45 protein-coding genes, 6 tRNA genes and 1 pseudogene are annotated in these 44,933 nt (G+C 58.5%); 19 read left to right on the forward strand and 33 right to left on the reverse strand.

The features are described 5' to 3' along the window. The 4 genes and pseudogenes from VF684_RS18755 to dcuC all read right to left on the reverse strand — a co-directional run. Nucleotides 1–285 (reverse strand): annotated as a pseudogene (locus tag VF684_RS18755) (IS3 family transposase); the annotation flags it as partial. 104 nt (nt 286–389) lie between these two features. After that, a complete protein-coding gene (locus tag VF684_RS18760) occupies nt 390–2,033 on the reverse strand; it encodes a hypothetical protein (protein WP_376898432.1) in 1,644 nt (547 codons plus the stop codon). 187 nt (nt 2,034–2,220) lie between these two features. Beyond that, nucleotides 2,221–3,867, reverse strand: a complete 1,647-nt coding sequence (locus VF684_RS18765; RefSeq protein WP_376898430.1) for a bifunctional metallophosphatase/5'-nucleotidase — start codon at nt 3,865–3,867, stop codon at nt 2,221–2,223. A 91-nt stretch (nt 3,868–3,958) separates the two neighbouring features. Next, a complete protein-coding gene (gene dcuC / locus VF684_RS18770) occupies nt 3,959–5,311 on the reverse strand; it encodes an anaerobic C4-dicarboxylate transporter DcuC (protein WP_376898428.1) in 1,353 nt (450 codons plus the stop codon). Nucleotides 5,312–5,506: 195 nt separating this feature from the next. On the opposite strand from dcuC, the gene VF684_RS18775 reads away from it, so the two are divergent. Continuing rightward, on the forward strand, nt 5,507–5,971 hold the full coding sequence (locus VF684_RS18775; RefSeq protein ID WP_376898426.1) for a hypothetical protein: 465 nt from the start codon (nt 5,507–5,509) through the stop codon (nt 5,969–5,971). A gap of 183 nt (nt 5,972–6,154) precedes the next feature. Next, nucleotides 6,155–6,751: a DUF922 domain-containing protein gene (locus tag VF684_RS18780; RefSeq protein ID WP_058056880.1), complete on the forward strand. Its 597-nt coding sequence runs from the start codon at nt 6,155–6,157 to the stop codon at nt 6,749–6,751. Nucleotides 6,752–6,846: 95 nt separating this feature from the next. On the opposite strand, the gene mnmC is transcribed toward VF684_RS18780, so the two are convergent. Next, nucleotides 6,847–8,865 carry a bifunctional tRNA (5-methylaminomethyl-2-thiouridine)(34)-methyltransferase MnmD/FAD-dependent 5-carboxymethylaminomethyl-2-thiouridine(34) oxidoreductase MnmC gene (mnmC, locus tag VF684_RS18785; RefSeq protein ID WP_376898424.1) on the reverse strand — a complete coding sequence of 673 codons (2,019 nt, stop codon included), beginning with the start codon at nt 8,863–8,865 and terminating at the stop codon, nt 6,847–6,849. 90 nt (nt 8,866–8,955) lie between these two features. On the opposite strand from mnmC, the gene fabB reads away from it, so the two are divergent. Continuing rightward, nucleotides 8,956–10,167: a beta-ketoacyl-ACP synthase I gene (gene fabB, locus VF684_RS18790; RefSeq protein WP_107683071.1), complete on the forward strand. Its 1,212-nt coding sequence runs from the start codon at nt 8,956–8,958 to the stop codon at nt 10,165–10,167. A 330-nt stretch (nt 10,168–10,497) separates the two neighbouring features. Here fabB and VF684_RS18795 read toward each other — a convergent pair whose 3' ends face one another. After that, nucleotides 10,498–12,183 (reverse strand): aspartate:alanine antiporter, encoded by a 1,686-nt coding sequence (locus VF684_RS18795; protein WP_139441576.1) that lies wholly within the window; start codon nt 12,181–12,183, stop codon nt 10,498–10,500. A gap of 137 nt (nt 12,184–12,320) precedes the next feature. Between VF684_RS18795 and VF684_RS18800 the strand changes: the two genes are divergently transcribed. Further along, on the forward strand, nt 12,321–12,485 hold the full coding sequence (locus tag VF684_RS18800; RefSeq protein WP_162516081.1) for a hypothetical protein: 165 nt from the start codon (nt 12,321–12,323) through the stop codon (nt 12,483–12,485). Nucleotides 12,486–12,956: 471 nt separating this feature from the next. Here VF684_RS18800 and VF684_RS18805 read toward each other — a convergent pair. Then, a tRNA-Asn gene (locus tag VF684_RS18805) sits at nt 12,957–13,032 on the reverse strand. Between the two features lie 133 nt (nt 13,033–13,165). Here VF684_RS18805 and uvrB point away from each other — a divergent pair. The 3 genes from uvrB (at nt 13,166) to VF684_RS18820 (ending at nt 16,259) form a co-directional block, all read left to right on the forward strand. Further along, a complete protein-coding gene (gene uvrB / locus VF684_RS18810) occupies nt 13,166–15,178 on the forward strand; it encodes an excinuclease ABC subunit UvrB (protein ID WP_139441578.1) in 2,013 nt (670 codons plus the stop codon). After that, nucleotides 15,175–15,432, forward strand: coding sequence for a YkvA family protein (locus VF684_RS18815; protein ID WP_139410420.1), 258 nt, complete (start codon nt 15,175–15,177; stop codon nt 15,430–15,432). The genes uvrB and VF684_RS18815 overlap by 4 nt, the downstream gene beginning before the upstream one ends. A gap of 179 nt (nt 15,433–15,611) precedes the next feature. Continuing rightward, nucleotides 15,612–16,259, forward strand: a complete 648-nt coding sequence (locus VF684_RS18820) for a DedA family protein (RefSeq protein WP_041202713.1) — start codon at nt 15,612–15,614, stop codon at nt 16,257–16,259. A gap of 77 nt (nt 16,260–16,336) precedes the next feature. On the opposite strand, the gene dsbB is transcribed toward VF684_RS18820, so the two are convergent. Continuing rightward, nucleotides 16,337–16,858, reverse strand: coding sequence for a disulfide bond formation protein DsbB (gene dsbB / locus VF684_RS18825; RefSeq protein ID WP_005336895.1), 522 nt, complete (start codon nt 16,856–16,858; stop codon nt 16,337–16,339). Between the two features lie 98 nt (nt 16,859–16,956). Continuing rightward, nucleotides 16,957–18,537 (reverse strand): Na(+)/H(+) antiporter NhaB, encoded by a 1,581-nt coding sequence (gene nhaB / locus VF684_RS18830; RefSeq protein ID WP_064338053.1) that lies wholly within the window; start codon nt 18,535–18,537, stop codon nt 16,957–16,959. Nucleotides 18,538–18,870: 333 nt separating this feature from the next. Between nhaB and fadR the strand changes: the two genes are divergently transcribed. The 6 genes from fadR to VF684_RS18860 all read left to right on the forward strand — a co-directional run bounded on the left by fadR (nt 18,871) and on the right by VF684_RS18860 (nt 24,481). Beyond that, nucleotides 18,871–19,584, forward strand: coding sequence for a fatty acid metabolism transcriptional regulator FadR (gene fadR / locus VF684_RS18835; RefSeq protein WP_026034983.1), 714 nt, complete (start codon nt 18,871–18,873; stop codon nt 19,582–19,584). A gap of 265 nt (nt 19,585–19,849) precedes the next feature. Then, a complete protein-coding gene (locus VF684_RS18840; protein ID WP_005345965.1) occupies nt 19,850–19,990 on the forward strand; it encodes a TIGR02808 family protein in 141 nt (46 codons plus the stop codon). Nucleotides 19,991–20,178: 188 nt separating this feature from the next. Continuing rightward, nucleotides 20,179–20,736 (forward strand): YaeQ family protein, encoded by a 558-nt coding sequence (locus VF684_RS18845; RefSeq protein WP_005352343.1) that lies wholly within the window; start codon nt 20,179–20,181, stop codon nt 20,734–20,736. A gap of 12 nt (nt 20,737–20,748) precedes the next feature. Continuing rightward, on the forward strand, nt 20,749–21,633 hold the full coding sequence (locus VF684_RS18850) for an AEC family transporter (RefSeq protein ID WP_139441579.1): 885 nt from the start codon (nt 20,749–20,751) through the stop codon (nt 21,631–21,633). A 264-nt stretch (nt 21,634–21,897) separates the two neighbouring features. Further along, nucleotides 21,898–22,362, forward strand: coding sequence for a hypothetical protein (locus tag VF684_RS18855; RefSeq protein ID WP_042055892.1), 465 nt, complete (start codon nt 21,898–21,900; stop codon nt 22,360–22,362). Nucleotides 22,363–22,645: 283 nt separating this feature from the next. After that, on the forward strand, nt 22,646–24,481 hold the full coding sequence (locus VF684_RS18860; protein WP_088868863.1) for a sigma 54-interacting transcriptional regulator: 1,836 nt from the start codon (nt 22,646–22,648) through the stop codon (nt 24,479–24,481). A gap of 170 nt (nt 24,482–24,651) precedes the next feature. Here the strand turns inward: VF684_RS18860 and VF684_RS18865 are convergent. The 7 genes from VF684_RS18865 to VF684_RS18895 all read right to left on the reverse strand — a co-directional run bounded on the left by VF684_RS18865 (nt 24,652) and on the right by VF684_RS18895 (nt 27,024). Beyond that, a tRNA-Val gene (locus VF684_RS18865) sits at nt 24,652–24,728 on the reverse strand. Nucleotides 24,729–24,766: 38 nt separating this feature from the next. Then, nucleotides 24,767–24,843 (reverse strand) — tRNA-Val (locus tag VF684_RS18870). A 25-nt stretch (nt 24,844–24,868) separates the two neighbouring features. Next, a tRNA-Val gene (locus VF684_RS18875) sits at nt 24,869–24,945 on the reverse strand. A gap of 18 nt (nt 24,946–24,963) precedes the next feature. Further along, a tRNA-Val gene (locus VF684_RS18880) sits at nt 24,964–25,040 on the reverse strand. Nucleotides 25,041–25,053: 13 nt separating this feature from the next. Beyond that, a tRNA-Val gene (locus tag VF684_RS18885) sits at nt 25,054–25,130 on the reverse strand. 159 nt (nt 25,131–25,289) lie between these two features. Continuing rightward, complete coding sequence (locus VF684_RS18890) at nt 25,290–26,669, reverse strand: MATE family efflux transporter (RefSeq protein WP_043820305.1); 1,380 nt, start codon at nt 26,667–26,669, stop codon at nt 25,290–25,292. Nucleotides 26,670–26,817: 148 nt separating this feature from the next. Further along, nucleotides 26,818–27,024 (reverse strand): YaeP family protein, encoded by a 207-nt coding sequence (locus tag VF684_RS18895; RefSeq protein WP_005345813.1) that lies wholly within the window; start codon nt 27,022–27,024, stop codon nt 26,818–26,820. Between the two features lie 132 nt (nt 27,025–27,156). Here VF684_RS18895 and VF684_RS18900 point away from each other — a divergent pair, with 132 nt between their 5' ends. After that, nucleotides 27,157–27,774, forward strand: a complete 618-nt coding sequence (locus VF684_RS18900) for a riboflavin synthase subunit alpha (protein WP_139441581.1) — start codon at nt 27,157–27,159, stop codon at nt 27,772–27,774. A 174-nt stretch (nt 27,775–27,948) separates the two neighbouring features. Here VF684_RS18900 and VF684_RS18905 read toward each other — a convergent pair whose 3' ends face one another. The 4 genes from VF684_RS18905 to VF684_RS18920 all read right to left on the reverse strand — a co-directional run bounded on the left by VF684_RS18905 (nt 27,949) and on the right by VF684_RS18920 (nt 31,316). Further along, nucleotides 27,949–28,152 (reverse strand): CPXCG motif-containing cysteine-rich protein, encoded by a 204-nt coding sequence (locus tag VF684_RS18905; protein ID WP_005336871.1) that lies wholly within the window; start codon nt 28,150–28,152, stop codon nt 27,949–27,951. A gap of 271 nt (nt 28,153–28,423) precedes the next feature. Next, the gene (gene hxpB, locus VF684_RS18910; RefSeq protein WP_005360961.1) at nt 28,424–29,083 is read right to left on the reverse strand and encodes a hexitol phosphatase HxpB; all 660 of its coding nucleotides are present in this window, start codon (nt 29,081–29,083) and stop codon (nt 28,424–28,426) included. Between the two features lie 126 nt (nt 29,084–29,209). Then, on the reverse strand, nt 29,210–30,388 hold the full coding sequence (purT, locus tag VF684_RS18915; RefSeq protein ID WP_376898415.1) for a formate-dependent phosphoribosylglycinamide formyltransferase: 1,179 nt from the start codon (nt 30,386–30,388) through the stop codon (nt 29,210–29,212). 85 nt (nt 30,389–30,473) lie between these two features. Then, on the reverse strand, nt 30,474–31,316 hold the full coding sequence (locus tag VF684_RS18920) for a DMT family transporter (protein WP_376890600.1): 843 nt from the start codon (nt 31,314–31,316) through the stop codon (nt 30,474–30,476). 274 nt (nt 31,317–31,590) lie between these two features. Between VF684_RS18920 and VF684_RS18925 the strand changes: the two genes are divergently transcribed. Next, nucleotides 31,591–32,178, forward strand: a complete 588-nt coding sequence (locus VF684_RS18925) for an FMN-dependent NADH-azoreductase (protein WP_257124867.1) — start codon at nt 31,591–31,593, stop codon at nt 32,176–32,178. 183 nt (nt 32,179–32,361) lie between these two features. Here VF684_RS18925 and VF684_RS18930 read toward each other — a convergent pair whose 3' ends face one another. The 4 genes from VF684_RS18930 to VF684_RS18945 all read right to left on the reverse strand — a co-directional run bounded on the left by VF684_RS18930 (nt 32,362) and on the right by VF684_RS18945 (nt 34,745). After that, nucleotides 32,362–32,541 (reverse strand): hypothetical protein, encoded by a 180-nt coding sequence (locus tag VF684_RS18930; RefSeq protein ID WP_075115065.1) that lies wholly within the window; start codon nt 32,539–32,541, stop codon nt 32,362–32,364. Between the two features lie 163 nt (nt 32,542–32,704). Beyond that, nucleotides 32,705–32,893 (reverse strand): DUF4250 domain-containing protein, encoded by a 189-nt coding sequence (locus VF684_RS18935; RefSeq protein ID WP_019445848.1) that lies wholly within the window; start codon nt 32,891–32,893, stop codon nt 32,705–32,707. Nucleotides 32,894–32,895: 2 nt separating this feature from the next. Then, nucleotides 32,896–33,360 (reverse strand): MarR family winged helix-turn-helix transcriptional regulator, encoded by a 465-nt coding sequence (locus VF684_RS18940; RefSeq protein WP_005336856.1) that lies wholly within the window; start codon nt 33,358–33,360, stop codon nt 32,896–32,898. 170 nt (nt 33,361–33,530) lie between these two features. Further along, nucleotides 33,531–34,745 (reverse strand): UPF0149 family protein, encoded by a 1,215-nt coding sequence (locus VF684_RS18945; RefSeq protein ID WP_376898413.1) that lies wholly within the window; start codon nt 34,743–34,745, stop codon nt 33,531–33,533. A 231-nt stretch (nt 34,746–34,976) separates the two neighbouring features. On the opposite strand from VF684_RS18945, the gene VF684_RS18950 reads away from it, so the two are divergent. After that, nucleotides 34,977–35,837, forward strand: a complete 861-nt coding sequence (locus tag VF684_RS18950) for a CvfB family protein (protein WP_005336853.1) — start codon at nt 34,977–34,979, stop codon at nt 35,835–35,837. A gap of 1 nt (nt 35,838) precedes the next feature. Further along, nucleotides 35,839–36,150, forward strand: a complete 312-nt coding sequence (locus VF684_RS18955) for a DUF1289 domain-containing protein (protein ID WP_005360950.1) — start codon at nt 35,839–35,841, stop codon at nt 36,148–36,150. A 55-nt stretch (nt 36,151–36,205) separates the two neighbouring features. Here the strand turns inward: VF684_RS18955 and VF684_RS18960 are convergent, their stop codons facing one another. After that, nucleotides 36,206–36,529 (reverse strand): HI1450 family dsDNA-mimic protein, encoded by a 324-nt coding sequence (locus VF684_RS18960; protein WP_005336851.1) that lies wholly within the window; start codon nt 36,527–36,529, stop codon nt 36,206–36,208. 147 nt (nt 36,530–36,676) lie between these two features. On the opposite strand from VF684_RS18960, the gene VF684_RS18965 reads away from it, so the two are divergent. Next, nucleotides 36,677–36,805 carry a hypothetical protein gene (locus VF684_RS18965; protein ID WP_019445852.1) on the forward strand — a complete coding sequence of 43 codons (129 nt, stop codon included), beginning with the start codon at nt 36,677–36,679 and terminating at the stop codon, nt 36,803–36,805. Nucleotides 36,806–36,808: 3 nt separating this feature from the next. Here the strand turns inward: VF684_RS18965 and mtgA are convergent, their stop codons facing one another. The 5 genes from mtgA to minC form a co-directional block, all read right to left on the reverse strand. Further along, on the reverse strand, nt 36,809–37,600 hold the full coding sequence (mtgA, locus tag VF684_RS18970) for a monofunctional biosynthetic peptidoglycan transglycosylase (RefSeq protein ID WP_179903825.1): 792 nt from the start codon (nt 37,598–37,600) through the stop codon (nt 36,809–36,811). Beyond that, the gene (locus tag VF684_RS18975; protein WP_005352317.1) at nt 37,585–37,911 is read right to left on the reverse strand and encodes an HI1450 family dsDNA-mimic protein; all 327 of its coding nucleotides are present in this window, start codon (nt 37,909–37,911) and stop codon (nt 37,585–37,587) included. Before VF684_RS18975 ends, mtgA begins: the two co-directional genes overlap by 16 nt. Nucleotides 37,912–38,108: 197 nt before the next feature. Beyond that, nucleotides 38,109–38,375 carry a cell division topological specificity factor MinE gene (gene minE, locus VF684_RS18980; protein WP_005336848.1) on the reverse strand — a complete coding sequence of 89 codons (267 nt, stop codon included), beginning with the start codon at nt 38,373–38,375 and terminating at the stop codon, nt 38,109–38,111. Nucleotides 38,376–38,377: 2 nt separating this feature from the next. Then, complete coding sequence (minD, locus tag VF684_RS18985; RefSeq protein WP_005336847.1) at nt 38,378–39,190, reverse strand: septum site-determining protein MinD; 813 nt, start codon at nt 39,188–39,190, stop codon at nt 38,378–38,380. Between the two features lie 18 nt (nt 39,191–39,208). Next, nucleotides 39,209–39,928, reverse strand: a complete 720-nt coding sequence (gene minC, locus VF684_RS18990) for a septum site-determining protein MinC (protein WP_058056865.1) — start codon at nt 39,926–39,928, stop codon at nt 39,209–39,211. Nucleotides 39,929–40,035: 107 nt separating this feature from the next. Here minC and VF684_RS18995 point away from each other — a divergent pair, with 107 nt between their 5' ends. Continuing rightward, nucleotides 40,036–40,314: a YcgL domain-containing protein gene (locus VF684_RS18995; RefSeq protein ID WP_236297749.1), complete on the forward strand. Its 279-nt coding sequence runs from the start codon at nt 40,036–40,038 to the stop codon at nt 40,312–40,314. A gap of 854 nt (nt 40,315–41,168) precedes the next feature. Here VF684_RS18995 and VF684_RS19000 read toward each other — a convergent pair. From VF684_RS19000 to VF684_RS19010, 3 genes are all read right to left on the reverse strand, one after another. After that, nucleotides 41,169–42,539: an L-serine ammonia-lyase gene (locus VF684_RS19000; RefSeq protein ID WP_005336844.1), complete on the reverse strand. Its 1,371-nt coding sequence runs from the start codon at nt 42,537–42,539 to the stop codon at nt 41,169–41,171. 275 nt (nt 42,540–42,814) lie between these two features. Further along, nucleotides 42,815–44,200, reverse strand: coding sequence for an L-serine ammonia-lyase (locus tag VF684_RS19005; protein ID WP_019445854.1), 1,386 nt, complete (start codon nt 44,198–44,200; stop codon nt 42,815–42,817). A 154-nt stretch (nt 44,201–44,354) separates the two neighbouring features. Beyond that, a complete protein-coding gene (locus tag VF684_RS19010) occupies nt 44,355–44,639 on the reverse strand; it encodes a pyrimidine/purine nucleoside phosphorylase (protein ID WP_005336842.1) in 285 nt (94 codons plus the stop codon). Nucleotides 44,640–44,933 lie beyond the last annotated feature (294 nt).

A 44,933-nucleotide genomic window follows, 5' to 3' on the forward strand; every position in this document is an offset into this window, starting at 1 on the left:
ACTCATCAGCGCCAACTGCTGCTCGAGTTCCTTGATGCGCTGTTCGGGCGTCTGGTTGTCGGGGTCAGGCATGGTGATGCTCCTGCCGGCGCGCACAGAAGCCCCCTGGCTCCAATCTTGCCGACCATGTTTACGCAACCATACCAGAACGGTGGAGCGGCCTTGAATGCCATAACGCACCTGAGCCTGTTTGTAGGTGAGCTCGCCTTTTTTAATCTGCTCGACCAGTGCCAGTTTAAAAGTCAGCGAGTAATCGCGCTGTGTCCGTTTCACACCTTGTCCCATCGGGTTCTCCATTTATTGGGAGGAAAGGTGTAGACCATATTCAGGACGGGACAGGGGATAGAAAAAGGGCGGCCAAATGGCCGCCCTTTGCGTCTCTGAGCTGGTTATCGGCGACGATAGAGACCCGGATCCACCTCTTCGTAGTGGCTGGTCAGGTATTGATAGAAGGCGAGATGGGAAGGGGAGCTGGGTTTTTTCAGCTCTTCGCTCACCCGATCCGGCTTGGCGATGATGAACTTCGGATTCTGGCGCTGGATATCGGCCAGTACCCGCTCGCGCACGTCATAGGGCGGATTGACGTTGGCAAAGAAGAGGTAGGCAGAGGCCGGCTGGCGATCGGTCCAGAGATAATATTGCGGCTGGATGCCATCGACCCAGATCTTGTCGCTCGGGGTGGTTTCGGCCTTGATGCGATCGACCCGCACCTGCGCGGCCGGATTGAAAGGGCGACCCTTGAGGGTCCCTTCCCAGGCGTTGTTAATCATCAGCAGCAGCATGGCCAGTGTCGCCAGCCAGGGGGTGGCACTGCGCACATCCCAGGCGCGCCAGAGGGGGATGAGGATCAGCACCGGCAGCGCCCACAGCAGGCTGGTGCCGAGCACCTCGTTGACCCGCTCGAGGGACCACTCCTTGGTGCTCCAGCCAAAGGCGAGCTGCTGGGCCAGCAGCCAACTGGCAGTGAGCACCACCAGCGAGATGCAGAGCAGCCCGATGGCATCTGCCTGCTGTTCGCTGCGATCCAGTAATACTGCCAGCGGCAGCACCGCCAGTTGCAGATAGAGCACGTCGTAGTGATCGAACACATGGCCAGAGACCGAGTTGGCGATCAGGGTAAACAGCACCCCAAACAGGGTCGCCAGCAAGGCGGGCAGATACCACTCCTGATGGCGACTCAGCATCAGAATGATGAAGGCGGGCAGCAGCATCACAAGGCCGGTGCGCAGCAGGCCGACGGCGCCCACCATGGGAGAGAAGCCATTGCCGTAGCTCCCCTCGAAGAAGATGTCGAAGGCGTAGTATTTGAAGGCCGCCAGCAGATCATGCTGCTGGAAGTAGGCGTAAAGCGGGCCGCCAATCAGTGCCAGCCCCAGCAGGCTGGAGATGAGCAGCAGAATGGCGTCACGCCACTTCTCGTGCAGACACCAGTGGCAGAACAGCACCAGATACCAGGCCCCCCAGAAGGCGCCGTTGTTGGTGCGCATCCAGGCGACGATGGCGAAGGTGAGGGCCGCAACCAGCGCCGGCCACCAGCGAAATCCCTTGTCCAGCAGCAGGGTAATGAAGGCCCACTGGGCGATGAGGGCGAGGTGGAAGGTCCAGTCCTCGGTCATGTTGCCGTAGTAGTAACGGGTGCCGTAGAGAGCCAGCACCGCCAGCATGGCGCCAAGGCGCGCCTTGAACGAGAGGCCAAGTTGGGCAAAGGCCTGCCAGCTGGCCAGCAGTCCGAGCCAGCAGAGCACCCACTCCAGCGCCCAGACCCCGACAAAACCCCCCATTCCATAGCCCAGCGCGTCGAGGGCGAAGATCATCGGCCCCTTGATGTCGATCATGTCGCGATAGAGTACGCCCCCTTCGCTCCACATCTTGCCCATCACCGCGAACAGAGAGGCATCAAAGCCCGGCGCCATGGCGTGGAAGAGCGGATTGCGCAGACAGAAGAGCAGCGCCAGCAGGGCGGTCAGCAGCACGATGGCTGGCTTGATACCCGGGTTGACGCGAGGGGGAGTGAAACGGATGGAGTGATTCATGAAGTCGCCTGTTCCTGCAGCTGGTCTTGAAAGCGGGCCTATCTTGCCGAGCTAGTGAGTGCGATGCAATGGGGCAGGCCCGTGTGGGGCAAATATTCTCGAAAAAGCCCGGTTCTTGCAGGGAACTGGGCGCTGGCTGCGGCAATTTTGGCCGTCAGGGGGATGTGGCAAAGGCATCCCCCCGATATCAACTGAAGTACTCAAGCAGGGGCGGTTGCGCTTCCAGCGTCGGCAGGTGGCGAGCCCAGCGGATAAAAGCGTCGGCCAGGGTGATACCGAGCTCCTGATTGTGCTGGGTCAGGGTGCGCGCCAGTGCGGTGTAACCCTCCTTGCCGGAGGCGGTATAGGCGCTCGACACCCCGCGATAGACCTGTTCGGCATTGACCGCTTGCCACTGGCCGGGGGCGGCTTCCCACTCCAGTCGGGTGATGCGCTGGCCCTTGGGCCGATCGGCCTGATAGGTGAATCGCACCCCCGCGGTGTAGGGGAAGCTGCCGTTGCCATTGCCGACCACACCGTTGTTGGTGGCGTTGTCGATGGCATTCTCCAGCGCTTCCGCCAACTCGTGACCGTGCACCCGATAGAGGGTGAGGGGAATGGCAAACGGCAGCAGGCGACCGGCGATATCCGCTTCGCTCAGGGGGCCCGGCTCCAGCGAGCAGCGCACGCCGCCAGCATTGTGCAGGGCAAAGTCCACCTCGCCTACCTGTTCACGGGCGGCGGTTAGCATGGCGCGGGCCACCAGCGGGGCGAGCTGGCTGCCGTGGGGCATGGTGGCATCCGGCAGCCGTTGATGGGGCAGTGGCGCCGCCAGTCGGGTGACGATGCGCTGGCTCATGGTCTCAATCTCCGGCCGGTAGCGTTTGGCCAGATGTTGTTCCAGTTGTGGATCCGGCTCGCAGAAGGTGAGCCCGACAGGTGGTGTGGAGGCAAACGGCCAGGGCTGCCAGGGGAGCCACTCCAGTTGCCCCTGACTCTGCACGACGCGGCCCGCCTCATCGAAGGTGAGCTCGCAGACACCGAGGCAGAGGGCGCTGTGGCCAGCGTGCAAAATGGCCACCCCGTTGTTCATCAGGGGGTAGGTACCTTCGCTTGGCAGACCCAGCGGCGCGAGATCGCCGAGCAGGCTGTGGGTGTGGCCACCGATGATGAGACTGAGCTCGGGGAAGCGCTCGGCCAGCAGCTTGTCCTGATCCAGCCCGAGGTGGCTCAGCAGCACGATATGCTGGATCCCTTCGCGCTTGAGCTCCTGCAACACCCGGGTGAGGGTGTCGGCGACCGCGTGGAAACGGGTGTGGGGATCCGGGTTGGCGATGGCGGCCATCTGGGCGAGGGTGATGCCGAGCAGCGCAAAGGGAACCCCGTCGATCATCTGACGATGCCAGGGCTGATGGGCGTCGTAGAGATGGGGAATATCCCACAGCCCAAGCGGCGTGTCGGCAGGCTCCTGACTGTTGTCCAGATTGGCGGCCAGCACCGGAAAATCGAGCTGGCGCAAGAACTCCACCAGTGGGCCGTTGCCCAGATCGAATTCGTGGTTGCCAAGTACCATGGCATCGGGGGCCAGCATGGCGAGCAGGTCGGCGTTGGCGCGCCCTTTGAAGCGGTTGAAATAGAGAGAGCCCTGAAAGGAGTCGCCACCGTGCAGAAACAGAAAACGCTGACTGGCTGCTGCGGCTTTGGCACGCAGTTGGGTCAGTCGGGTCAGGATCCGGGCATAACCGCCGCACTGGGTGCGCCATTGGCCTTCACCGACAGGGGAGAAGCTCATGGGCGCGCCATCGAAGTGGGAGTGGCAATCACTGAAATGGGCAAGTTGAACCGTAATACTCATCTCGGTCCTCCTTAGGGGGAAAATGAGCACCGAGTCTACTGCAAAGGGGGGGGAGGATACCAGCCCGGCAGGGTGCCGGGCTGGTCAATGATCAGGCGGGTACCATGATCTGGGTGGCGACGATCACCACCAGCAGGCCGACGGCGACCGGCATACTGGTGCGCTTGACCACCTCGAACGGCGAGAGCTTGCCCATCCCCGCACAGGCGACCACCACCCCGGAGACTGGAGAAATGGTGCGACCCAGGTTGGAGGCTTGCAGCATCGGGATCACCAGATAGGCCGGGTTGATGCCAAGGCTGCTGGCCAGGTTGGGGATCAACTCTACGAAGGCGTAGAAGGGGGCATTGCCCGAGCCGGTGGTGAAGGCGGCCAGGGTGGTGATCACTACCAGTGACAGCATCATGATCAGGCCGCCGGAACCGAGATCCTGCGCGTGAGCCAGCAGGGTGTCGATAAAGCCGATGGTCATCAGACCCTGGGCGAAGACGCCGGCACCGACCAGCAGCATGACTACACCGGCAAAGGCGTCAGCCATGTTGCGCCAGCATACCTGCAGACCGTCCAGCAGCTCCTTGCCATTGCGGATCCGCACGAGCTCCAGCAGGCTGGCCAACACCATGCACATGACGATGATGGTGACGATATCCAGCTGCGGACCCCATTTGCCGTCAAATACCAGCACCCCGATGATGGGGGTAAAGGGCAGGATGGCGTAGAAGGCCGGCGCAGTCGTCACCAGATCACCCGGTGCGACCGGTTCGTTGTGCTCACCGGATTTTTGATCAAGGTAGCGCTGCCAGAAGAAGTGGGTCACCGCCATACAGGCGATCGCCACCAGCGAGATGGGCAAGGTCAGCCTGAAGGCAAAATCCAGCAGCGGCATGTTGGCGGCTTGAGCGGCCATCACCACGTCCCCTGAGGTCGGTGCCAGAATGATGGCGGCTGGCGAGGCGCACACGGCCGCAGCCGCGCCACGGGAGATCCCCATGTTGACCATCAGCGGGAACAGGGTGGCCATCAACAGCACGCCGAGGCCGGTGGCGGAGCTCACCGCCAGCGACATGGCGCAGGCCACCAGATAGGCCGCCACCAGCAGGATATAGGGGGACTTGATGATGCCGAGCGGTTTGCTGGCCAGCTTGACCAGAATGGTGTTGGCGCCGATATGGCTCATGTAGCCGGCGAAGCCGCACAGCACCATGATCAGCATCCCCAGTCCACCGCCACGGTCATTGAGCAGGAAGCGGACGTATTCGAAGATATCGGTTGCGATATAACCGGTGCTGACCACCTTGCTCGGCAGTACCGGCTTGCCCATCATGGCGGTGATGACCAGCAGCAGCAAGCCGCCGCTCAGCAGCACCCCGGTCGCGGAGTATCCTTTGAAAATGGCACGGCCCACCACCAGGGTGACCAGGGTGCCAACGATGAGTTCCAGCATATGTTGCCTTCTGATTGGATGAGAGTGGAGGGAGTCTATTCCGATAGGGGTAGAGTGGCGACTGGAAACAGGATGTTGTGTGAGCTAAATCAACGTTTAACCCCATCAACAGAATTAAAGAAAGGTAAAGGTACTTTACCCAGCGGGTTTGGCTACCTACCCTTGCCAGCCTTGGTTGTCTTTTGAGGCTTTTATATGGTGGTTGGTGGTTTTTTAGGCATTAAACGCTCTATTTTCCTGCTTGCGATGCTATTTTCACCTACTTGCGTGTTTGCGGTAACCAATGACGGTTTTCATCAAACCGGTCCTCATCAGGCGGTCGCCATGCGGCGTCTCATGGCTCCTCACTCTTACGGCGTTCTGGTGGTTGCCGAGGGGAACAGACCCCGTTTTGCCGCGCTGGCATCCAAAACCACGGAAGCAAACTGCCTGGCCCGTCATGCCATCCGGGTAGATGGAGTCGCGCTGCTGGTTACTCCGAGATTCTATGCCAAAGAGGGAAAACGGGGACTTTGCGAGCTGTGGCTCAATGAGGGGGCAGATCAGGACTTTTTTGCCAACCGCCTTAAAAATGATCATTTTATTCAGATAGATGGTCATGACATCAATGTGAAAAACTATCACCTCGACTGGCAGCGCATCAGCCGTCATGCTCAATAAAAATACAGTTTTGGCCTTGTGCCATACTCTGCTCACGCAACCTGTGAGCGTGCTCTGATTTCTGGGCGCATCATTGTATTGCGCCGCCTCGTCGTCACACATAGGCTATACCCGTCATCTGTGTGGCGGTGGGGTTCACCAAGGTTGGTACTCCGCCCGTGCAATCAAGGAAGGTAGTCTGGCATGGTCAGCAAGGTTTATGGAGTAGTGGGGGTCGGGTTGTTGCTGTTGCCCCTGATGAGTCAGGCTCAGCCGAGCCGGCCGCAAGTGGTGCCAGAGTCCCGCATCAATGTCCGTTTTTATGAGGTCAATGCAACCAGTCCGGAGCAGCTTGCCCGGGCGATCGCCCAGAGTGCTCCCAAGGTGAATGGCAAGCCCGTACTCGGCAAGGCGAGTTATCAGGTGGACTGGCAGCTGGATACCGAGCAGTTGCCGGGTCGTTGCCAGCTCAACCGGGTGACGGTGACCACCAACGCCACTGTGTTGCTGCCCCGCTGGCGTCAGAGCGCGAACAGTAACGATCCTGCCCGCCAGCGCTGGGGGCGGCTGCTCTCCAGCATGTTTGACTACGAATCCCGCTTCAAGGAGATGGTGCTGCAAGGGGCCAATCAGGTGGGTGGCGCCATTGCGGGATTACCTGGTCATGCAGATTGTCAGGCGCTGCGCTATGCCGCGTGGGCAGCAGGCAGTGGCGAGCTGAACAAGGTCAAGGGACGGCTCGACGGATTCCAGCGTCAGACAGGTTATGGCGAACAGCTTGGGGTGCACTGGCCCAAGTGAGCGCTATCTCAAGACGCAATATCCAGCATCGCACGATTTGATAAATAGAATGGCCGCCCGATGGGCGGCCATTCTATTTGTTTGCAGAGTCCGGTTCAGACCAGCGCTTTGCCCTTGAGCAGCTTGCGTACCCAGTAACGGGCAGGGTGGAGCGCTTCCAGCAGATCGGCGGCCAGCGGCAGGGGATCGCCGCAGATCTCGCTGGCGAGCAGCTCACCACAGAGCGGCGCCGAGCAGAGGCCCCGCGAACCGAGCGCCCCCAGCACATAGAGGCCGGGGTGAAGGGGGAGTGGCTGGGCGTTGTGCTGATCATGCTGCAGCTGCGCATAGTGATCCGCCAGACCTTGCAATCTGGCCACTGGCCCCACCACCGGAAGGTGATCCCGACTGGCGCAACGCACCCCTACGCGCGCCTCGTTGCCGCTCACATACACTTCGGCGGGCCAGGTTTGCTCCGGCAGGCAGGCTTGCAACCGCACCTGATTCTGGATTTGCTCCTCGGCTCGAAACTCAAGGCTGCTCTGGTTGCGGCCATAACTGGCGCCGATGCAGTGTTGATCGTTGTGCATTGGCGTGAGGTAGCCATCGTAGCAGAGCACGGTCTTGAGCTGACGCAAGCTGGCCGTGGTCGGCACATGGCTCACCTGACCGCGCACCGGATAGAGGGGCAGCTCGGTAAAGGGGAGCAGTGCTGGCAACTGGTGACCGGCAGCGACAACCAGATTGGGGGCCTGCCAGTGGCGGCCGTCCTGGCTCTCTATGTGCCAAGCATCTGTCTGCTCGGCAATGGCAACCACCTCGGTGTTGAACACCACCTCAAGCAGGCCGCTGGCTTGCGCCTCTTTCAGGGCGGCTCGGGTGAGATCGGCCGGACAGAGCCAGCCTCCCAGCGGATAGCTGACGCCGCTGTGGCCACAGGGCAGGCCAACCACCTGCTCTACCTCTGCTGTAGAGAGGGGATGCATCAGTTCGGACGGGAAGGGGCCCTGGCTCATTTTCGCCAACTTGGCTGCCGATTTGTCGTCATAACCGAGCTGTGTCACTCCGCATAATTCGAAAGCGATGGGATGGCGTTCGGCCAACGCCAGCAGCCGTTGGCGGGCATAGCCAAAGGCGAGCGAATAGAAGCGTGACAGGGCATCGTGCTCGCCGTTGAGCAGGGGATAGAGCGCGCCCTGGCGGTTGCCGGAGGCGCCGGTGGCCGGTTCGCCATCTGCACACAGCAACGTCACCTTGCGACCCCGCTCCACCAGAGAGAGCGCCGTCATGGCCGAGGCGATGCCGCCGCCGATGATCACCACCTCGCCAGTGCGTCCGGCAGGACGGGCATACCAGGGGGCGATGGTCTGCTGCGGCTGCTTGTCGGTGCGATCCCCCACCAGCATCTCCCGCTTGCTACCGTGGCCCTTCACCTTCTTCATGGCAAAACCGGCGGCAATCAGGCCACGACGGACAAAGCCAGCACAGGTAAAGGTGGCGATGGAGCAATCGGGACGGGCGAGGCGAGCGAGACCATCAAACAGCTCCTGTGTCCACATCTCCGGGTTCTTGGCCGGGGAGAAACCATCCAGATACCAGGCATCCACTAGCCCCTCTGCCCGGTGAGGCACCTGCGGCAGCATATCCTTGATGTCGCCAAACCAGAGATCGAGGCGAATGCGCCCGCCCGCAAAATGCAGGCGATGGCAACCGGAGACCGGCAGCGGCCACTGGGTGACAAGATCCTGACTAAAGTGGCCAAGTTCAGGCCAGGCGGCCAGCGCCTTGCGCAGATCGTCTTGGGTCAGGGGGTATTTCTCGAAACTGATGAAGTGCAGACGGGAGCCGTTGCCGGATTGAGGCGCCTGTTCCAGGAAGGCTTGCATTGTCGCCAGAAAGTTAAGGCCTGTGCCGAAACCTGTTTCACCTATCACGAAACTGTCACTATCGTGGTGCGAAAATCGCGCAGGTAGCCGGTTTTGCTGCAAAAAGACGTAGCGGGTTTCACTTAGACCGTTATCATTGGAAAAGTACACATCCCCGAAGTCACTGGAGACAGGAGTTCCCGCTTCATTCCAGTCCAATCGGGCATGATGTAAGGATGTTTGACTCACGTTTTCCTCGGCTCGCGTCACAAAATCGCGGGCATTCTACGTGAAAGCAGACCAGTTTGGCAGCCGAAAGCGGGTAGACTTGGCGCCAGTTTTTCCAGACGAGATGAATTAATGAGAAGAGCAGTGATCACCGGTATCGGCGTCATCTCCAGTATCGGCAACAACAAGGAAGAAGTGCTGGCCTCCCTGAAAGCAGGTAAATCCGGCATCACCTATTCCGAGCAGTTCGAGCAGCACAACCTGCGCAGCCGTGTCTGGGGTAACATCAAACTCGATCCGTCTGAACTGATCGACCGTAAAGTCATGCGTTTCATGGGCGACGCTGCGGCCTACGCCTACCTCTCCATGCAGCAGGCCATTGAAGATGCCGGTCTGGCGGAAGATCAGGTCTCCAACGAGCGTACCGGCCTGGTGGTCGGTTCAGGTGGTGCCTCCGGCAAGAACACCTCGGAATCTGTGGACATCGCCCGTGAGAAAGGGGTCAAGCGTGTGGGCCCTTACATGGTGCCGCGCACCATGTCTTCCACCACCTCTGCTTGCCTCGCGACCCCGTTCCAGATCAAGGGTGTCAACTACTCCATCAGCTCCGCCTGCGCCACCTCTGCGCACTGCATCGGTCACGCACTTGAGCTGATCCAGCTTGGCAAACAGGATGTGGTCTTCGCCGGTGGCGGTGAAGAGCTGGACTGGTCCTCAACCATCCAGTTTGACGCCATGGGTGCCCTCTCCACCAAGTACAACGACACGCCGGAAAAAGCATCCCGTACCTATGATGCGAACCGCGATGGTTTCGTTATCTCCGGTGGCGGCGGCATTCTGGTGATCGAAGAGCTGGAACATGCGCTGGCTCGTGGTGCTCACATCTATGCCGAGCTGACCGGTTATGGTGCCACCTCCGATGGCTATGACATGGTCGCCCCGAGCGGTGAAGGCGCGGTGCGTTGCATGAAGATGGCGATGCAGGGTGTGGGCAAGGTTGATTACATCAACACCCACGGTACCTCCACTCCGGTGGGTGATACCAAAGAGCTGGAAGCTATCCAGACTCTGTTTGGCGCCAACGGTCCCAAGATCTCTGCCACCAAGGCGATGACCGGCCATGCGCTGGGCGCTGCGGGCGTGCACGAGGCTGTCTACTCCCTGCTGATGATGGAACACGGCTTTATCGCCCCCAGCATCAACATCGAGACCCTGGACGAGAAGGCTGAAGGTCTGCCCATCGTGCGCGAGTATGAAGTGGCCGAACTCAATACCGTCATGTCCAACAGCTTCGGCTTTGGCGGTACCAACGCCTCCCTGGTGTTCAGCAAGTTCAAAGGCTGATATCCAATTGATGTGAAAAAAGCGCCTCAGGGCGCTTTTTTTGTCTTCGGGATCTGCCATCACTCATTGCAGAGCAGAGCAGAGCAGAGCAGAGCAGAGCAGAGCAGAGCAGAGCAGAGCAGAGCAGAGCAGAGCAGAGCAGAGCAGAGCAGAGCAGAGCAGAGCAGAGCAGAGCAGAGGCCATGAAGAGTGGGTTAGTGGCAGATTTCAGCGCAGATGGTGGGGGAGGTGACGCCACACCAATGAACCGGATCTACATCTCTCTAGTGGAGTAGATAGCGAGAAGGGAGCCTTAGGCTCCCTTCTTTGTTAGCGATAATGTGATGGCTGCTAGAACCAGAAGCCAATGATAAAGGAGCCCGCCAGGGTCAGCATCACGTTGGCTACCGCATAGGTACCGGCATAACCGAGCGCCGGAATGGAGCTGTTGGCTGCCTCGTTGACCACATCCATCGCCGGGGCACAGGTTCGGGCACCTGTGATGGCACCGAGCAGCAGGGCCGGGTTCATCTTCAATACCCAGACCCCGAACAGGTAGCCGACCAGCACCGGCAGCGTCGTGACCAGCATACCGGAGAAGAGCACCACGGCACCCACTTCGCTCAGGTGATCCAGAATGCCGCCACCCGCCTTGAGACCGGTGCTCACCATAAAGACCGCCAAACCAAGATCTTTGGCCAGTCGCAGGGCGCCCGGGGGCACATAGCCGACCGTCGGGTGGTTGGCCCGCAGGTAACCCATCAGAATGCCTGCCAGCAGCAGGCCGACGGCGTTGCCGAGACCGAATTCGATCTGACCGAACACCAGCGAAACGGAGCCGATCAGCAGGCCGAGTACGAAGAAGGTGGTGAAGGCCACCAGATCCGTGGTCTGGCTGTGGATGCTGATAAAGCCGATCTTGTTGGCCAGCAGTTTGACCCGCTGCTTCTCGCCGCTGATCTGCAACACGTCGCCCTTTTGCAGCATGATGTTGCGATCGAACGGCATCTCGATCTGGGAGCGCACTACCCGGTTGAGGAAGCACCCTTTCTCGGTGAGGTTGAGCTCCACCAGATGGCGGCCTACCACGGAGTCATTCTTTACCACTATCTCTTCGGTGACGATCTGCAGGTCAAGCAGGTTGCGGTCGAACACCTCTTTACCGTTGCGGTAGTTGACGTCCAGCTTCTCGTGGCTCTCGGGATAGCCCACCAGGGCGATCTCGTCCCCTTCCTGAATGACGGCATCGCCATCGGGACTGGCCAGAATGCCGTTGCGGCGGATCCGCTCTACATAGCAGCCGGTGTGGGGATAGATACCGGTCTCTCGCAGGGTACGACCACCTATCCATGCTGCCAGCTCGGGGCCGACCCGATAGGCGCGGATGATGGGCAGGTAGGTCTTGCGACTCTCACTGTCGGAGAGACCCCGCTCGCGGGCGATTTTTTGTGCCTCGGTATTGAGGTCGAGGCGAGCCAGCGAGGGGAGGTAGCGCACCACCAGCATCAGGCCTACCAGACCCACCAGATAGGTCAGGGCGTAGCCGATGCCCATGTTGTCTAGCACCGCCTGCATGTCGGTCTGATGGGGCAGGTTGAGAAGACCGCTGCGCAAGGCATCCTGGGCACCCACCAGCGCCGGGGTCGAGGTGAGGGAACCCGCCAGAATGCCGGCCGCCATCCCGGGCCCCAGATTGAAGAACTTGGCCAGCCCTACCGTCAGGAAGAGGGCGGTCAGCAGGATCACCAGAGTTAGGGTGATGTAGTGGATGCCATCGCGCAGGAAGACGCTGAAGAAGTGGGGCCCGGCTTCGATCCCCACGCAGAAGATGAAGAGCATGAAGCCGACGTTCTCGGTCGTGGCGGTGAACTCGAAGCCCATCTGGCCAAACAGCAGGGCGGTAAACAGCACACCTATGGTGTTGCCAATCTGAAAGTTGCCAATCCGTACCTTGCCAAGCAGCAGGCCAAAAGCCAGCACCACGAAGAGCAGCAGGGAGTCGCTTTGATGTAGCAGTGTCACAAAGTCTATGGTCATGCCCGGAATAACCGAGGAAAAAAGTGGGGCCGATATTGTGCCGGATCTATCCCCAATAAAGAAGCGCAAGGGAGCGATTAATCGGACGTTATCGGACGCTATTTGTGGAACCGGCGGCGTGATAGGGAGACAAGCGGATGAAATCTGGCAATTTTTGCTGTAACCGCCGTTGTCAATTAGTGAAATCTGCTGCCCGCGACCGAAGTGCTCTGGCGCAGGCCGATATTTTAGATTCTGCTGTTCAGCCGCTTGGCGGGGATCAGTTTCAGCAGATTCAACCGATGGCCGCCATGCTTGGCTGAGGGGCAAATCAGCTTGATATTCGCCCATTCGCCCATGGGGCATGGGTTGGCAAAAAGATGCCTCTAAAAAGTGCCAATAGAGCCTGTCACCCCGCTGTTCCTGAGGGAGCAAAAAAACAGCATAAAATCAGGTTGGCCAGCAAAATGACTCTTCGCCGGGGGTCATCAAGGGCAATCCCGCGTCCTGACAGGGCTTGCTGCACTTACCCACAGAATCTGTGGATAACCCTGTTTATGAAACTTGTTCATCACCCTGAAAGCCGCGCCAGCACTGGGATGCAAGGGCTGTTCAAAAAATACCGGAAGAAAAATATTTGTATAAAAATCAAATAGTTAGATGCGGCAGGAGAAAACTCTGTCGAGCCGGGACGGGTAACAAAAGGGAGCGTCAGCAGCAAGAAGGATCTTGTGCATTAAAATTGGCAGAGGAGGGCACTAAAGTGGATAACTTGCACCGAGATGGTGAGGAATTGGCTCCCCCGACTGGACTTGAACCAGTGACATACGGATTAACAGTCCGCCGTTCTACCGACTGAACTACGGGGGAACATCAGGCAAGGAGGAGCATCATACAGAAGGTGTCCGAGGTGGTCAAGCCATTCGCGGGATGATGGCACGGGTGTACCGCTGCCAAACCCTCGGTTACACTGCTCCTCTGCTGTTTTGTGTCGGGAGTGTTCATGAGCAAATTGTTCAAGTTAGCCAGCCAGTTTCAACCCGCCGGGGATCAGCCCGCGGCGATTGCCCAACTGCTGGATGGCATCGAGTCGGGGCTGGCCCACCAGACCCTGCTCGGGGTGACCGGTTCAGGCAAGACCTTCACCATGGCCAACGTCATCGCCACCCTGAACCGCCCGACCATGATCCTGGCTCCCAACAAGACCCTGGCCGCCCAGCTCTATGGCGAGATGAAGGAGTTCTTCCCCGACAACGCGGTGGAGTATTTCGTCTCCTACTACGACTACTACCAGCCCGAAGCCTATGTGCCGACCACCGACACCTTTATTGAGAAGGATGCCTCGATCAACGATCACATCGAGCAGATGCGATTGTCGGCCACCAAGGCGTTGCTGGAGCGGCGCGACGTGGTGATCGTTGCTTCGGTGTCGGCCATCTATGGTCTGGGGGATCCCCAAGCTTATCTAAGCATGATGCTGCACTTGAAAGTGGGGGATGTGATCAACCAGCGGGATATCCTGCGCCGTCTCGCCGAGCTGCAGTACACCCGTAACGACATGGCGTTTCAACGCGGTACCTTCCGGGTGCGCGGTGAAGTGATCGACATCTACCCTGCCGAATCGGACAAGCTGGCCCTGCGGGTAGAACTCTTTGATGAAGAGGTGGAGCGCCTCTCCCAGTTCGATCCCCTGACCGGCGCCATCGAGCAGACGGTGGTGCGCTATACCATCTACCCCAAGACCCACTACGCTACCCCGCGCGAGACCATTCTGGGGGCTATCGAGCACATCAAGGAGGAGCTGCGCAGCCGCCGCGAGCAGCTGTTGTCCCTCAACAAGCTGGTTGAAGAGCAGCGCATCAGCCAGCGTACCCAGTTCGACATGGAGATGATGCAGGAGCTGGGTTACTGCTCCGGCATAGAGAACTACAGCCGCTACCTTTCCGGCCGTGCGCCGGGGGAGCCGCCGCCCACCCTGTTTGACTACCTGCCGGGGGACGGCCTGCTCATCATCGATGAGTCCCACGTTACGGTGCCGCAGATCGGCGCCATGTTCAAAGGGGACCGCTCCCGCAAGGAGACCCTGGTGGAGTACGGCTTCCGGCTCCCCTCGGCGCTGGACAACCGGCCGCTCAAGTTCGACGAATTTGAAGCGCTGATGCCGCAGACGGTGTTTGTCTCGGCGACTCCCGGCCCCTACGAGCTGGAGAAGTCCGGCGGCGATGTGGTGCAGCAGGTGGTGCGCCCTACCGGCCTGCTCGATCCGGAGATCGAGGTGCGTCCTGTGACCACTCAGGTGGACGATCTCCTTTCCGAGATCCGCAAGCGGGTCGCCGTCGAGGAGCGGGTGCTGGTTACTACCCTGACCAAGCGGATGGCGGAAGACTTGACCGAGTATCTGGCGGAGCACGACGTCAAGGTGCGCTACCTCCACTCCGATATCGATACGGTCGAGCGGGTGGAGATCATTCGCGATCTGCGCCTTGGCAAGTTCGATGTGCTGGTGGGCATCAACCTGCTGCGGGAAGGTCTCGACATGCCGGAAGTGTCGCTGGTCGCGATTCTGGATGCAGATAAAGAGGGCTTCCTGCGCTCCACTCGCTCGCTGATCCAGACCATCGGCCGGGCGGCGCGTAACCTCAACGGAAAGGTCATTCTCTACGGCGATACCATCACCAACTCGATGAAGGTAGCCATTGAGGAGACCGAGCGGCGCCGCGCCTTGCAGCATGCCCATAACCTCAAGCATGGGATCACCCCCAAAGGGCTCAACAAATCCATTGGCGATGTGATGGACATGGGAGGCAGTCGCACGGCAGGCAAACCTGGCAAGGGGATGCGCAAGGCGGCCGAGCCGCAAGGGGAGTACCATGCCCGCTCTGCCAGCGAGATTGCCAAAGAGATCAAGCGGATGGAGGAACAGATGTTCCAACATGCCCGGGATCTGGAGTTCGAACAGGCGGCGGCACTACGGGATCAGATCCAGCGGCTGCGCGGCGAGTTGATCGAATCATGAGCCGCAAACGCTGGCTGATTTGGCAACGACTTCGTCGTCTCTATCAGGGCTTTCGCCACCCCGGTACCCCATGGTGGGCGAGGGGCCTGGTGATCCTTATCCTGCTCTATGGCATCAGTCCGGTAGATCTTATCCCCGACGTGGTGCCCTTGCTGGGGTGGTTCGATGATGTGACCCTGCTGCTGGTGTTGCTATGGGGCTGGGAGCGTTGCCTGCCCCCCGCAGTGCGCAGCGATCTGGAACAGGCCCCCTAGTTCACCTTTTCAAGACCATGCTCGGCATCTCTCTTTGTGCCCTCACCCTCGAAGGAAGCGGAAAAACGGTTTCATTTGAAGGTGGGCACTGCAGGATGAAAAAGAGGCTGGCCCGGTGATTGTCGCCCGGATGGCATTGGCGTAGACTCCACGCCGTTCACTTTATGGGTATGGAAAAAATGGATCTGATCCTCTTTGCAATCGACTTTATCCTGCACGTTGATGTGCATTTGAAAGAGCTGTTCGAGAACTATGGCGTCTGGGTTTACGCCATCCTGTTTCTCATCATCTTCTGTGAAACCGGGCTGGTAGTGACGCCGTTCCTGCCGGGTGACTCCCTGCTGTTTGCCGCCGGTGCGCTTACCGTGGGCAGCGTGCTGGACGTCCATACCCTGGCGGCCGTGCTGATCATCGCTGCCGTGCTGGGCAACGTGGTCAACTACACCATTGGCCATTTCTTCGGCGAGCAGTTGTTCCGCAACCCGGACTCCAAAATCTTCCGCCGGGATTATCTGGAGAAGACCCACGCCTTCTATGCCAAGCATGGTGGCAAGACCATCATCATCACCCGCTTCCTGCCTATCGTGCGTACCTTTGCGCCGTTCGTGGCAGGGATGGGGGCCATGACCTATCCGCGCTTCCTGGCGTTCAACCTGGTTGGCGGCCTGCTGTGGGTACTCTCCTTCGTCTATGCCGGCCACTTCTTTGGCAATCTGCCGGTGGTGCGTCACAACTTTACCCTGCTGATCTTCGGCATCATCGGTATCTCCCTGTTGCCCATGGTGATTGGTGCGGTCAAGGCCAAGATGAGTACAGCCAAGGCATAACCAGAAATACGGTCAGCCAGAACGAGAAGGGGGAGCCATTATGGCTCCCCCTTTTTATCTCCACGCGGGCATGACACTCAGTTGCAGCAGCGCCCTTTCACCAGATTGCCGATGGCCACCACGGTGAAGACCAACAGGTAAGCGGCGAAGATGACAACAAGCCACTGGGGCATGGAGTAACCGAAGAACTGCCAGGTTATCTGGGCACAATCCCCTTCCGGCATAAAGAGCCAGGGGAGCCACTGATCGAGCGGAGCCCAGCTCGGGAAGTCGGCAAACGGGCTGCAGACGTTGAACGGGGAGGGGTTGACCTGATAGTCCACATGCTTGAGGGCCAGCTGGAAGCCACGAAAGGCACTGTAGCCCCATAGCAGCATGGCGCTCCAGCGAACATACCACTTATCCGGCGCCACCATGCCGAGCAGACCGGCGGCCAGCACACCCAGGGTCGCCAACCGTTCGTAAACGCACATCACGCACGGTGAGAGGCCCAGCACATGCTGGAAGAAGAGGGCGCACAACTCGAGGAACAGGGCTGATGCTGCCAACAGGCCCCAAGCCAGCCGATGGGCGGCAATACGGCGGAGAAACTCGATCATCTAATTGATCTCTCAGAAAAAACAGTGGCTGAATTAGAGCAGAGCGGAACCGAAAAGAAAAGGGCCCTGAAAGGGCCCTCGGAAACCATCTCAATGGATTAATGCAGCGCCGGCTGTACCGCTGGCAGCGCACTCTCCATCACCAGCCATCCATGCTGATAGAACCACTCGGTGGCAGGACCAAGCAGCAATTCGACAGAGAAAAAGCCGATCAGCCCCAGCACCAGGGTGTAGGGCAGCGCCATCCAGACCATGCGGCCATAGGAGAGACGTAGCAGCGGCGCCAATGCCGAAGTGAGCATAAACAGGAAAGCGGCCTGACCATTGGGAGTGGCGACCGACGGCAGGTTGGTACCTGTGTTGATGGCTACCGCCAGCAGATCGAACTGGGCGCGGTCGATGGCACCATTGAGCATGGCCGTCTTCACCTCATTGATGTAGACAGTGCCGACAAAGACGTTGTCACTGACCATGGAGAGCACCCCGTTGGCCAGATAGAAGAGGGCCAGCTGGTTCTCCGGTTTGGCAGCCAGTACCAGCTGGATCACCGGCTTGAACAGCTGCTGATCGATGATGACGGCGACCACGCTGAAGAAGACTGCCAGCAGGGCGGTGAAGGGGAGAGCCTCCTGGAAGGCTTTACCCAGCGAGTGCTCCTCGGTGATCCCGGTCAGGGAGGTGGCCAGCACGATGACCGAGAGGCCAATCAGACCAACGGCTGCCAGGTGCATGGCCAGACCGACGATCAGCCAGACCGCAATCAATGCCTGAACGATCAGCTTGGCCTTGTCTTGCGGGCTGCGTTTTGCCTCTTCGTAGCGGTTGTACTCCTCCATGATGGCGCGCACCGTGTCCGGCAGGCGGGCACCATAGCCAAACCAGCGGAACTGCTCCACCAGCACGCAGGTCAGCAGACCGCAGATAAAGACGGGGACGGTGACGGGGGACATACGAATGGCAAATTCGGCGAAGTTCCAGCTGGCTTGCTCGCCGATGATGAGGTTTTGCGGCTCGCCCACCAGGGTGCAGACACCACCCAGCGCGGTACCGATGGCGGCATGCATCATCAGGCTGCGCAGGAAGGCACGAAAATCATCGAGATCCTGGCGATTGAGTTCGGCGACTTCCTTATCATCGGTATGGTCATGGCTGTGACCAAACTCCTTGCCGGACGAGACCTTATGATAAATGGCATAAAAGCCGGTGGCGACGCTGATCACCACGGCAATCACGGTCAGGGCATCGAGAAAGGCTGACAGGAAGGCGGACACCAGACAGAAGGAGAGGGAGAGCAGGATCTTGGAGCGTACGCCGATCAGCAGCTTGGTGAAGACATAGAGCAGCAGCTGCTTCATGAAATAGATGCCTGCCACCATGAACACCAGCAACAGCAGCACTTCGATATTGGCGACCAACTCGTGTTTGACCTGATCGGCGGAGGTCATGCCGATCAACACGGCTTCGATCGCGAGCAGACCACCTGGTTGCAGGGGGTAGCATTTGAGGGCCATGGCCAGGGTGAAGATAAACTCAACGACCAGTAACCAGCCCGCAATGAAAGGATCAAGGTGGAAGGCAATCGGATTGATCACCAGAAATAGCAAGATGGCGCTTTTATACCACTGTGGTGCATTGCCCAAGAAGTTCTTGGCGAATGCCTGCCCTAGGCTTATTGGCATGATAATGGGTCTCAACTTTGTTGTTAGGATCTGCTTCTATGCAGTCAAGGATGATTCGACCTGTGCCTCCGGATGTTGGCCTTTATCTGTCTGATTCCTCGTGATTTTAATCAAAAAGCGTGACGATTATAAATGATAGCCGATGGATCTCTGCCCATCTGTCTGTTTTATAACCACCTTGTCGGGGTTGGCTGGCTCCCTCGTGGCGATTAGATACATATTCCCAACACTATATTTGCCATATGTGAGCAGAGGACTGACCTTATGCTTGCCAGCCATCATCGCTTTGATATCATTCGTCAGCCTTTTTACGCATTACAACAGAGTCAATTCATGGTTATAAAAGCGCAGAGCCCAGCTGGGTTTGCCGAGGAATACATCATCGAGTCCATCTGGAACAATCGCTTTCCTCCCGGATCTATTCTGCCCGCCGAGCGTGAATTATCCGAGTTGATCGGGGTGACGCGGACTACCTTGCGCGAAGTGCTGCAGCGACTGGCCCGTGATGGCTGGTTGACCATACAGCATGGCAAGCCGACCAAGGTGAACAATTTCTGGGAAACCTCCGGCCTCAATATTCTGGAGACATTGGCCCGTCTGGATCAGGACAAGGTACCTGATCTGATAGCTCAGCTGCTCTCCGCCCGTACCCATATCTGCACCATCTTTATCCGCGGGGCGATCCGTCACAATCCGGAGCAGGCCGCCGAGATCCTGCGTGGCGCCGATGGGGTCGAGAACAACGCTCAGGCTTATGCCGAGTTCGATTATCGCCTGCACCACCAGCTGGCGTTTGCTTCCGGCAATCCGATCTACGCCCTGATCCTGAACGGTTTCAAAGGGTTGTATAGCAGAGTCGGCAGCTACTACTTCTCCGACAAGCAGGCCCGCGAGACCGCAGATGCCTACTACAAGACCCTGCTCAATCTGGCGGAGACCAAGAACCACGAAGCCGTGTTCATGACGGTGCGTCAGTACGGTATCGAGTCCGGCAAGCTCTGGACCCGCCTGCGTCAGGACATGCCAAGCGATCTGTGCGATAACTGATCCCTTGCCTGTGCTGTCCAAGAAACGCGCCATCCGGCGCGTTTTTTTATTCTGCCGTGTTTGTGTCTATCCTTGATTGGCGGTGGTAATTGCTTGAACTGCATGGATATTTGGCCAAAAAGCTTGATCCAGCGCAAATGAACCCTGCATTTATCACTTTGGTGGCATAGGACCCAACCGCTGATTGAGGTCAAATGGAGGCATCAAGAGCGGAGCCAATATCCGCCAGAAGGAACACACCTTTCACCGGATGAAGGACACAACAATGAGTCTTCTTGAACACACCATCTGGACAGTACTGGGATATGGGGCCATGCCTTTTATCTTTCTGAGCGGATTCGTGGCGGTGGCAGTGACCTGTTGCATGCTGCTGAATGCGTTCGGGGTACAGTCCGCCGAGAAGTGAGTCGCTTCTCCATGCCGCCAAATGCCAGTCTTCGGACTGGCATTTGTTTTTTGTGTTTTTTAAAGCACTTATCCCGGCAGGGAAGGGGAAATCTTTGGTCAGGATGGTCGAACCTGCCGCCGATTTTGATTACACTGGCGCCCGTATTTCTCACTCACCCTTCTCTTATCAGGTGTTCAAGGTTTTCTATGGCTCTCAAGGCAACCGTATTCAAGGCCCAGATCAGTTTGTCTGATATGGATCGCAATCTGTATCAGGACTTCTCCCTCACGCTGGCACGCCACCCCTCCGAAACCGATGAGCGGATGATGATCCGGCTGGCGGCCTTTGCCTGGCACGCCGCTGAACGACTGGAGTTCACCAAGGGATTGAGCGCCGATGATGAACCCGAGCTCTGGTGCAAGAACTACTCGGACGAAATAGAGCTCTGGATCGAGCTGGGCCAACCCGATGAAAAACGGCTGAAAAAGGCCTGTAACCGCGCCCGTCAGGTGGTGCTCTACCTCTACGGCGGTCGTGGTACAGCCGTCTGGTGGAAGCAGAACCAGGGCAAGCTGAGCCAGCATGACAACCTCAGCATCATCGAACTCTCCGACAGCCAGACTCTGCCGCTCACCGCCATGGTCGAGCGCACCATGCAACTCACCTGCACTATCTCCGATGGTCAGCTCTGGGTCAGTAACGGCGCACTGGAAGTGACGCTGGATCCGGTGGTGCTGATGGGCAAGCCGGCCCGCGAACTGTAACGGACGCCGCCCATGTTCAGCGCCTTGCTCAATATCGTCATTCCGGTGTTCGGTGTGGTCGGGCTCGGCGCCCTCTACGGGCGATTGCGACCGGGGGCTGCGCTCGGTTACGTCAATCGGGCCAATATCGAGCTGTTTACCCCGGCGCTGGTCTTCTCCGCGCTGGTCAAGTATCCGCTGGCGCTGGCGGAGCATATGCCGCTGATTGCGGCGGGGGCGCTGGTTATTCTGTTACCCGGTCTACTGCTCGCGCTGCTCAAACTCAAAGGGATTGAGCGGGCAGCCCTGACCTTGCCCGCCATGTTCCGAAATACCGGCAATCTTGGTATCCCCTTGATGGTGCTGGCATTCGGCGAGCAGCAACTGGGGGCCATTGTGATCCTTTTTGTGCTCTCCAATCTGCTGCACTTCTCGGTCGGTATGTTTATCCTCTCGGCCAATACCTCCCGCTGGCTGTGGCTGCGCAGCCCTGTGCTGTGGTCCGCGCTGGCCGGTTTGCTGGTGGCCAACCTGCACATTACGCTGCCGGAATATGTGGTGACCACGGCCTCGCTGCTCGGCCAGATCTCGGTGCCCCTGATGCTCTTTGCGCTGGGTATTCGCCTGATGGAGGGAGAACTCGATCACCTTGGCCTCGCGCTCAAGTGCAACCTGCTCTATCTGCTGGCGGGGGGATTGTCGCTGCTGCTGGCGATCTGGCTGTTGCCCCTCAAGACGGAGTGGATCCCGCTGTTGATGTTGTCGGTTTCCTTGCCCCCTGCGGTCTTGAATTACATGCTCTGCGAGCAGTATCACTGTCAGCCGGACAAGGTGGCCAGTATCGTGCTCGGCGGCAATGCCCTCTCTGTGCTGGTGATCCCGCTGGCGGTCTGGCTGGCACTTCATCTGCCTGGCTAAGTCAGATTGCATCGCTGCGGCGGTGCGACTCACTGGCCAATTGCTTGATCGAACCGAGTCACAGTCGTTCGCATCTCATCCTTGCAGGGGAAAGTTAGCCTATCAGGATCAGCAAGCTTTTCCATGCCATCTCTGTCCATCATTGCCTCCGTGATACATCTGTCGTCCCCGTATCCGGCCCTGAGCCCCAGGGCTAACGGCGACAGCTATAGTTGAAAAAGAGCTGACTGACACTGTTTAACCAATGCCAGTGAGGGAAACCGGATGGGCACAAGTGAGCAATCTGATCCTGTGGGGCAGGCAAAATCGCGCTATGACCCGGCATTGCCTACCGGTTATGACTGGCGCAGACACCGCCGCTTTATCCTCAGTGGTGGTGGTTACAAGGCAGAATGTCGCCGTCGCAACTGGTTTCTGGAGTTGCTCAATCCGGTGCCCTATGTGGTGGTGCGCGACATAGCCATCGGCGGCATCGGCATTCTTGGGGCCATACGGTTGAAAGAGGGGGATGAGCTGGTGATTGCCATTCCCTCTGGCGAGAAGCTGCGCGGTCTGGTCGTGAGATCCCAGCCAGACCCACTTTTTCCCAAACTCTATCGCACCGGTATTCGTCTGCATCGTTATCCGACGGCCGAGCTGTTTGCCCGCTGGCAAAGTTACATTCAGCCGCAAGATAAAGCGGATTTCGACCATGAGTGCCAAGTCTTGAAACAGGTACGCGGCGCGTGAGTCACGTACCATATCAGTGGTTGGTTTCCCCACATTCAGCATGATCCGTTGATGGAGTCCGCAGATAAGCTGGCTTGGCTGATTCGAGTGGTTGAACTTACTGCATGTGTTTTCATCTTTATGTTTTTATTGAATTTTATCTGTGCCTCGGAAGTCGCAGAGGATACGGATCATTTTCCCTTTTCGTGATCCCCCCCGAAGTAGTTCCCCCTGATATCCCTTAGTATCTGGCCAGCATGACTCCCTTTAGGGGGAGGATAACAAGAACAAAAAGGAATGATGGATGAGATCCGTGAGCAACCAGTGTCTGTTGATGCAGATCCAGCCGACCATCTTGCGCTTTGCCAAGATGCTGGCCAGTGTGCTGCAGCTTGAGGTCGAGATTGTGGATGCCGATATGGTTCGGGTAGCTGGCACCGGGCCCTATGGCAAGTTCTTCGGACGTCAGCTGGAGGGGGATTCCCGTCTGCTGCGCTATGTGATTGATAATCAGCGGGAGAAGATAGTTACCCACACCAGCGATGATCCGGTGTGTGACGGTTGTACCTGCAAGGAGAGCTGCCGTGAGCGCGCCTTCCTCGGGGTGCCCATCATGGTGGACGAGCGCTGCATCGGCGTGATCAGTTTGGTGGCTTTCAGCGACGAGCAGCAGGCGCGCCTCAACAACAATCTGCAGGATGTGTGCGACTATGTGCGCCACATCTCCACCATCTTTGTGGCCAAGTTGCTCGATTCGCGCGGGCTGTCGGACGGGGTCAACAAGGTGTTCCTCAATCTGATGACCAACATGGATCAGGGCTGCCTGCTGCTCGATGACAAGAGTCAACTGCTCTACGCCAACGAGGCGGCGCTCCATCATCTGGGTTGCCAGCAGGAACAGCTGCAGGGGCGCGAAGTGGGGATCCGCCCGCTCACCTTCTCCCAACAGGGGCTGAGTGGTCATCTTCAGCACATCATCACCTTTGAGGGGCGTCAGGAGCTGATCATCGGTCAATTGCACCATGTGCAGGGCCAGCAGCTCTTTCTGATGGCGTTTCACCAGTCCCACTCTGGTCAGGTTCAGGAGCCGGATCCGGATGTGCGGATCGATCAGCTGATCGGCGAGAGCAAGCCGATGCGCACCCTCAAACGGCTGCTGCACCGCATCGCCCAGAGTCCCTCCAGCGTGCTGATTTGTGGCGAGAGCGGCACCGGTAAAGAGGTGGTGGCACGCGCTGTCCATCGCCTGAGTCCGCGGCAGGACAAGCCCTTTATCGCCATCAACTGTGCCGCCATTCCCGAACAACTGCTGGAGAGCGAGCTGTTTGGCTATGTGAAGGGCTCCTTTACCGGTGCCTCCAGCGGTGGCAAACAGGGCCTGATCCAGGCGGCCCATCAGGGCACCCTGTTCCTCGACGAGATTGGCGACATGCCGCTTACCATGCAGGCCAAGCTGCTGCGGGTGCTGGAGCTGCGGGAGGTGACCCCCATCGGGGCCAGCCGACCGGTGCCGGTGGATATTCGCATCATCGCCGCCACTCACCAGCATCTCGATCAATACATCGCCGAGGGGAAGTTTCGTGAAGATCTCTACTACCGCATCAACGTCATCCCTCTCAACCTGCCGCCGCTGCGGGAGCGGGAAGGGGACGTGGAGCTGCTGACCCACTACTTCCTCAACCTGCACACCAGCCGCATTGGCATTGTCTATCCCGGTCTGGCACCCGAGGTGATGGCGCTGCTCAAGGGGTATCGCTGGCCGGGCAACGTCCGTGAGCTCAGCAACCTCATCGAATATCTGGTCAACGTCAGCCAGGCGGGCGAGGTGATTGACGCCAGCCTGCTGCCCCCCAACATCATCCGCAATCAGGAGCCCCATCGCGTGGCGGCCCAGTCGATCCCGGTGACCAATCTGGATGCGGCGTTCAATGTACCTGCCACCGCTCCGCTCGCCGCCACGCCGGAGAAGCTGCCTGAACCCGTTCCGGGTGAGAGCGGCCTTGAGAGCATGGAGAAACAGATGATAGAAGAGACCCTGCAGCGGCTTGGCAACAAGAAACTGGCCGCACAGGCGCTGGGGATTGGGATTGCCACCCTCTATCGCAAGATAAAGAAGTACGAGATTGCCGTGCAGAGCTGAGGCGCTGGCGGCGTTTATCCGGCCCGTGTCATTCATCGGATGGCACGGGTTTTTTTATGGGAACAAGGCTCTGCGTCATTGCCGAATTGTGCTGAACGGATTGGCGGGGCAGGGGAGTGGCTGCATGGCAGAATGCAAAAAGCCCGCTCGATGAGCGGGCTTTTTTAATCTGGTGCGTCCTAGTGGATTCGAACCACCGACCCCCACCATGTCAAGGTGATGCTCTAACCAGCTGAGCTAAGGACGCAGGGTGCGCAATGCGACTTTTATTTCTTTATTCAGAAGTGGTGGGTTTAATTGGATTCGAACCAACGACCCCTACCATGTCAAGGTAGTGCTCTAACCAACTGAGCTATAAACCCACATCTGCATTTCTTTCAAACTGAATGGTGCGTCCTAGTGGATTCGAACCACCGACCCCCACCATGTCAAGGTGATGCTCTAACCAGCTGAGCTAAGGACGCATAATCAGTGTTCTGTAATGGTGCGTCCTAGTGGATTCGAACCACCGACCCCCACCATGTCAAGGTGGTGCTCTAACCAGCTGAGCTAAGGACGCATCACAGAAAAAGTGGTGGGTTTAATTGGATTCGAACCAACGACCCCTACCATGTCAAGGTAGTGCTCTAACCAACTGAGCTATAAACCCACTTTCTCTTACTTCACTACGCCAGCGCTGCTGACGTGGTCGGCATACTACCCATGCCCCCCAAGGCTGTCAACAGGCCATATGCACAAAGGAGACTGTTTGCCCAGTTCTTGCGCAGCCTGTTGATTTTGCAGGCGAGTTGTCGCTTGCCAAGCCCTGTTACTGAGATCGTGACAGGGTCGTGCAGGCTTCCGGAGTGGCAAAACGGCCGTAGATATAGCGCAATCTCGCCCCCAGCATCAGGGCCGCGCTGGTGAGGCCGACGATAAAGCCGATCCAGAAACCCTGCGGCCCCATCCGAGGCACCAGCCAGTCGGTCAGACCCAGGATCATGCCGGTGGGCAGCCCCAGCCCCCAGTAGGCGACGATGGTGACGTAGAAGATCGCCTGGGTATCCTTGTAACCGCGCAGTGCGGCGGCCGCGACCACCTGCACCGAGTCGGAGATCTGATAGATTGCGGCGAAGAACAGCAAAATGGCCGCCAGGACGATCACCTGCTGATCATCGGTATAGATGGAGGCGATCTGCTCGCGCAGCAGCACCGTCATGGCGGCAGTGGCAGCGGCAATGGCCATCCCCAGCATCAAGCCGGTGCGAGCAGCCACCCGGGCGTGATGGGGTTGCCCTTCACCGATGCTGTGGCCGACCCGGATGGTGACACCCACCCCGATGGAGAGGGGTAGCATAAAGACCAGGCTGGAGAAGTTGAGTGCAATCTGGTGGCTCGCCACCGTTTCAGCGCCGAAGGGGGCCAGCATCAGGGCTACCACGGTAAACAGGGTCACTTCGCAGAAGATCGCCATGGCGATGGGGAAGCCCAAGCGAAACAGTCGCCAGATCCGGCTGCCGTTGGGGCGAGCCAGCTGGGAGAAAAGCCGGATCTCGGTGAAGTGACGGGAGAGCTTCACATAGAGGATCATCGCCAGCAGCATGGCCCACAGCACGATGGCGGTAGCGACGCCACAGCCCACCCCGCCCAGTTTCGGCATGCCGAAGTGGCCGTGAATGAAGATGTAGTTGGCGGGAATATTGACCGCCAGCCCGACAAAGCCGATCACCATGGTGGGCATGGTGTGGGAGAGCCCCTCACTGAAGTTGCGCAGCACCTGGAACAGCACGAAAGCGGGCAGGCCCCACAGGATGGCATGCAGATAGCCAGTGGTCTTGGCAGCCATCACCGGTTCCACATCCATGAACTGCAACGCCAGCGGGCTGTAATAGAGCGCAATCATCGCCAGCGGGGTGACGATGAGCGCCAGCCAGAAGCCCTGATGGACGGCCGGGCGGATTTGATCCCGTTTACGGGCACCATTGAGCTGGGAGACGATGGGGGTGAGCGCCATGATGATCCCCTGCACCAGCAGGATCACCGGTAGCCAGAAGCTGGACGCCACCGACACGGCAGCCAGATCGACCGCACTCACCTGTCCCGCCATCACGGTATCGACGAAGTTCATGGCGACCTGGGCCACCTGGGCGACCAGAATGGGGCTGGCTAGACGGACGAGCTGCTTCGCCTCGGACCAATAACGTTGCACTGACACCTCCGAGTGGATCAGATAAGAGTAAAAAAGAGCGGAAATCGGGAAGAGCCTTTGCACTTTCGGACGAAAGTGCAAAGGGTGGGGGAGGCATTCTAGCCTGAAATTCAGCCAGGACGAAATAGTTGCCACCCCGGCAGCGGGATCAGGCGTCTTCGTGATCGCTGATCAGCAGGTTGGCAGCGGCATAGGCAGCCTGCTCGCGCAGTTCGGCGGGCACCCGTTCATCGGCGGCGACCGCATTGAGGGCGCGGATAGTGGCGGCGATGGCGTTTGGCACATAGCCCTGCTCGCCGGAGCCAATCTGGTTATAGGCGATACGGATCGCTTCACAACATTGATATACCTGCATTTCTTTTTCCTTGTTTACCCGGATGTGAACGGCGTCACTATAGCGATCGGGCGCAAGCTTGTCAGCCTGTACCCTTGTCTCACCCTCTGCCCGAGGTTAACCTGCCCTTTTTGCAGTAGCAGGAGACGAGAGATGTTCACTGGCATAGTGCAGGGGACCGCCGAACTGGTGGCCATCGAAGAGCAACCCAACTTCCGTACCCATGTGATCCGCATGCCCAGCCGGGAGTGGGGCGAGGGATTGGCCCTGGGTGCCTCGGTGGCTCACAACGGCTGCTGTCTCACCGTGACCCGGATTGCAGGGGATCTGGTCAGCTTCGATCTGATGCAGGAGACCCTGCGTCTCACCAACCTCGGTCTGTTGCAGGTGGGGGACAAGGTCAATGTGGAGCGGGCCGCCCGCTTTGGCGACGAGATCGGCGGTCACGCCATGTCTGGCCACATCATCGGTATGGCAGAGGTCACCTCGGTGATCGATACACCCAACAACCGTCAGGTGTGGTATCGCCTCGCTCCCGAGTTGATGAAATATGTGCTGACCAAGGGGTATATCGGCATCGATGGCATCAGCCTGACCATCGGTGAGGTGCGCGAGCGGGAGTTTTGCGTTCACCTGATCCCTGAGACCCTGGCCCGCACCAACCTGGGTTGGGTCAAGGCTGGCTGGCAGACCAATATCGAGATCGATCCTCAGACCCAGGCCATCGTCGATACGGTGGAGCGGGTACTGGCGGCGCGCGGGGGTCACTGAAAGGAAACGGCTCGGTTTCAATCGCCTTATAAGCAAGAGCCTGCAGTGTGCAGGCCCTTGTTATTCATGTGGTGAAAATATCCACTCAACTTTCTATGACTCGCAGTCACAACATCTGCTCAACTCTTTGCGACTTGCAGGCCAAACAGCTGCTCGGCCTTTTGTGACTCGCAATCAAAATAGTTGCTCGTCATCCGCATCCACAAACAACTGCAAACAGTCGCGGGCTTCGTCGCGGTGGAGACGCAGGTGGATCGGATTGCAACAGGCCATGCAATCTTCGTAAAACTCCTGATCACCCTGGCTGGCATCCAGCTCGACCCGGGTATGGTGGCCACAGTGAGGGCAGACGATGCGCTTGCTGGTGTACTCGATCATGATAACCTCCTCGGGCCCTGAGGCCGCCTATCTACCCTGATTCTAGTCGGGCTGCAGGGGGTTAACCGCGAGCAAACGCACGTTTATGACAGAGATCAAGCCTGAGGGATGGCAAGGTGCAACCGGTTGGACAGGTCGTGTGCGAGAGGAACAATCTGGTTGTGAATGACGGGTGAAAAGAGGGGAATTGCCAACGGTTGTTTGGCAATCACAGGGGGCAGGAGCCCCCTGCGGATATGAGAACGCGAGCGCAGCAAGGCGCCGATAGGCGTTACTTGACCCAGCTGGCCAACATGTCGGCATTGAGCTCGGCCAGCGAGCCGAGCTGGTAGTTGGCGATGGCCAAGCGTGGGTCACCCACTAAAGCGGGATCCGGCACGATCAGCGCGGTCATGGAGGCCGCCTTGGCCGCCAGCAGGCCGGTAAAGCTGTCTTCGATGGCCAGACAATGAACCGGCTCTACCCCCAGTTTCTCGGCGGCGTGGATATAGACATCCGGGTGCGGTTTGCCGAAACGCTCCACCTCTGCGGAGTGCACCGCCATAAAGCGATCGCGAATGCCGAGTTTGCCGAGCACCGCTTCTACCATCGCAAAGGGGGAGGAGGTGGCCAGACCCACTTTCAGGCCGCGGGCTTCGATAAGGTCGAGCGCCTCCAGCACACCGGCTTTGGCCTGACCTTCGGAGAGGATCAGGGCGTTGACCCGATCCAGAATGCGCTGCACTACCTCTTCCTGAGTCGGGCCGCTCCACGGGCGCAGGCGATACCAGTGGGCAACCAGCTGATCGATGCGCACGCCGATGGTCGACTCACAATCCTCGACGGTGTGGGGGTGACCCAGTTCGGAGAAAACGGCGATTTGGGCCCGTTGCCAAAAGGGTTCCGAGTCGATCAGAACACCATCCATATCGAAGATCACGGCAGCTAACATCTTGTACTCCTGACAAATTTGAAGAGGGGATTATAAGCCTGACGGGGAAATGCAAAAGGGGCATTGCCATGCCCCTTGCGCCCGATCACATCGGCAAACGTTTGTTTTGCTGTGGCAAAAAAGCCCTTAGAACAGCACCTCGACCTTGGCGGCCACGGCTTTGGCTTTTTCCACCGCATCCTGGCAATCCTCTGCGCGGGCCAGTGCCACGCCAAGACGGCGGCGACCGGCGATCTCCGGTTTGCCAAACAGCCGCAGTTGGGCACCCGGCACCAGCGCCAACGCCTCACCAATCCCCTGATAGTGGATATCCTGGCTGTACCCTTCGCGCAGTACCACGGCAGAGGCGCTCGGCCCGTACTGGGTGATGGTGCCGACCGGCAGCCCCAGAATGGCGCGCACGTGCAGGGCGAACTCGGAGAGATCCTGAGAGATCAGGGTCACCATGCCGGTATCGTGGGGGCGCGGCGAGACTTCGCTGAACCACACTTCATCGCCTTTTATAAAGAGCTCGACTCCGAACAGGCCGTAACCACCGAGGGCCTCGACCACCTTGGCCGCTACCTCTTTGGAGCGGGCCAGCGCCAGCTCGCTCATCACCTGCGGCTGCCAGGATTCGCGGTAGTCGCCATCTTCCTGACGGTGGCCGATCGGCTCGCAGAAGTGAATGCCATCGACGGCGCGTACCGTGAGCAGGGTGATCTCGTACTCGAAGGGAACGAAGCCCTCGACGATCACCTTGCCACGACCGGCGCGGCCACCCTCCTGGGCGTAGGTCCAGCTCTCATCCAGCTTGGCGAGATCGCGCAGCACGCTCTGTCCCTTGCCGGATGAGCTCATCACCGGCTTCACCACGCAGGGCAGGCCGATGGTCTCGACGGCGGCGACAAACTCCTCCTTGCTCTGGGCAAAGCGGTAGGGAGAGGTGGGCAGGCCCAGGGTCTCGGCGGCGAGACGGCGGATCCCTTCCCGGTTCATGGTGAGCTGGGTAGCGCGGGCGTTGGGCACTACCTTGACCCCCTCCTGCTCAAGGGCTGCCAGCGTATCGGTGGCGATGGCCTCGATCTCGGGGATGATGAGGTCGGGTTTGATCTCGGCGACCAAGGTACGCAGGGCGTTGCCATCGAGCATATCCAGCACGTGGGCTGCGTGAGCCACCTGCATGGCGGGGGCGTTGGCATAGCGGTCGGCGGCGATCACTTCGATCCCGAAGCGTTGCAACTCGATGGCGACCTCCTTGCCAAGTTCGCCGGAGCCCAGCAGCAGGGCACGGGTGGCGCCGGGGCGGGTTGCGGTTCCAAACATACGATCTCTCCTGATGTCGATGGTCATTGTTGATGATCGCTATCGCACGAATAGCGGACAAAAAAAGAGGCACGCATGGCGTACCTCAGGAAAAGGGTTTGTGAGCGCGCTGCTCCAGATGGGTCAGCAAGGTAATGGCGCCAATGATGATGGCGGCGCCAAGCCACAGACGGCCGGGGGGCGCCCAGCCAAATACCAGCCAGCCTGCCAGCACGTTCATCGGCAGCTTGGCAAAATCGAAAGGCTGCACGAAGGAGGCCTCCGCCACGCTGTAGGCGCGAGCGATGGACATGTGCGCGAGTGCCGACAGAATGCCCGCTGCCGCCAGCAGCAGCCATTGTGGCTCGGTGGGCCACTGCCACTCTGGCAGCGCCAGCATGGCGTTGAACGGGGTACTGAAAATAAGCAGATACACCACTATGGTGTGGGATGATTCGTTGGCTGCCTGATAGCGCACCATCAGGGAGTAACCTGCCCAGAACAGCGCCGCCGCCACCGGCAGCAGGGAGGCCCAGTTGAATTCGTCAGTCCAGGGGGCGAGGATCAGCATGGCGCCGGCAAAGCCCGCCAGGGTGGCCAGAATGCGGGTGCGGCTCACCTGCTCCTTGAGCAGCAGGGCGGAGCCCAGGGTGGCAAACAGCGGCGAGGTCATCAGCAGGGCGATCCCCTGCCAGATGGGGACGGGGTACGCCAGTGCCCAGAGCCAGAGCTGGATGCCGATCACCGCCAGCAATACCCGCAACAGATGCAACCGGAACTGATTGGTCATCAGGGATTGGCGCAGGCCGTGACGAACCAGCCAGGGCAGCAGGCAGATCAGGGCGATCAGGTATTGATGAAAGGCGACCTGAGTAGAGGCAAGGCCGAGTTTGAAGCTAACATACTGGCTCAGGCTGTTGACGGCGGCGAAGCAGAGTCCAGCCACCATCATCCAGACTGCACCGGCCAAAGGAGAGTGCCTGCGCGAGGGTATCATGGGATCCGGGTCGCTGGAAAAAAGTGCGGCGGATCATAACGGCAATCGTTTGTTCTGCCAAGGGTTGAAGCGCGGCCGCAGGGTTGGCTGGCGAGGAAGTGGCCTTTCATCAAAAAATTTGAATAAGTTGAGCATCTATTTTCGCTATCAGCAAATAAGCACAATGTTTAGAGTGACCTCCATCGACAGCAACGCTGTTCAACCGACAACCAAATGGAGTTTCACCATGGCCAATATCCTCGTACTCAAATCCAGCATCCTGGGTCAATATTCCCAATCCAACGCCCTGATCGACGGCTTCCTGGCTGACCATCAGGATGATGTCGTCACCGTGCGTGATCTGGCAGCACTCAACCTGCCGGTGCTGGATGGCGAGCTCGCCTCCGGCCTGCGCGGTGGTGATAACCTGAGCGAGCGTCAGTTGGCGGTGATCGCCCAGTCCGACGAGCTGATCGCCGAACTCAAAGCGAGCGATCTGGTGGTGATTGCGGCCCCCATGTACAACTTCAACATCCCGACCCAGCTGAAAAACTGGATCGATCTGGTGGCTCGCGCTGGCGTCACCTTCCGCTACACCGAGACCGGTCCGGTGGGTATGGTTGAAAATACCCGTGCGCTGGTGATCAGCCCCCGCGGCGGCATGCACGTCGGCAGCGCCACCGATCTGGTGACCCCCTACATGCGTACCGTGCTCGGTTTCATCGGTATCAAAGAGGTGGATTTCATCTACGCCGAAGGGATGGGGATGGGTCCGGATGCCCAGAGCAAGGGGATGGAAGCGGCCAAAGCGCAGCTTGAGGCTCTGGCTATCTAAGGGCTCTCTCTATAAGGGCTATCTATCCCGTCAGGGGTTATCTCTTCAAGGGGTTGCCCCGCGAGATACAAGAACGCAGCCATCAGGCTGCGTTTGTTTTTTGGTTAGATATGATTGCGACAGACGTTGCTGCTACAGAGAGTATCGTGGCAAGCGGTCGGTATAGACGTTCCGGCGGAGTCACTACTCCATCATAAAGCGGCGACAACCACGCACCAGCAGCAATGCCACCGCGACCAGCAGGCCAAGCAAGAGGGTGGTCAGCCACTGTTCGGTACTTTGCGGCATGTGGGGCGTGAAGAGGCTGATCATCAACAGGGTACAGAGCGTGATCAACAGGCTCTGTCGGGTCATCAATATCATGGGGTCATCCTTGGTTTGCTCACCTGAAACGATTTTAATGCCCTCTTGTGACAGGGTGATGTATCCGTGCATCACCCTGTTGGGGCTCTTCAGACCATATCAGGTTTTTACCGCAGAGCCAGCGCCATCACTGGCGCTGTGATCCCGATCCCGCTAGCTCTCTTTATCTGAACTGTTTCTGCGCTGGCTGGTAGTGAAAATCGCCGCTGGCGAGCCGCGCTTCCAGTGCCGCCTGATCGATCTCCTGCGCTTTGCAGAGATCATCCAGATCGTCATAGCGATCACGCAGCTGCATATTGACGACGCTCAGCAGCATGTTGATATCCATGGTGGCGAACTTTTTCAAATCCATGATTATTTCTCCCGATCCAGTGATTGCAGCTGCTCGATGGCGGCGCTGACACTGTGCAGATGCTGGCGGATCGCCTCGCGGGATTCGCTAGGCAGATAGTCGGTCAGGGTATGTTGCCAGCTGCCCGCTTCACTCTTGAGCTGCAGGAAGAGGGCGAGCCCGGCATTGGTGAGGGAGACCAGGCTGATGCGTTTGTCCTGCTCGCTGCTCTCGGTAAAGATGATCCCTTTTTCGACCAGACGGCGGATCTCACGGGAGATGCGCACCTTGTCCATGCCGCTCGCCTCGACCAGCTCTTTCTGGCTGATGGGGTAGTTGGGGCCGAGCACCATCATCAGGCGCCATTGCGGCACGGTCAGCTGGTAACGCTGTTCATAAAACTGTTCGAAGGTATCCCGTAGCATCTCGGCGGCATGTACCAACTGATAGGGCGGGTAGTGAGCGAGTAACGCTATGATTTTTGACATATTACACCCTGCTGTGACGGCTGCATCAGATGCAGTTTCTTTTGATACTTTGACATTGATGATACGAAACTCAAGCTGATTTGTCTGACCCGGTTGCGATGAAATGTGCGGTGGCGCACGCCCTCAAGGAAAAACCGGGTCTGACCGACGGGATTTTAAGCCAACGCTGTTCAGCCTTTACGCAACCAGATGAGGGCGCTCTGCTTGAGCCAGGCCTCGCGAGTGTGGATGGCGTAGAGCGCGGCCTCGTCGCGGCTGCCCGCTTGCCAGCTTTGTGGCTCCTGTTTGGGCAGCTTGCGCTGACCCAGCAGGCAGGCCGGAATGTGCGGATTGGCCTCGATGGCGACCAGCAGATGGGGCTTGGCTGCCTCGGCACCCTCGGTAGCAAAGACCATCAGTGCCTTGTTATAGAGCAACCAGCTGGAGGCTTCATCGAAGCGCACCAGCAGGGCGGCCAACGCCTGCCAATCCCCTTGCAGTGCATAGAGGGTGGAGAGGTTGTAGCGGCAACCCAGCTCATCGGCCATGCAGATTGTCAGCAGCGCCAGATACTCCGCTTTGGCCTCACCCAGCTTGCCAAGGCGCAACAGGCAGTCGGCGCGGCCGGCTCTGGCGGCCAGCAGGGGGCGCAGCTCGGGGGCACTCCAGCCGTGACCGGCGATTTGCTGCCAGAAGGCTTCATCAAAGAGCGGAGTGGCATCAGCGATGATCTTCTTGAACCAGCCGAGACGGGCCTGATGATCGCGGCAGCTGTCGGCCAGCTCGAACCAGGTCTGCCACTGTTGGGCCTGTTCGCCATTGAGGGCCACATCAGCGCTGGGGGCGGCCTGATACTGGTCGAGGTTGAGCAACTGGTTGAGGGCGGTTTTCATATTCTGGCGCTGTCGTTTGCAGAACTCGACAAAGGGGAGTTCGCTGGCGGCTGCGCTATAGAGCATCTGGGCCATCTGCTTGTCGCGAAACAGGCTCAGCTCGGCGGCCAGACTGAAGCGGTACTGGGTGGTCGGGTCGTTCAAATCCTTCGGCTTGGGCCAGGTGGCAAAACCCATGCTGAAGCCATAACACCATTGACCGAGGGGGTGGCTCTGTTCGAACACCTGCTCGGGGTTATCGCTGGGCAGGCGGCACTGGCTCGGCAGGGCCAGCTGGGCGTCGTCGGCTTGGGATTCCAGCTCGGCGATCAGGTGGTTGAGGGCTTCTGCGCTTTTTTCATCCAACTCGGCATCCTGTTCCAGCAGACCAGCCAGCGGGCGTTGCCAGTCAGGACTTTCCGGCCCCACCAGACGAGCACAGAGAAAACCGTGCAGGGCCGGGTAGGTCATGTCCTGATCGCTGTGGCTCTGGATCCATTGATTAAGATGGCGGGTACGAGTGGATGGGTTCATCGACAGTTCCTCTGGATTTGAACAGCCGCGAAGTCTACCTAAAAGTGGGGTTATTTGCAGCAAATGGCCGCCTGTTTGGCGATTTAATCACCATTGGCGGATAAGATAAGGGCGAAAGAGCGGCCAGTGGTGGCTTGGGGACTAGGCCGGATCACTGCTCTTGAGGTAACATGCGCGCCCATAGGGGCCATGTTCAGTTGGCCCATCCGGGTAATGAAAAAAGAGAGCACCATGATACAGATTGGCAAGATGAACACCCTCACCGTTGTTGAACTCGAAGACCGTGGCGCCTGGCTTGCGGCCGATGAGTACGGTGAACTGCTGCTGCCCAAGCGTCAACTGCCGGAAGGGGTGAAAGAGGGGGATAGCGTGCAGGTCTTCCTCTATCTGGATGCCGATTGCGAGCCGGTGATCACCACCGACAAGCCATTTGCCATGGTGGACGAATTTGCCGGTCTGAAAGTGGTCAATGCCAACAAGATTGGTGCTTTCCTCGACTGGGGCATGAAAAAGGATCTGTTTGTGCCCAGCCGCGAGCAGAACAAGCCGATGCAGGTGGGCCACGTTTATCTGGTACGTCTGCAACTGGATAACGAAGGGCGCATGGTCGGCACCAGCCGCATCGAGCGTTTCCTGACCCCGGCCGGCAGCAACTTCAAGGTTGGTGACGAAGTGACCGCGCTGCCGGGTGAGCACTCGCCCCTTGGCATCAAGGTGATCGTCAACGGTCAGTATCCCGGCATGCTGTTCAAGAACGAAGTGTTTGGCCGAGTGATGACCGGTCGGCCGCAAACCGCCTGGGTCAAGCAGGTTCGCGAAGATGGCAAGCTGGATCTGACCCTGCAAAAGCCGGGTCTGGCGCGGGTTGATGACGCTGGTGAGCGCATTCTGAGCCGGATGAAAAAGCAGGGCGGCAGTCTGGCGGTGGGTGACAAGAGCGAACCCGAGCTCATCTACAAGCTGTTCAGCATGAGCAAGGGCACCTTCAAGAAGGCGATCGGCGGCCTCTACAAGCAGGGCAAGATTGTCATCGAAGATAACGCCATCACTCTGGTGGCCACAGAGACCGACTCGGCAGTGGATAGCGAATAAGATGCCGAGCCCCTGTGTTGGCCTCTGCAAGGCGAAAGATGGGCTTTGCCTTGGTTGTGGCCGCACCCTGACCGAGATCGGCCACTGGTCGGCGATGGATAGCAAGGCCCAGCTGGCGGTGATGGCCGAGCTGAATGGCTCGAAAAGCACCCACCGCTGTCCGGGTTGTGGCGAACCGGCCTATTGCGCCGTCTCTGCCGGTCAGACCATCGCCCAGTGCTGGTGCAGCCAGTTACCGGTACTGCCGATGCAGGAGGCCAGCGCTTGCTGGTGCCGCCGCTGTCTGGCCAAGGCCATCGCGGCGCAGGATTAGCAGAGAACAGCAATAAGAGTGCACAGAAACAAGAAAGGCGCCGATGGCGCCTTTTTTATGCCTGCTGCTGGCGATGCCAGCGCACATGCACTTGATCTTCGGTCAGCAGACGGGGCAGCAGGAAGGTGGCGAAGATCACCTCAAACTCATCCTGATGATCCAGCAAACCGACCCACACTTCGACCCAGCGCTCCATATCGACCGGCTCACCCAGCTCGGTCGACCAGTCGGCATTGGGCAGCGTCGCCTCCACGGCGCCACGCTGCTCAAACTCCAGGGTGATGTCGACTATTTGTTCGGGGGCCAGCATATCGGCGGCCTGCTCAAGAAACTGATCATAGGCCCATTCGACCAGCTGATCCGGGGTACGCTGTTCCATGAAATCACTCCAGATACATCGAGGTTCGCTACTGTAACAATTATTGGCTGTGGCGGCCAGACCAGTGCGCCGGGCGTGGCTGGCCTGTCCAAGTTGCCGTTGGGGGAGTATGGTTAAGGCGCGGATCATCTGGCAGGGAGTAAGGGGATGAAGCAGCGGGGACGGCGGCAACAGATCAAGCGACGGCGCGAGGCCTGGTGGTGGCACTATCTGCCACTCCACCGCGAGACGGTGGGCGGTCATCTGGGCCCACCGGAGAAACCCGATGAGCCCTGAGGATCAGTCGGCCTGATGCACCCGATTGAGGGTGATTTGGCCCAGTTGCCCCATCTGGCGGCGGATCCAGACCGAGCGCTTCTGCACATAGGGTGAAGGGGGCTTGACCCGATAGCGCCACGGATTGGGCAGGGCAGCGGCCAGCAGGGATGACTCGTAGCGGGTCAAGCGGCTGGCCGGTTTGCCAAAGTAGGTACGGGCCGCGGCTTCGGCGCCATAGATGCCGGGGCCGAACTCCACGATATTGAGATAGACCTCGAGAATGCGGGCCTTGTCCCAACCCAGCTCCATCAGCAGGGTAAACCAGGCCTCCAGCCCCTTGCGCAGGAAGCTGCGATCACTCCACATAAAGAGGTTCTTGGCGGTCTGCTGGCTGAGGGTGCTGGCACCGCGCACCCGTTCGCTGTGCTGGTTGTGCTTGAGTGCGGCGTTGATGGCATCCATGTCAAAGCCGTTGTGATCGGCAAAGCGCTGATCCTCGGCGGCGATCACCGCCAGTTGCAGCTCTTTGGAGATGGACTCCAGATCTACCCATTCATGGCGTACCTGGGTGATCTTGGCGGGCGGAAAGAGGGCCCGCTCGATACGCCAGCTCCACATCGGCGGATCGATAAAACGCAGCAAGGCGACCGAGCCGACCGAGCAGAGCAGCCCGGCCAGCGCGATCTTGCCTGCCCACCTCAACACCCGGCGCCCAAGCGATGCAGATGGACGCTCAGGGGCCACAGAGTCAGGGTCAGACTCCCACTGATAGTGGCTGGGATCATCGGGATCCGGAATTATTGGGGCAGCCATTCGATGTGGCAGAACTTCTCGTCAACACGGCGGGAGAGCAGCATGCGGGCAAACAGGTGCTCATACTCTTGTTCTTCATTGCCAAGGCCTACCCAGATCTCGGCATAGTCGGTATCGCTCACGGCAAAACCCACGTCCGCTTCCCAGTCATCGGCCGGGTCGGTTTCGGCCAGCAGGCCGCGATCGTTGAACTCCTGATTGAAGCGGGCGATCTCCTGCTCCGGCAGGTTGTCAGAGGCCAGCTCCATAAAGAGTTCGAGGGCGGTATCGAGCAGTTCCTCGACGCTGTGCATTTCGTCATTCATAGACATAAGCGGTCTGTTCCAGAAAAGAGAAAAAGGTGCCAGCGCAGATCACTGCCTGCGGGGCGGCGCTATTCTAGCGGTCGGCAGGCCCCTTGGCGAGATGAGGCGAACCGCTGTGACCTGTTTTTGTGCCAATAAAAAACCGGATCCAGTGACAGGATCCGGTCTTCATTGGGGGAAGGGGTCACGCATAGGGCGTCAGCTCATCCCTTCTTGTCATCGGCGAAGGTGATGTTGAGCTCCAGTACCGACAGCTCATCACTCTTCTGATCCAGTTGGACGGTTATCTTCTCCGGATCAATGTTGACGTATTTGCGGATCACATCGAGGATGTCCTGCTTGAGCTGGGGCAGGTAATCCGGCCCCCCTCTGGATGAACGCTCGTGAGCAACAATGATCTGCAACCGCTCTTTGGCCAGTTGTGCGGTGTTCTGTTTCTTGTTGGAACGAAAATAATCCAATAATGACATGTTTAACTCCCGAACAGTCGGCTAAAGAAGCCCTTCTTCTCTTCTTCCAGAAAACGAAATTCCTTGGCATCGCCCAGCAGGCGGGACACCGCATCTTCGTAGGCCTGACCGGCATCGGACTCCTTGTCCAGAATAACCGGTTCGCCGGAGTTGGAGGCGCGCAGCACCGCCTGGGACTCCGGGATCACCCCGAGCAACGGGATGGCCAGGATCTCCTGCACATCCTGCACGCTCAGCATGTCGCCGCGGTTGACGCGGGTCGGGCAGTAGCGGGTCAGCAGCAGGTGCTCCTTGATGGGGTCTTCGCCACGCTCGGCGCGACGGGACTTGGAGGCCAGGATGCCAAGGATGCGGTCGGAGTCACGCACGGAAGAGACTTCCGGGTTGGTGGTGACGATCGCCTCGTCGGCAAAATAGAGCGCCATCAGCGCGCCCGCCTCGATCCCTGCCGGGGAGTCGCAGACGATGTAATCGAACTTCATCTCCGCCAGTTGATCCAGGATCTTCTCGACCCCCTCACGGGTGAGGGCATCTTTGTCCCGGGTCTGGGAGGCGGGCAGGATAAACAGATTTTCCGAGCGTTTGTCCTTGATCAGCGCCTGATTGAGGTTTGCTTCCCCATTGATGACGTTGACGAAGTCATACACCACGCGCCGCTCGCAGCCCATGATGAGATCCAGGTTTCTCAGACCGATGTCAAAGTCAATGACCACTGTCTTGTGACCACGCTGGGCTAAGCCGGTGCTCAGGGCCGCACTGGTTGTGGTCTTGCCAACGCCACCTTTACCCGATGTAACGACTATGATTCGCGCCATTCTCGCTTCCTTGTAACTCTATTTGATACGGTCTATTCGGAGTTGTTCGTTGTCCAGCCGGACGTGTACCGGTTGCTGGATCAGGCCTGCTGGCAATGCATCGCTCAGCTGGAATGTGCCCGCGATGGAGAGCAGCTCGGCCTGTAATTGCTGGCAATAGATCCGAGCCTGGGTGTTGCCCCGGGCACCGGCAATGGCTCTGCCACGCAGGGTGCCATAAATATGAATGCTGTCGTCGGCGAGCACTTCGGCTCCCGGACTGACGGACCCCAGCACCACCAGCGAGGTGCCGGCGGCATAAATCTGCTGGCCGGAACGAACCGGTCCCACATGTACCTTGCTCGGGATCAAGGGGGCTGGTTCGGGCTCGGGAACCACCACAGGAGCGGCTGGCGCGGGGGCAGGCTCGGGTTCCGGTTCGCTCTTGCGACTCTTGCCCGAGGCCATTACAGCCAGTCCCACCGCCTTGGCGGCTGTCTTCATCTCTTCACTGCGTGCCCCTGTGATGCCGACCAGCACAAACTCTTCGGACTCCACCAGCTCCTTGAGCTGTTCGAAATCGGGAATATGTTCCAGTCGGGAAACATTGATCACCAGCGGCGCGCAATTAAAAAAGTAGGGTGCCTGGGCCACTTTTTCGGCCAACAACTGACGGATCCGCTCAGGCTCGCCATCGCTGATATGCAACACAGAAATAGTGAAGGTGGTCCCTTTCAATTCGTTATCGCGCTCAACCATGAATCTTCCCCGAGGCAGAGATGCTAATCCGTTATTGTTATTCAATTCCTGATGTTATAGTTTGCCCCCATCAGAGGCAATAAACTCGTCGGATTATATCAATTTCCATGTTGTGTGCAGTCTATAAAAGTCGCAAAAAAGCCGAGACCTACCTTTTTGTTGAAAAAAGAGAGGATTTCTCCCGCGTTCCCGAGCCACTGCTGAACGCATTCGGGCGTCCCGAGCTGGTGCTGATGACCAAGCTGGATCCGGCCAAGCCCTTGGGGCTGGCTGATGTCGGCAAGGTGATGGCCGCGCTGACCAACCAGGGGTTCTACCTGCAGGTGCCACCGCCCCCCGAGAATTTGCTGGAGCAGCACAAGGCCAGCCTGAAAAAACCATCCTGAATATCCAGCCCCGTTGTGTGTTCTGCCCAGCGGGGCTAATTCTTTGCGACTCTGCATGACGCATTCCGGCCCCCGAGAGGTGGCCTGCGATAATCCCGTGACAGGATCTGGCCAAATTAAACCCTCCCTTTGGTGATATTCACTTTTCGCTGTTTAAATAGAAAGTCAATCTGCTCCCAACACCATATCCTCAACCTTTGCTGGCGCTCACAAAAATAGAGAGTGGCGCGTACTCATATCCTCCATTTCAACGGCTATTGGCTCATTCATCGATTATTTTCAGCCTTTTCCTTAGGCGCTTTTTTGGCCTCCACTGCGTGATGAGTAGTTCATCAAAGGGCGCGTAAAGAGGGCGGTGATAACGGTGCTAAAACCAGTTTGCGCGATGCGCTGTTGCCAACATGATGAGCTAACCTCCTGTTTGTGTACTTGATTGTTTGCCCTGATCACGAAAGTGCCACATAGGAGGCAATCAATGTGGCGGCGTGATAATCCGCAGGGTGAGCGGTAACCGCGTCTTGCCAAACAAGGGTATGACCAAAGGGGGGATATTGAGCTGAGGGGGCATCTCGATATCGATTAGTTGTGAAATCGTGACCGGGGCAAGATAGCAGGTACAGGTTTCATGTAGGGGCGTAATGTCCCTCTCAATGCATTGAGAAGAGTGAATCAAGGTATGTAATTAGAGAGGTATGCAGACAAGGCAATCCGCATTGCGGTGGCGTAGCAGGGTATATCAGCGACGCCCTACAGTGAAATGGTCGGTATGCCGGTATAAGTGCCTGGCATCCCATTCGGGCAATAAAAAAGGCGGGATATCCCGCCTTTGTTCAGATGAGGGTCGTAACCCTTATTTATTCGCAGGCAACCTGCATCACCTTGATGGCCAGACCGCCACGGGAGGTTTCACGGTACTTGGAGTCCATGTCCTTGCCGGTGATGTACATGGTCTCGATCACCTTGTCCAGCGAGACGCGCGGCTTGGAGGTACGACGCAGGGCCATACGGGAGGCGTTGACCGCTTTCATGGCTGCGATGGCGTTACGCTCGATGCAAGGCACCTGTACCTGACCGGCAACCGGATCACAGGTCAGACCCAGGTTGTGTTCCATGCCGATCTCGGCAGCTTCGCAGACGTGCTCCGGGCTACCGCCCATCAGCTCGGTCAGACCGGCAGCGGCCATGGAGCAGGAGACACCCACTTCCCCCTGGCAGCCCACTTCGGCGCCGGAGATGGAGGCGTTCATCTTGTAGAGGATGCCGACGGCACCGGCAGCCAGATAGAAGCGGGTGTATTCGTCGCGGCCAACCGGCTGGATGAACTTGTCGTAGTAAGCCAGTACGGCCGGGATGATACCGGCAGCGCCGTTGGTCGGTGCAGTGACCACGCGGCCACCGGCAGCGTTCTCTTCACTCACGGCCAGAGCGAACATGTTGACCCAGTCAACGATGTTCATCGGATCGCTCGAGAGGTTCTCGTTGGTGTTGAGCTGACGGTAGAGCGGCGCGGCACGACGGGGTACGCGCAGCGGGCCGGAGAGAACACCTTCGGTACGGCAGCCGCGCTCGATACCTTCACGCATGGTGTTCCAGATCTTGCCGAACTTCTTGTAGATCTCTTCCGGAGTGTTGAAGCACTTCTCGTTTTCCATCATCAGGGCAGAGATGGAGAGACCGGTCTGGCTGCAGTGGGCAACCAGCTCGGCGGCGCTCTTGAACGGATAGCGTACAGACATGTCGCCGCTGTCAGCCTTGCCGAAGTTCTCTTCGTCAACGATGAAGCCACCACCGATGGAGTAGTAGGTCTTGCTGTAGACCACTTCATCTTCGATCAGGGCAGTCAGCTTCATGCCGTTTTCGTGCAGCGGCAGGGCTTCGTCGTGGAATACCATGGCGTCACGCGGGAAGCTGACGGTGTGGCAGTGCAGGCCGATCGGCAGGCGCTCGGTCTGTTCAACACGGGAGATAAACTCGGGGATGGCATCGATATCGACATTTTCCGGCAGGTTGCCAGCCAGGCCCATGATGATGGCAGTGTCGGTATGGTGGCCCTTGCCAGTCCAGGAGAGGGAGCCGTAGACATCGACATTGATCCGGGTTACATCGCGGATCTTGCCGCCCGCGCGCAGCTCGTCAACAAACTGTTTGGCCGCTTTCATCGGGCCAACAGTGTGGGAAGAAGAGGGGCCTACACCGATTTTGAAGATATCAAAAACGCTGATCATGTCACTATTACCTCAGGGTAGAAGGGGGCGGCATGCCCACTCACAGAAATTTGGGAGATCCATGGAACGCGCTTGTCAGCGCAGGTCACAGAACCAGATAACCGTAGTGTAACGGCTCCAGACCTAAAAAAAGTTGAAATAGATCTATTTTTGTTGAATCTGAGGCGCGAGTATAAAATTTATTTTTGTGCTTATCCATTTTGTTAAGCGTTTGCCCATAAAAATACCCGGCGATGCCGGGCATTTCGGAACCAAATGGAGTCATTTGCCGTTTTTTAACATTCGGTAATGTTAACGGCGAGGCCGCCACGGGCCGTCTCCTTGTATTTGGTCTTCATGTCGTTGCCGGTCTCCCACATGGTCTTGATCACCTTGTCCAGTGACACCTTGTGCTCGCCGGTGCCGCGCAGGGCGAGGCGGGCGGCATTGATCGCCTTGACCGCCCCCATGGCGTTGCGCTCGATGCAGGGCACCTGCACCAGTCCGCCTATGGGATCGCAGGTGAGGCCGAGATTGTGCTCCATGCCTATTTCGGCGGCGTTCTCCACCATGGCCGGGCTGCCACCCAGCAGTTCGGTCAGCGCGCCAGCAGCCATGGAGCAGGCGACTCCCACTTCCCCCTGACAGCCCACTTCGGCCCCGGAGAGGGAGGCGTTCTTCTTATATAAGATGCCGATGGCAGCCGCGGTGAGGAAGTAGCGGATCAGCGTCTCGTCATCCACCTTGTGCACGAAGCGATCGTAGTAGTGCAGCACGGCGGGGATGATGCCCGCAGCGCCATTGGTGGGGGCGGTGACCACCCGGCCACCGGCGGCGTTCTCCTCGTTGACCGCCAGCGCAAAGAGATCGACCCACTCCATCACCATCAGCGGATCCTTGTTGAAGTTGGTCTCGCAGCTTAGCTGGCGGAACAGCCCCGGGGCGCGGCGCCGAACCTTGAGGCCGCCCGGCAGCACCCCTTCGCTTTTGCAGCCTCGCTCGACGCAGCCCTGCATCGCCTGCCAGATCTTGCGCAGCCCCGCTTTTATCTGCTCATCGCTGCGAAATATCCGCTCATTGGCGAGGATAAGCCCCGAGATGGAGAGGCCGCTCTCCTGACAGTGGGCCAGCAGTTGGGCGCCGCTGTCGAACGGGTAGGGGACAGGGTGCTCGGCATCGGACTTGGCGGCCTCTTCTTTGGCGGTGGCAAAGTGGCTCTCTTCAATGATGAAGCCGCCACCGATGGAGTAGTAGGTCTGGCTGAAGCGCAGGTTTTCCTCTTTATCAAAGGCCCGCAGAGTCATGCCGTTGGTGTGGGCCGGCAAGGTTTTGCGGCGGTTGAAGATGATGGCACCGGTGCGGGGAAAATGGCTTGGTTGCTCGCCTGCCAGCGGCAGGTTCTGCTCCTTTTCCACTCGAGCCAGAATGGCGGGAATCGCATCGATATCGACCGATTCCGGTTCAAAGCCCGACAACCCCAGAATGATCGCCTTGCCGGTGCCGTGCCCTTTGCCGGTCTGGCCCAGCGAGCCGTAACACTCCACTTCGACCCGCGTAACCTGTGGCAGATGCCCTTGCAGCTTGAGCTGCTGGACGAAGGCGTAAGAGGCACGCATGGGGCCGACGGTATGGGAAGAGGAGGGGCCAATTCCGATGGAAAACAGGTCAAACACGCTGATCATGACATCAATCCGGTGATGGTTTATGTCTGTTTATTCTAGGATTTTTGCCGTGGATAGGAAGTGGGGATGTGCGGTGCTGTGACATGGACACAGATAATGGGGCTGGGGGTTGCCCAAGAAGGTTGAAGGGGCTGCTCCCCTTCAACCAGCCTGATCAGTCGAGAAATTCGCACAGATAGGCGGTGGGGGTTTTCACTTCCAGTTTGAAGGAGGAGTGACCGGCCACCAGGAAGGATTCACCCTGGCTGTAGGTGTGCCACTCATCTTCATCAGCCAGTTGGATGGTGAGGGCGCCCTTGATCACTGTCATCCGTTCGGGGGCGGCGGTGTTGAACAGGTAGTCACCGGCGTTCATCACCCCGACGGTTGATTTCTCGCCTTTTTGTTCGAAACCGATGGATTTTACATTTCCGTCGAAATACTCGTTAACTTTCAGCATCTTTACATCCCTGTGTGTACGTTTGTGCAGCCAAACTAGCACAATCTTTTGCCAGTTGTCATGGGGGATGAGGTAAAAATCGCCGAGACCGCTTTGAATCTTCACTTTTTCGCAAACTTATTAATAGCCAAGGTTAATGATTTGCTGATTTAAAACAGCAATTAAATGTGAGATAACACGCGCAAACAGGGGAATGGGCAGCCGCTCATTCCCCTGTTTGGTTAATTGCACTGGGAAAAGTGTGAATTTTGCTACATAAAGGAACATATTGTGTTAACTAAAGGACTCATTAAA

The organism is Aeromonas sp. Lyrl_2 (assembly GCF_051948815.1).
Taxonomy (GTDB): domain Bacteria; phylum Pseudomonadota; class Gammaproteobacteria; order Enterobacterales; family Aeromonadaceae; genus Aeromonas; species Aeromonas veronii.

What these genes read in the sequence shown, in the direction of transcription:
- VF684_RS18760 (WP_376898432.1), bottom strand. Translation starts at nt 2,033, where the DNA reads ATGAATCACTCCATCCGTTTCACTCCCCCTCGCGTCAACCCGGGTATC.
- VF684_RS18765 (WP_376898430.1), bottom strand. Translation starts at nt 3,867, where the DNA reads ATGAGTATTACGGTTCAACTTGCCCATTTCAGTGATTGCCACTCCCAC.
- dcuC (WP_376898428.1), bottom strand. Translation starts at nt 5,311, where the DNA reads ATGCTGGAACTCATCGTTGGCACCCTGGTCACCCTGGTGGTGGGCCGT.
- VF684_RS18775 (WP_376898426.1), top strand. Translation starts at nt 5,507, where the DNA reads ATGGTGGTTGGTGGTTTTTTAGGCATTAAACGCTCTATTTTCCTGCTT.
- VF684_RS18780 (WP_058056880.1), top strand. Translation starts at nt 6,155, where the DNA reads ATGGTCAGCAAGGTTTATGGAGTAGTGGGGGTCGGGTTGTTGCTGTTG.
- fabB (WP_107683071.1), top strand. Translation starts at nt 8,956, where the DNA reads ATGAGAAGAGCAGTGATCACCGGTATCGGCGTCATCTCCAGTATCGGC.
- VF684_RS18795 (WP_139441576.1), bottom strand. Translation starts at nt 12,183, where the DNA reads ATGACCATAGACTTTGTGACACTGCTACATCAAAGCGACTCCCTGCTG.
- VF684_RS18800 (WP_162516081.1), top strand. Translation starts at nt 12,321, where the DNA reads ATGAAATCTGGCAATTTTTGCTGTAACCGCCGTTGTCAATTAGTGAAA.
- uvrB (WP_139441578.1), top strand. Translation starts at nt 13,166, where the DNA reads ATGAGCAAATTGTTCAAGTTAGCCAGCCAGTTTCAACCCGCCGGGGAT.
- VF684_RS18815 (WP_139410420.1), top strand. Translation starts at nt 15,175, where the DNA reads ATGAGCCGCAAACGCTGGCTGATTTGGCAACGACTTCGTCGTCTCTAT.
- VF684_RS18820 (WP_041202713.1), top strand. Translation starts at nt 15,612, where the DNA reads ATGGATCTGATCCTCTTTGCAATCGACTTTATCCTGCACGTTGATGTG.
- dsbB (WP_005336895.1), bottom strand. Translation starts at nt 16,858, where the DNA reads ATGATCGAGTTTCTCCGCCGTATTGCCGCCCATCGGCTGGCTTGGGGC.
- nhaB (WP_064338053.1), bottom strand. Translation starts at nt 18,537, where the DNA reads ATGCCAATAAGCCTAGGGCAGGCATTCGCCAAGAACTTCTTGGGCAAT.
- fadR (WP_026034983.1), top strand. Translation starts at nt 18,871, where the DNA reads ATGGTTATAAAAGCGCAGAGCCCAGCTGGGTTTGCCGAGGAATACATC.
- VF684_RS18840 (WP_005345965.1), top strand. Translation starts at nt 19,850, where the DNA reads ATGAGTCTTCTTGAACACACCATCTGGACAGTACTGGGATATGGGGCC.
- VF684_RS18845 (WP_005352343.1), top strand. Translation starts at nt 20,179, where the DNA reads ATGGCTCTCAAGGCAACCGTATTCAAGGCCCAGATCAGTTTGTCTGAT.
- VF684_RS18850 (WP_139441579.1), top strand. Translation starts at nt 20,749, where the DNA reads ATGTTCAGCGCCTTGCTCAATATCGTCATTCCGGTGTTCGGTGTGGTC.
- VF684_RS18855 (WP_042055892.1), top strand. Translation starts at nt 21,898, where the DNA reads ATGGGCACAAGTGAGCAATCTGATCCTGTGGGGCAGGCAAAATCGCGC.
- VF684_RS18860 (WP_088868863.1), top strand. Translation starts at nt 22,646, where the DNA reads ATGAGATCCGTGAGCAACCAGTGTCTGTTGATGCAGATCCAGCCGACC.
- VF684_RS18895 (WP_005345813.1), bottom strand. Translation starts at nt 27,024, where the DNA reads ATGCAGGTATATCAATGTTGTGAAGCGATCCGTATCGCCTATAACCAG.
- VF684_RS18900 (WP_139441581.1), top strand. Translation starts at nt 27,157, where the DNA reads ATGTTCACTGGCATAGTGCAGGGGACCGCCGAACTGGTGGCCATCGAA.
- VF684_RS18905 (WP_005336871.1), bottom strand. Translation starts at nt 28,152, where the DNA reads ATGATCGAGTACACCAGCAAGCGCATCGTCTGCCCTCACTGTGGCCAC.
- hxpB (WP_005360961.1), bottom strand. Translation starts at nt 29,083, where the DNA reads ATGTTAGCTGCCGTGATCTTCGATATGGATGGTGTTCTGATCGACTCG.
- purT (WP_376898415.1), bottom strand. Translation starts at nt 30,388, where the DNA reads ATGTTTGGAACCGCAACCCGCCCCGGCGCCACCCGTGCCCTGCTGCTG.
- VF684_RS18920 (WP_376890600.1), bottom strand. Translation starts at nt 31,316, where the DNA reads ATGGTGGCTGGACTCTGCTTCGCCGCCGTCAACAGCCTGAGCCAGTAT.
- VF684_RS18925 (WP_257124867.1), top strand. Translation starts at nt 31,591, where the DNA reads ATGGCCAATATCCTCGTACTCAAATCCAGCATCCTGGGTCAATATTCC.
- VF684_RS18930 (WP_075115065.1), bottom strand. Translation starts at nt 32,541, where the DNA reads ATGATATTGATGACCCGACAGAGCCTGTTGATCACGCTCTGTACCCTG.
- VF684_RS18935 (WP_019445848.1), bottom strand. Translation starts at nt 32,893, where the DNA reads ATGGATTTGAAAAAGTTCGCCACCATGGATATCAACATGCTGCTGAGC.
- VF684_RS18940 (WP_005336856.1), bottom strand. Translation starts at nt 33,360, where the DNA reads ATGTCAAAAATCATAGCGTTACTCGCTCACTACCCGCCCTATCAGTTG.
- VF684_RS18945 (WP_376898413.1), bottom strand. Translation starts at nt 34,745, where the DNA reads ATGAACCCATCCACTCGTACCCGCCATCTTAATCAATGGATCCAGAGC.
- VF684_RS18950 (WP_005336853.1), top strand. Translation starts at nt 34,977, where the DNA reads ATGATACAGATTGGCAAGATGAACACCCTCACCGTTGTTGAACTCGAA.
- VF684_RS18955 (WP_005360950.1), top strand. Translation starts at nt 35,839, where the DNA reads ATGCCGAGCCCCTGTGTTGGCCTCTGCAAGGCGAAAGATGGGCTTTGC.
- VF684_RS18960 (WP_005336851.1), bottom strand. Translation starts at nt 36,529, where the DNA reads ATGGAACAGCGTACCCCGGATCAGCTGGTCGAATGGGCCTATGATCAG.
- VF684_RS18965 (WP_019445852.1), top strand. Translation starts at nt 36,677, where the DNA reads ATGAAGCAGCGGGGACGGCGGCAACAGATCAAGCGACGGCGCGAGGCC.
- mtgA (WP_179903825.1), bottom strand. Translation starts at nt 37,600, where the DNA reads ATGGCTGCCCCAATAATTCCGGATCCCGATGATCCCAGCCACTATCAG.
- VF684_RS18975 (WP_005352317.1), bottom strand. Translation starts at nt 37,911, where the DNA reads ATGTCTATGAATGACGAAATGCACAGCGTCGAGGAACTGCTCGATACC.
- minE (WP_005336848.1), bottom strand. Translation starts at nt 38,375, where the DNA reads ATGTCATTATTGGATTATTTTCGTTCCAACAAGAAACAGAACACCGCA.
- minD (WP_005336847.1), bottom strand. Translation starts at nt 39,190, where the DNA reads ATGGCGCGAATCATAGTCGTTACATCGGGTAAAGGTGGCGTTGGCAAG.
- minC (WP_058056865.1), bottom strand. Translation starts at nt 39,928, where the DNA reads ATGGTTGAGCGCGATAACGAATTGAAAGGGACCACCTTCACTATTTCT.
- VF684_RS18995 (WP_236297749.1), top strand. Translation starts at nt 40,036, where the DNA reads ATGTTGTGTGCAGTCTATAAAAGTCGCAAAAAAGCCGAGACCTACCTT.
- VF684_RS19000 (WP_005336844.1), bottom strand. Translation starts at nt 42,539, where the DNA reads ATGATCAGCGTTTTTGATATCTTCAAAATCGGTGTAGGCCCCTCTTCT.
- VF684_RS19005 (WP_019445854.1), bottom strand. Translation starts at nt 44,200, where the DNA reads ATGATCAGCGTGTTTGACCTGTTTTCCATCGGAATTGGCCCCTCCTCT.
- VF684_RS19010 (WP_005336842.1), bottom strand. Translation starts at nt 44,639, where the DNA reads ATGCTGAAAGTTAACGAGTATTTCGACGGAAATGTAAAATCCATCGGT.